At 41.7% G+C, this 57,671-nt stretch carries 53 protein-coding genes (2 of these 53 running past the window's edge); 1 reads left to right on the forward strand and 52 read right to left on the reverse strand.

Annotation, left to right across the window (positions count from 1 at the left end; translation table 11 throughout):
* On the forward strand, positions 1-93 hold the final stretch of the coding sequence (locus MN199_RS08050) for a thymidine kinase (RefSeq protein ID WP_335739024.1). Its footprint begins 492 nt before the window's first position; only the last 93 of its 585 coding nucleotides appear in the window; its start codon lies off the left edge, out of view; the stop codon is at positions 91-93.
* A gap of 5 nt (positions 94-98) precedes the next feature.
* On the opposite strand, the gene MN199_RS08055 is transcribed toward MN199_RS08050, so the two are convergent.
* The 52 genes from MN199_RS08055 to MN199_RS08310 form a co-directional block, all read right to left on the reverse strand.
* On the reverse strand, positions 99-2,204 hold the full coding sequence (locus MN199_RS08055) for a YjbH domain-containing protein (RefSeq protein WP_335739025.1): 2,106 nt from the start codon (positions 2,202-2,204) through the stop codon (positions 99-101).
* Positions 2,201-2,944, reverse strand: coding sequence for a capsule biosynthesis GfcC family protein (locus MN199_RS08060; protein WP_335739026.1), 744 nt, complete (start codon positions 2,942-2,944; stop codon positions 2,201-2,203). The genes MN199_RS08055 and MN199_RS08060 overlap by 4 nt, the downstream gene beginning before the upstream one ends.
* A complete protein-coding gene (locus tag MN199_RS08065; protein ID WP_335739027.1) occupies positions 2,937-3,638 on the reverse strand; it encodes a YjbF family lipoprotein in 702 nt (233 codons plus the stop codon). The genes MN199_RS08060 and MN199_RS08065 overlap by 8 nt, the downstream gene beginning before the upstream one ends.
* A 100-nt stretch (positions 3,639-3,738) precedes the next feature.
* Entirely contained in the window at positions 3,739-4,077 is a 339-nt protein-coding gene (locus MN199_RS08070) for a hypothetical protein (RefSeq protein ID WP_335739028.1), read from the reverse strand.
* Positions 4,078-4,164: 87 nt separating this feature from the next.
* Positions 4,165-5,319 (reverse strand): polysaccharide pyruvyl transferase family protein, encoded by a 1,155-nt coding sequence (locus MN199_RS08075; protein ID WP_335739029.1) that lies wholly within the window; start codon positions 5,317-5,319, stop codon positions 4,165-4,167.
* Complete coding sequence (locus MN199_RS08080) at positions 5,320-6,384, reverse strand: nitroreductase family protein (RefSeq protein WP_335739030.1); 1,065 nt, start codon at positions 6,382-6,384, stop codon at positions 5,320-5,322.
* 226 nt (positions 6,385-6,610) lie between these two features.
* Positions 6,611-8,209, reverse strand: a complete 1,599-nt coding sequence (locus MN199_RS08085) for an asparagine synthase C-terminal domain-containing protein (protein ID WP_335739031.1) — start codon at positions 8,207-8,209, stop codon at positions 6,611-6,613.
* A 10-nt stretch (positions 8,210-8,219) separates the two neighbouring features.
* A complete protein-coding gene (locus MN199_RS08090; protein ID WP_335739032.1) occupies positions 8,220-9,545 on the reverse strand; it encodes a lipopolysaccharide biosynthesis protein in 1,326 nt (441 codons plus the stop codon).
* 175 nt (positions 9,546-9,720) lie between these two features.
* Positions 9,721-10,470 carry a class I SAM-dependent methyltransferase gene (locus tag MN199_RS08095; RefSeq protein ID WP_335739033.1) on the reverse strand — a complete coding sequence of 250 codons (750 nt, stop codon included), beginning with the start codon at positions 10,468-10,470 and terminating at the stop codon, positions 9,721-9,723.
* A gap of 103 nt (positions 10,471-10,573) precedes the next feature.
* Positions 10,574-12,025, reverse strand: coding sequence for a hypothetical protein (locus MN199_RS08100; protein ID WP_335739034.1), 1,452 nt, complete (start codon positions 12,023-12,025; stop codon positions 10,574-10,576).
* Between the two features lie 425 nt (positions 12,026-12,450).
* Positions 12,451-14,484, reverse strand: a complete 2,034-nt coding sequence (locus tag MN199_RS08105; protein WP_335739035.1) for a secretin N-terminal domain-containing protein — start codon at positions 14,482-14,484, stop codon at positions 12,451-12,453.
* 22 nt (positions 14,485-14,506) lie between these two features.
* Positions 14,507-15,079, reverse strand: coding sequence for a hypothetical protein (locus MN199_RS08110; RefSeq protein WP_335739036.1), 573 nt, complete (start codon positions 15,077-15,079; stop codon positions 14,507-14,509).
* Positions 15,076-15,636, reverse strand: coding sequence for a hypothetical protein (locus tag MN199_RS08115; RefSeq protein ID WP_335739037.1), 561 nt, complete (start codon positions 15,634-15,636; stop codon positions 15,076-15,078). Before MN199_RS08115 ends, MN199_RS08110 begins: the two co-directional genes overlap by 4 nt.
* Complete coding sequence (locus tag MN199_RS08120; protein WP_335739038.1) at positions 15,636-16,742, reverse strand: hypothetical protein; 1,107 nt, start codon at positions 16,740-16,742, stop codon at positions 15,636-15,638. Before MN199_RS08120 ends, MN199_RS08115 begins: the two co-directional genes overlap by 1 nt.
* A gap of 14 nt (positions 16,743-16,756) precedes the next feature.
* Positions 16,757-17,635: a type II secretion system minor pseudopilin gene (locus tag MN199_RS08125; RefSeq protein WP_335739039.1), complete on the reverse strand. Its 879-nt coding sequence runs from the start codon at positions 17,633-17,635 to the stop codon at positions 16,757-16,759.
* A complete protein-coding gene (locus tag MN199_RS08130) occupies positions 17,622-18,287 on the reverse strand; it encodes a prepilin-type N-terminal cleavage/methylation domain-containing protein (protein WP_335739040.1) in 666 nt (221 codons plus the stop codon). The genes MN199_RS08125 and MN199_RS08130 overlap by 14 nt, the downstream gene beginning before the upstream one ends.
* Entirely contained in the window at positions 18,284-18,712 is a 429-nt protein-coding gene (locus MN199_RS08135) for a PilW family protein (RefSeq protein WP_335739041.1), read from the reverse strand. Before MN199_RS08135 ends, MN199_RS08130 begins: the two co-directional genes overlap by 4 nt.
* A complete protein-coding gene (locus tag MN199_RS08140) occupies positions 18,702-19,103 on the reverse strand; it encodes a type II secretion system protein (protein WP_335739042.1) in 402 nt (133 codons plus the stop codon). The genes MN199_RS08135 and MN199_RS08140 overlap by 11 nt, the downstream gene beginning before the upstream one ends.
* A gap of 15 nt (positions 19,104-19,118) precedes the next feature.
* Positions 19,119-20,315 (reverse strand): type II secretion system F family protein, encoded by a 1,197-nt coding sequence (locus MN199_RS08145; RefSeq protein ID WP_335739043.1) that lies wholly within the window; start codon positions 20,313-20,315, stop codon positions 19,119-19,121.
* A complete protein-coding gene (locus MN199_RS08150) occupies positions 20,315-21,985 on the reverse strand; it encodes a GspE/PulE family protein (protein WP_335739044.1) in 1,671 nt (556 codons plus the stop codon). The genes MN199_RS08145 and MN199_RS08150 overlap by 1 nt, the downstream gene beginning before the upstream one ends.
* The gene (gene gspG / locus MN199_RS08155) at positions 21,982-22,383 is read right to left on the reverse strand and encodes a type II secretion system major pseudopilin GspG (RefSeq protein WP_335739045.1); all 402 of its coding nucleotides are present in this window, start codon (positions 22,381-22,383) and stop codon (positions 21,982-21,984) included. The genes MN199_RS08150 and gspG overlap by 4 nt, the downstream gene beginning before the upstream one ends.
* A gap of 94 nt (positions 22,384-22,477) precedes the next feature.
* Positions 22,478-23,356, reverse strand: coding sequence for a glycosyltransferase family protein (locus MN199_RS08160; protein WP_335739046.1), 879 nt, complete (start codon positions 23,354-23,356; stop codon positions 22,478-22,480).
* A gap of 2 nt (positions 23,357-23,358) precedes the next feature.
* A complete protein-coding gene (locus MN199_RS08165) occupies positions 23,359-24,261 on the reverse strand; it encodes a glycosyltransferase (protein WP_335739047.1) in 903 nt (300 codons plus the stop codon).
* 2 nt (positions 24,262-24,263) lie between these two features.
* Positions 24,264-26,186 carry a polysaccharide biosynthesis protein gene (locus tag MN199_RS08170; protein WP_335739048.1) on the reverse strand — a complete coding sequence of 641 codons (1,923 nt, stop codon included), beginning with the start codon at positions 26,184-26,186 and terminating at the stop codon, positions 24,264-24,266.
* A gap of 52 nt (positions 26,187-26,238) precedes the next feature.
* Positions 26,239-27,174, reverse strand: a complete 936-nt coding sequence (galU, locus tag MN199_RS08175) for a UTP--glucose-1-phosphate uridylyltransferase GalU (RefSeq protein ID WP_132584213.1) — start codon at positions 27,172-27,174, stop codon at positions 26,239-26,241.
* A gap of 165 nt (positions 27,175-27,339) precedes the next feature.
* The gene (gene wecC, locus MN199_RS08180) at positions 27,340-28,602 is read right to left on the reverse strand and encodes a UDP-N-acetyl-D-mannosamine dehydrogenase (RefSeq protein WP_335739049.1); all 1,263 of its coding nucleotides are present in this window, start codon (positions 28,600-28,602) and stop codon (positions 27,340-27,342) included.
* A gap of 163 nt (positions 28,603-28,765) precedes the next feature.
* Complete coding sequence (locus tag MN199_RS08185; protein WP_132584217.1) at positions 28,766-29,140, reverse strand: endonuclease domain-containing protein; 375 nt, start codon at positions 29,138-29,140, stop codon at positions 28,766-28,768.
* 206 nt (positions 29,141-29,346) lie between these two features.
* Entirely contained in the window at positions 29,347-30,807 is a 1,461-nt protein-coding gene (locus MN199_RS08190; RefSeq protein WP_335739050.1) for an MBL fold metallo-hydrolase, read from the reverse strand.
* A 183-nt stretch (positions 30,808-30,990) separates the two neighbouring features.
* Positions 30,991-31,215, reverse strand: a complete 225-nt coding sequence (locus MN199_RS08195) for a nucleotidyl transferase AbiEii/AbiGii toxin family protein (RefSeq protein ID WP_335739051.1) — start codon at positions 31,213-31,215, stop codon at positions 30,991-30,993.
* Between the two features lie 84 nt (positions 31,216-31,299).
* Positions 31,300-32,466 (reverse strand): nucleotide sugar dehydrogenase, encoded by a 1,167-nt coding sequence (locus MN199_RS08200; RefSeq protein WP_335739052.1) that lies wholly within the window; start codon positions 32,464-32,466, stop codon positions 31,300-31,302.
* A gap of 94 nt (positions 32,467-32,560) precedes the next feature.
* Positions 32,561-33,964, reverse strand: coding sequence for a mannose-1-phosphate guanylyltransferase/mannose-6-phosphate isomerase (locus tag MN199_RS08205; protein WP_335739053.1), 1,404 nt, complete (start codon positions 33,962-33,964; stop codon positions 32,561-32,563).
* A 30-nt stretch (positions 33,965-33,994) separates the two neighbouring features.
* The gene (rfbC, locus tag MN199_RS08210) at positions 33,995-34,537 is read right to left on the reverse strand and encodes a dTDP-4-dehydrorhamnose 3,5-epimerase (protein WP_335739054.1); all 543 of its coding nucleotides are present in this window, start codon (positions 34,535-34,537) and stop codon (positions 33,995-33,997) included.
* A 1-nt stretch (position 34,538) separates the two neighbouring features.
* Positions 34,539-35,456, reverse strand: a complete 918-nt coding sequence (rfbD, locus tag MN199_RS08215; protein WP_335739055.1) for a dTDP-4-dehydrorhamnose reductase — start codon at positions 35,454-35,456, stop codon at positions 34,539-34,541.
* 28 nt (positions 35,457-35,484) lie between these two features.
* Positions 35,485-36,039, reverse strand: coding sequence for a sugar transferase (locus MN199_RS08220; protein ID WP_335739056.1), 555 nt, complete (start codon positions 36,037-36,039; stop codon positions 35,485-35,487).
* Positions 36,033-36,992, reverse strand: a complete 960-nt coding sequence (locus MN199_RS08225) for a UDP-glucose 4-epimerase family protein (RefSeq protein ID WP_335739057.1) — start codon at positions 36,990-36,992, stop codon at positions 36,033-36,035. Before MN199_RS08225 ends, MN199_RS08220 begins: the two co-directional genes overlap by 7 nt.
* Positions 36,985-39,234 (reverse strand): glycosyltransferase family 4 protein, encoded by a 2,250-nt coding sequence (locus MN199_RS08230; RefSeq protein WP_335739058.1) that lies wholly within the window; start codon positions 39,232-39,234, stop codon positions 36,985-36,987. The genes MN199_RS08225 and MN199_RS08230 overlap by 8 nt, the downstream gene beginning before the upstream one ends.
* A complete protein-coding gene (gene asnB / locus MN199_RS08235; protein WP_335739059.1) occupies positions 39,231-41,162 on the reverse strand; it encodes an asparagine synthase (glutamine-hydrolyzing) in 1,932 nt (643 codons plus the stop codon). The genes MN199_RS08230 and asnB overlap by 4 nt, the downstream gene beginning before the upstream one ends.
* A gap of 30 nt (positions 41,163-41,192) precedes the next feature.
* Positions 41,193-42,239, reverse strand: coding sequence for a glycosyltransferase family 4 protein (locus tag MN199_RS08240; protein WP_335739060.1), 1,047 nt, complete (start codon positions 42,237-42,239; stop codon positions 41,193-41,195).
* A 28-nt stretch (positions 42,240-42,267) separates the two neighbouring features.
* Positions 42,268-43,272 carry an EpsG family protein gene (locus MN199_RS08245; RefSeq protein WP_335739061.1) on the reverse strand — a complete coding sequence of 335 codons (1,005 nt, stop codon included), beginning with the start codon at positions 43,270-43,272 and terminating at the stop codon, positions 42,268-42,270.
* Between the two features lie 101 nt (positions 43,273-43,373).
* A complete protein-coding gene (locus MN199_RS08250) occupies positions 43,374-44,504 on the reverse strand; it encodes a glycosyltransferase (RefSeq protein WP_335739062.1) in 1,131 nt (376 codons plus the stop codon).
* A 6-nt stretch (positions 44,505-44,510) separates the two neighbouring features.
* Entirely contained in the window at positions 44,511-45,746 is a 1,236-nt protein-coding gene (locus tag MN199_RS08255) for a glycosyltransferase family protein (RefSeq protein ID WP_335739063.1), read from the reverse strand.
* A 91-nt stretch (positions 45,747-45,837) separates the two neighbouring features.
* Complete coding sequence (locus MN199_RS08260; protein WP_335739064.1) at positions 45,838-46,569, reverse strand: acyltransferase; 732 nt, start codon at positions 46,567-46,569, stop codon at positions 45,838-45,840.
* Complete coding sequence (locus MN199_RS08265) at positions 46,550-47,812, reverse strand: O-antigen translocase (protein ID WP_335739065.1); 1,263 nt, start codon at positions 47,810-47,812, stop codon at positions 46,550-46,552. Before MN199_RS08265 ends, MN199_RS08260 begins: the two co-directional genes overlap by 20 nt.
* A gap of 7 nt (positions 47,813-47,819) precedes the next feature.
* Entirely contained in the window at positions 47,820-48,953 is a 1,134-nt protein-coding gene (locus tag MN199_RS08270) for a DegT/DnrJ/EryC1/StrS family aminotransferase (RefSeq protein ID WP_335739066.1), read from the reverse strand.
* Positions 48,950-49,411: an acyltransferase gene (locus tag MN199_RS08275; RefSeq protein ID WP_335739067.1), complete on the reverse strand. Its 462-nt coding sequence runs from the start codon at positions 49,409-49,411 to the stop codon at positions 48,950-48,952. The genes MN199_RS08270 and MN199_RS08275 overlap by 4 nt, the downstream gene beginning before the upstream one ends.
* Positions 49,408-49,809, reverse strand: a complete 402-nt coding sequence (locus tag MN199_RS08280; protein ID WP_335739068.1) for a sugar 3,4-ketoisomerase — start codon at positions 49,807-49,809, stop codon at positions 49,408-49,410. Before MN199_RS08280 ends, MN199_RS08275 begins: the two co-directional genes overlap by 4 nt.
* Positions 49,806-50,678, reverse strand: a complete 873-nt coding sequence (gene rfbA / locus MN199_RS08285; protein WP_335739069.1) for a glucose-1-phosphate thymidylyltransferase RfbA — start codon at positions 50,676-50,678, stop codon at positions 49,806-49,808. Before rfbA ends, MN199_RS08280 begins: the two co-directional genes overlap by 4 nt.
* Before the next feature lie 3 nt (positions 50,679-50,681).
* Positions 50,682-51,755 carry a dTDP-glucose 4,6-dehydratase gene (gene rfbB, locus MN199_RS08290; RefSeq protein WP_335739070.1) on the reverse strand — a complete coding sequence of 358 codons (1,074 nt, stop codon included), beginning with the start codon at positions 51,753-51,755 and terminating at the stop codon, positions 50,682-50,684.
* Positions 51,756-51,846: 91 nt separating this feature from the next.
* Positions 51,847-52,770 carry a Wzz/FepE/Etk N-terminal domain-containing protein gene (locus MN199_RS08295; protein WP_335739071.1) on the reverse strand — a complete coding sequence of 308 codons (924 nt, stop codon included), beginning with the start codon at positions 52,768-52,770 and terminating at the stop codon, positions 51,847-51,849.
* 91 nt (positions 52,771-52,861) lie between these two features.
* Positions 52,862-55,612, reverse strand: coding sequence for an SLBB domain-containing protein (locus tag MN199_RS08300; protein WP_335739072.1), 2,751 nt, complete (start codon positions 55,610-55,612; stop codon positions 52,862-52,864).
* 96 nt (positions 55,613-55,708) lie between these two features.
* Positions 55,709-56,986, reverse strand: a complete 1,278-nt coding sequence (gene tviB, locus MN199_RS08305; protein ID WP_335739073.1) for a Vi polysaccharide biosynthesis UDP-N-acetylglucosamine C-6 dehydrogenase TviB — start codon at positions 56,984-56,986, stop codon at positions 55,709-55,711.
* Between the two features lie 50 nt (positions 56,987-57,036).
* Positions 57,037-57,671, reverse strand: partial view of an SDR family oxidoreductase gene (locus MN199_RS08310; protein WP_335739074.1) — the 3' portion only. It continues 370 nt past the right edge of the window; only the last 635 of its 1,005 coding nucleotides appear in the window; the start codon falls outside the window, past its right edge — the gene reads right to left on this strand; it ends in the stop codon at positions 57,037-57,039.

Here is a 57,671-nt window from a genome sequence, read left to right on the forward strand (position 1 = left end):
ACTCAAGGCTCGCAAGTGCAAATTGGCGGTAACGAAAGCTATGTTTCAATGTGCCGCGAGCACTTTAAAGCCTTAGTGTGGCAAGATTGCTAATTTAGTTAATCATAAAACGGTGACGTTTGCTCGGTAGCATTGATCAGCGTATTCGGTCGATTAAGTGGTTGACCACCGTCACGGCTAATTGGGATCCACGGCAATTTACCTCGGCCTTTAGACGGGCGTAGCGAGAATAAATCAAAGGGTATTGACACATAAAAGCCTTTGCTAAAACTGCCCTCACCATATTGCTCAGACGACACATCGGTAATAGCAGCATAAGCGCCAACAATAATACCGCTATCAAAACGCTTAGCAAAATCGATATTAACGCCTTTATCTTTAGCTAAAAACTGACCGATGTTAAACGTCAACTGAGTGTCCGGTAAAAACTCTGGCTGCCAGTACACATTAATATGTCCCGTAAAGGTTTTGTAATCAAAGAAATCAAAATTATTCTCGTACGAGCGTTGCTGTACGTAGTTAACGTCAAAACCAATAGCAAAACGTGAATCAACCGGCCGGTATAACATCTCGCCGCCAACACCGCCAAACATGGTTTCTAAATAACCGCCGTAGGCTTGAGCATAAATGTTCGGGGCTATTTTGTCTTGCCATTGCAAGTATAGGTTTTCCATGCTGATGGTACTGCCAGTTACATACTCCCGCACGTAAGTTCTTACGCGGGGCAAGCTAACCGTTTCTGCGTCAACCTTGTAATTAAACTTATCGAAGTTTTCTAGCAAGGTTACTTTGGCCGTACCATTTAACATCAGGCTACGGTTTAACCTATAGCCGGCGTTAGCAAAAACACCACCTTGATACATATAAAACGCTTCTGGGTTGCCAAAGGTTTGGATCCAAAAGGTTTCAACCCCAGTAAAAAAGCCTGAGTTAGATGGGTAACTAATATGCGCTACGGTATCTGGCTGCACTTGCTGGCGCACATAAGTTGAGGTTATATCGGGTTGCAACACATCATAACGTGCCGCCGCTGTAAAATCTTTAGCGTCAATTACCGTTTCTACTAGTGGTAAATTACCGGCATAATTAACCACGCGATAACGGCTAATATGTGCAGGCACCTCGTTAACCATAATACGGCCAATACGCTCAATGGCTTCTTTGTTATCGCGATATGACACTTGTTCGCCGTAAATAACAAATTCATCATCACTCATATACGAGGCTTGCAATACAAAACCGGCTTCGTACAGCAAGGCCGTAGCTAGTGCACTGCGATCGGTGATCTCGGTACGGTTTAGCACTTGGGGTATCACGCGCGGCGCCGGTTTTATTTTAACCTGAGTGGCGTTATGCAAATTCATTGCATAGTGGACACCAAAACCAAAGGTATTACCGCGTTGATAATTAACGTCAAAATTAAAATCTCCCCAGCGGTATACCGCACCAAAATTCCAATTTGAATCTTGTACTAAAGCCCCAGCAAAATCGTTCTGATAATTATTGCCTTCGTACTCTAGTTTTAAGCGCAGCGGTTGCCAAGGTGTTTGGTATTCAATACCACCAAACAGCGATGCTGGGCCTTTAAAAAACTTGTCATAATCTATTTTGCCGCCTCGACCGCCATAGCCTTGTGGCCGCTGACAAAAGCTGTCTTTTAGCTCGCAAAACGGATTACTGGTATTTGCACTGGTGCCTAAATAACCCCAGCCAATACCCAAATGAAAATCAAAATTATGCCACTTTTTACTTACACTAATAAATTCGCTTTCAAATAAGCCGGTGCCACCAAAATCGCGAACACCCACCGACACTTGTGGTAAATACATGCCCTCTTGTAACAGGCGAAATTTTACATCAATACCTTTATCTTTATAGGTTTGCGTGCCACTAAAGCCAGGATCATCACTATACAATTGGTTACGCACATCGGTGTAGCGTACGGTAGACTCCATCCAGTCAAACAACTGAATACTTACCGACCATAATCTGTATTCTTGGTTATCGGTATAGTTAATAGATAAGTCACCCGCAGGTGCCATACGGGCAGTGGGTGTTTGAATTAAGCCAACACCACCATGCGCCATTTGCGACACGCCAGCGTCTTGCTGCTGCCAACTACTTGCATTGGCAGCATGCAATGAGGCTGATAGCAAAGCTAGCGTTAATAAAGATAACGTAAAAGAAGTACGAACAACCATCATGGCAAAATCCTATACACAGCAAGTTGCTGTAGCAACGTGTTTAGCTGAGTAATATTACTATCAGCAGTAAGCCTATCTAACAATGGCGGCGCAAATAACACCAATAACTGAGCGCCAGGCATGGCTTCTATTTGTTCAAGGTTCCAATAACTTACTCCGGCTATTTGCACTTGTCCGTTGGTTTGCACCACAGCTAGCTGGCTGCTATCTGCACCGTTAAGCAGTTTAGCACTGGCAAGGTATTCTTTTACTGGCGCACCCGCTTTATGAGGCACAGCGCCAAACTGGGCAATACCCCCCGTTAAATACACCTGCTCAGGTCGTAATTTTAGCTGCAGTAAATACTCGCCATCATCTAAACGCGGGTTTAACTCTGGTTTTACGCGTGCAGCGTCGTAATCTATGGCTAAAACAACACGCTCAGCTAGCTGCCAACTTAACAGTTCAGTACCTAAACTCGCATAGGTTTCGCGTAAACCCAAATCAGAGGTTTGCTGACCAAGCGTATTTAATAATTGCAAAACTCGCTGGCGCAGCTGTTCAGGTTTGTTGCTATCGGTACGATACAGCGTAGCTGCGGGCCAATACCAAGGTTGCTGCAACGCATAAGGCTGTAACACCTCACTAATACGCGGGTTAGTATCATAATGGCGTGTATCAGTATTTACGGTTACCGTAACGGCCGCATTGGCGTTAATTACAAATATTAACGCTAATAATAAAAGGCTTACTTTACTCATGGGTTATCGCCTTATCTGCTGGCAGTAAACGCGCAATACGGCTGATATAAATCATTTCAATGGGCTCTGCAAAAGGGGCCAGTGTTTGTATGCTTTTTATTAACGTGCCACTGGCTGTGTCGAACCAAAAGTAATTTTTCCAGTTGCGGTCTGTACGCAAAAAATTAGCATCGCTAGCGTAATATACATCTTCGGTCACTAATATCGTGTCAAAACTGTGTTGAAAAAACGGCAAAGCGTGCTGCTCTTGGCGCACAAATGTCGACTGCAGTGCATAGCCATATTCGCCATGTTGCCAATCGGCAATGCGGTGCCAACTGCTGTTAGGTGTAATAGCTGCAACATTGCGTATGGCATCTGCGCCAGTATTACTAAGGTAAAGTAAATTATCACTAAAGCCGGTAGTTCGCACAATACGGCCCTGCTCTATTATTAACAATGCCTTATCACCCGACACCCATTTATGTTGGCCTGCTTCAACATGCAGCAATGCCATAGCCGCTTGGCTGCGTTCACCGTGTTTTACGTACAGTAAGTCTGATTTCGCCGCCTGCACGTCCGCTAACGTTAAGCTAATGTCACTCGGTTTTGCCAACGCCAGTTTTAAGGTATCAATATACGCGTTATAAGTGCCGGCGCAGGCACTTAGCATAAATATTGCTACAACAACTACAACACGTCGAATTAAGGTCATGAAAGCTTGCCTGTTAAGTCAATTTCAGCTGCAACATCCAGTAATAAAAAGTACAGCAATAAAAAAGCCGCCAACAGGCGGCTTTTTACTAAATCAGCAATTACTTAACGGTAGGAGCGTAAGTAAAAGTAGCCGTTGCTGTGGTAGTACCAGTAGCTGTACCTGTAATGGTGTTAGTAACTGTAGTACCAGTACATACGCCATTAACCGGTGCGCCGTCGCCTGCGTTACAGGTTGGGTCAACCGGGCCTGTGCCTGGGTTAACCGTGGTGCCACGGTTATTAGAAATAATAGCTGCTGCCACTGCAACACCTACTGCACCCGCAGCAATAGTACTAACGGCTACGCCACCAATTGTACCTTCGCCGCCAGTGTTTTCTTGAGCACTTACGTTAACAGCAAAAGCTAACGCTGCAGCAGCAATTAATAATTTTTTCATAATCATTCCTTTAAAGGGGTTGAGCAAAATAGTTTGTTCAAGACTATACCAAAACAACCCCTAACATCAAGCTCTAAATGGTAATACTTAGTTAATATCTGTTGGGATAACTGCCGCCACAGTCTGCCATAACTGCTCGCTCTGGTGTTTTAGTGCCGCGCGGCGTGCAACAAACTGCTCGCTACCGGCATTGTTAATTACATGCTGCAATTTATGCTGCAACTGCCCGGCACTAATATCTGCACTGAGTAACGCCTCAGGTTGGCCATACTCGTCAAACAAGCGCTCATATTTGTGGCTCCAGCTGGTACCCAGGCACGGCACCCCCTGCGACAACGCACTAATGCAGCCATGGTAACGAGAGCAAATTACCGCTTTACTGGCGCCAATAATCCCTTTCACTTTTAGCGGATCACTTTCAGTAATCAGCTCGATATTGCCAGCGGTTTGACTTATTAACTGTTGGCAAATAGCGGCATCTTGCTCAACTTCATGATTAAGCAATACCGGGGTTAACCCTGCAGCACGAATAACCATAATAGCATTAAGTAAAACCTCTAAATAAGTATGTTGCCACTGCGTATGCTGATTACGCTTATTCAGCATATTACTGTTGGGAATAATCAATACATTCTGCTGACCGTTGGTGTAATATTCGGGCAATACTCCAGCCACCAGATTAGTAAAATCGGGAAACTGACACATATTTGGTTTATCACCAATTAACGTGCGGATATGCTCCAAACTTGTTTGCTCCCGCGCTACAATTAAAGCCGCCTGAGGTAACGCCGTTTGCAACAACTTAATGTCATCTGGCCGACTAAAAGGCCCAAATGCCTGTGGTAATAAGATATACGTTTTGCCATGTCGGGAAAAACGTTTAATTTCGGCAGACATTGCCCGTATATTATCTTCAGGCCATTGATCACTATAAGCAAAGCCGGAAGCGTCAAATATCACATCAATATCAGCCTCAGTTAACAAACCAAAATTACGTTTCAACCATTGCCGCAGCCTCGCCGGTATGTAATAACTCAGGCCATTTAAATCCAACCGGCCTTTGCGTAATGGTACTTTTTGCCAAGCCCCGACTGCAGCCCGGGAAAGATAAGGAGAATAACGGTGTGGCCCCAATGCCAGTTCGGCATGCGGCATGCGCTGCCGCATTTGTTGTAAGATGGCATGTAGCATTAACTCTGCACCTTTATTAACAAACTGTATGCCTTTAACTTCAATAATCAATTACTGGATTTCCTTAATTAACAGGTTATCGTCTTTTTTCTGAGAAAATGGTATTCCTCCCTCGGGCTGGGCATAGCCCACAGCCAATAACATAATGGTACGCTCAGAATAATCCAAACCCAGCTTTCTACTGAGCAAACGCTCCCGCTCTTCAATATCTGGCCAATTAATTGGGCATGTGGATAAACCCAGAGTTTCAAATGCAAGCATTAACTGCATTGCGGCTAATGAACCATCAATATAAATAACATGGCGATCCCGTTCTGCCGGATAGGCTCCGAGGTCTCCTACGATCGCAATTACACAAGGTAAATTGCCAGCAAAACCCACAGTGCCCATAGCACATTCGGCTAAAGACGCGGCTTTAACGGCATCATTGACAACATAGAAGCTAAATGGCTGCCGGTTACAAGCAGAGGGTGCCAGAGCTGCAGCTCCCACCGCCTTTCTGATCAAAGCCATGTCTACCGGTCGGGGTAAATACCATCGAACTGACCGTCGGCGACGAAACAACAGCAGCAATTGTTCATAATCAATTGGGCAATCAGGCAGTTCGCTGTGAGGGTAAGGCACACTGCTGACAACTTCTGCCATTGGTGTAACCGATATAAAACAAGCTTTGGCCGCGTCCTGCACTTTACCCGGGCTTACGATCTTAAAGTAGTCAGTCAATACATCATGAGCCCATTTCAGCTCTGCGGCACATAAGCTGCCAGCCCTTACTGCATCAGTATAACAGTTTACCGTTTCGCCAATATAAGCCTCAGCAAATACTTCACGCCGTGGCTGCATAATCAGCCCCTTTTCCAAGCGATGAATATTCCGCCTTAATAGCCAGCTGCTTTGCCGACTTTGCTTTAAATCCTGCCAATAAGCAAGCTGACCTAACAGCACAGCACGATGCTCACGATAAAACTGGCGGCTAAAGAAGGTGTAATATAAAGATGCCAGAAAGCCATTGGCGGCAAACAGCCTGATAAATAGCCGTTGCATACGCGCAAGAGTTTGCTTTAACCAGCTAATTGCAGCAAGTGGTAGTACCCTTTTTAACAGCTTTACCAACATCAGCATAACTTCCAAATAAAAACTGCATAGCCGGTATTATGTTAGGAAATTACAGCCCTTAGCAAATATATAGGCTAATTCGATCCACTAAATGCACTATATGAGCAAAAAAAAGCCAACCTTAAAAGTTAAGGTTGGCAATAAATTCATGAATTGGCGATGGAACTACGAAATATTATACCTGAATCAAAAAAATATTCGGCGAGTTTTTAGACAAAAAATGCAGTTAATTGCGGCTTTTTGCGGCAAAACGGTTATGGTAAGAACGCAAACAGCGCATAGCAAGATTTCCAAATACCGTACCACTGGTCCTGCTTAATCGTAATTTAAATAATAACCATCGGTTAAATGGCACCAGGGTATATAAATGATTATCATCCAGAAAATAGTTAAACCACGAATAGCACCGGGTAAGCCAACGGTATTTCTTTACACTAGCATGGCCATAAGGCACAGGGTTGCCACTATAAGCTAACATTGCCTGCTCGACAAACCCGGTCCATAACGTTTTTTTTCTTCTGAGGTTGTAGGGCACCTGCTGCCAAAATGCCATAAATTCACTGTCCCAAAATGGCATCCACCAATCCAGAGCAAAAAAATCATAGTACCGGTTTGAATTAATAATAAACTTAGCCTGCCTCTCGCGGTAGTTCCACGCCTCAGCAACAGAATTACTGTTTTCTATGCCCTGTTGCCGGGCTACAACAGTTATCTCAGCAATTTGTTGCCGGACTTTAGTTATTAGCTCATCGGTCAATGCATGCCTGCTATTTTGATAATGCCGCGATATGACTGCTTGCAATGCCAGCTCTGGCCAATTGTTGTCTGATGGCTGGCCACTATGCGAAGTATCGCCGGAGAAGAAAGCAGCGGTATGCCCAGGCGCAACAACAGCATCGGGTGCAATAACGCCCTCGTCAAACAACTGCTGAATCGCAGGAAATACCTGAACATTTGGCACCGACACTAAACCATGAACAAAACTCAGATAATCATTAAAACGGCCTTGTTGCAGCAAGTTTTGCCATAGCTGACGGTTATACTGCACACAATGCCAGGCAAAGCCCAGCTCAGCTGCCACACGCTTACTTAATTCAACTTCTGCACTACCGGGGCGGCCAAAGGTAAAACATAGCACGTTGGTGTAGCCAGCTTGCTTAAGGTAAAGCGCCAGGGCACGGGAATCGTAGCCGCCGCTAAGCGGCACCACTATTTGGCGCCCCGCGGCATAGCGTATTAGCCGGTTTACAACCTTGGATACCACCGCGTCAAGTTTGCGTTGCCACCCAACAATATCAGTGTTTGGTTCAACATTATTGTAAGGGATAAAACAGTAATACAGTTCAGTGCACAAATGCATCGTATCTAAATTCACCTGCAACAATTCAGCTGCCTGCAGCTGCTTTACCGCCGGATGCAAAGTGTCTTTGCCAGTGACAAAACCTGTGTGCTCAAACTCTTGCTGCGTTAGCGCAGAGATGCCGGCATGTGGTAAATATTGCGAGCAGATCAGCTCTGCGCTATCAGAGATAATAATCTGTTGTTTAACTAGTGTGTAATACAGCGGCCTGCTGCGTACTTTGTCACTAAAGCACAATAGCTGTGTTTCTAACTGACACAACACTGAAAAAAAACCGTTCAAACTAGCAAGAAACTCTGGCAACTGCCCGGCTGCAGCAGCAGCCACTATTGCAGCTTTTAATTGCAACGGAGCCAGCACAGAATCGCCCAACCATACCTGACCACACACTGTAACACCATCTACAGTGACAGTATTTCCGTAGCAGCCAGTAATGTGCAGCACAGGTTGTAACGTTTTTGTCATCTCGGCCACGCTAAAGCCTTTCGCCCGGGATAACTACAGCCGCATGCTTTGTCTTACTAAACATCAGCGCCATCAGGGTAAAAAAAGTGCTGTGTAAAACACCCACCAAAGCAAAAGCTGCAACAGCTTTTACCGGGTCCTGAGTGATATAACCCACATACCACAGCGCCGCCAGGCGCAGCGTTAATGTCGCCACATTTAGCGCTATAGCCCAATGCTGCACCTGCAATACCATAACAGCTTTTACACTGGGGGTATTAACAAAGGCGCAGTACAACCATACCGCCATCCAACGGGCATACTCTCCGCTGGCCTGCCATTCAGCACCAAATATCAGCGCGAATAACCAGGGCCCGGCAAAAATAAACACGCTAAAAGGTATAATGCCTATGGCAGCCAGGCTAAGGCTGGCTTTAAGCAGAATACCTACCAGCGGCTTTTGTTGCTGATACGCTTTAGTAAAATGCGGATAAAACACATCACCTACAGCGCGGCCCAGCAGCATCGCAGGCAGTGCCAGTATGGCTTTGGCCAGCGTATAAAAACCGGCCGCAGCACTACCATATAATGCAGCCAGCATTAGCACAGGCGCACTCTGCGCTGCCGCATTAAGCAACGCCTGAGGCGTTTGAAACAAGGGAAAAGCCTTGAACTGACGTAAAGTGCGGTGCAGCTTTAGCCAATAGCGCCGCGACCAGGCATGGCGAAAAACACTAACAGGCTGCCAGCGTGCCGTGCTTGCACGGCCACCGACAAGCCGCAACAAACTATTGTGTAGCAGGTAAGCGAATACTGCTATGGTTATCAACACTGCGGCGATACTTTGCCACAAACCAAATAACAGGCGTGACAAATTCACAATAAGAGCCTGCATTACATCGGCTTTGGCTAACACTTTAAACTGCTGCTGCCTTATCAGTAACTGCTGGGTAATTTGCAGGCGGGCAGCAAATAGCATGGACAGCGGCAGCAAAAACACCAGATTACCAATATTTTCCACCGACAACAGCGCCAGCAATGGCTGCTTAAATAGCAACAACAGCATAAAAACTAACAAACAAAAGCCTACTGCTACCGCCCAGGCTAAACTGGCAATATTCCGGGTTTCAACACGATTGCGGCCCTGAACTACCGCCATAGGTAAGCAAAGTGCCGCCAGCGGGAACACCAACAGCAATAAGGCATTAAAAGCGCCAAGCTCACCAAAGGCCTCAGGGCCATATAGCCTTAATACCAACGGCATAAAGCCAAAATTGATCAGCTGCACCAGCATGGTACCGCTTAGCAGCAACGACACCTGGCGAACTAACTTATTTGCGAAAAGTGTTTTAACCACGAAACAGCCCACAACTTAAAAAAAGTGGCAAAAGTATACCACAGTACTATTAACGCCAAGTAACACCTGCCACCAGGCGGGAAAAAGTAAGTAGCAACACCTTTGTGGCAAATTGCTTTTAACAGCACCGGCCAGTTTGGTAACTGTCAGTTCAGGGTAACAGATACACTGCGTTTTATTTTTTGGTGCAGTAGTAAATCTCGCCGCTGGCTGGTGTTAAACCCATGGTAATAATATCTTGCTCCGAGGCAAGCTCTTCAATCGTCGTCGTTTTTACGTTAAAGCCAGCTTCTTCTAAGCGTGATACATAATCCGGGCCATAGCGTCTAACGTGATCTTCCTGCCCGAAGGCTTTTAAACGCTCTTGTGGATCGGTTATGGTTGGGTCTTCAAAAGTGACATCGCTGGTAATAGGCACTAACAATATTGCCCAGCCCGTTGTTTTTAACACGCGACAAAACTCACGCATCGCGCGTTTATCATCATGCACATGCTCCAGCACATGGCTGCAATAAATAACGTCGAAACTCTCGTCAGGGTATTGAATATCGGTGATGTCCATTGACACCATAGCGCGTGGGTTAAACAGGTCTGCAGTAATATAACTATCGCCTAAACGCTGCTTAAAGCGGGGCTCAAAACACAGCTCCGGCGCAACATGCAGCACTTTTTTCGGCTTGCCATCAAACAAATCGGTATGTTTGTTTAAATACAACCATAGCAAACGGTGGCGCTCCAGCGCATCACAATGAACACATTGCGCGTCTTGACGCGGCACTGCACCAAAGCTACGAAACAAACGGGAGGACTTGCCACAAACAGGGCACCACCTTCCTTTACCATAATAGGGAACCCCTTTCACAACCGCTCTGACACGCCGCATAGGCTTTTTTACCCACTCAGGCAGTAATGCTGTGAATCCCATATTTTAACTCCCAATCTATTTTATTTTATGTCATGCACTATATAAAAAAACGCGCCCTGAGGCGCGTTTTTTTTAACTAATCAGCCGAGGCTGAATTAATTACTTACTTTTTGTACTGGTCGTTAACTACGTTGATAACAGAACCTACAGTGCTGTTAGTGTAGTATGGAGCCAGAGAGATGTTAGAAGCGTCAGCATTGATGATGAAAGTAACGCTTAACTTCTCGTTAGAAACGCCTTTAGTTAAACCGAAAGCAGTTAACAGGTCGTTTTCGAAGTAAGAAGTAACGCCACCTTTCTTAGCTGGCTTAGCAGTCATAGTAACTGGGCCGTACTTAACGCCAGTTTTACCTACTGCTTCAACCATAACTTCTGCATCAGCTGTGCCCAAGTTTGACACTTCAACCACTGGAGCTAAGTGAGCGTAACCTACTGGCAGGTAAGGTACGTTTACTACAGTAGCGTCTAACTGGAATTTACCAGCGTCACCAGAAGCATAAGTGTAAGCAGTTGCAACACCATTATAAGTTACTTTACGAGTTAATTCGAAAGCAGTCACTGGCAGAGTATCACCTGCAGCAGCACCAGCAGTAGCAGATACGTACCAAGTACCGGCTTTACCAGTCGTTGCAGCTGGTAGAGCTGCGGTCAGAGCAGCAACATCAAAAGTAGCTGTATCTTTACAAGTGCCACCTACAGTGCTGCATGAGAAGTTAGCAGCAGCTACATCAACTTTTACAGTTGCAGGAGCAGCTGGTGACAAACATGCGTTCGCGCCGTTTGCGATTGCAGGATCAGCACAAGTAGAGATTGATACTGAGGCCAGCTTACCTAAACCGCTAGCTGCTTTCAGTACAACTAAATCGCTACCAGCGGCGCCAACTGTTGCAACAACGTTACCAGCAACGCCATTTGATGGCTGAGAAATTTTCAGCTCTGCAACAGTGTTACCTTTGCCTACTACGAAAGCATTACGGCTGGTACGGTTGATAAAGCCATCGAATTTCTTCTCGATAGTTGCAGTTTCTTGTGCAGAAGTCTTAGTTAACGGCGCCAGGTTATTGCCAACAGTGTCTTTCGCAACTGTAGAAATACCATCAACAGCAGTATAAGTTACGTTACCGGCTTTAGGCGTAAATAAACCTTTGAAGATAATGTCATAAGCAGAGTTTGCGATTACTGGGTTACCCAGCTCAACATCCATTTTCAACGTAGGCGCTACAGTAGCAGTACCGTTTGACCAAGTAACGTTAGCAAAACGGAAGGTACCGTTGCCGTAAGCAATTTCAAAATCAGCGGTACCATTAACAGCACCAGATGCAGCACCAGTAAAGGTAGTGCCGATTGGGAAAGTTAAAGTGATTTTATCGCCTGGAACCAGCTCTGAACGAGTGATTACGCGAATAGTTTGCGCGCCAGCAGCAGCAGCAACACCAGCAGCAGCAGCTTCAGTAGTGATTACTGTCGGGCTAGCAATAGTTAAATCGGCAGCATTAGCGGCAAAAGCCAGGCCTAAAGATGCAGCGATTAAAGAGGCATTAAATACCTTTTTCATATGTCCAAATCTCCAATTTCATGAAATTGGAACAAGAAGCAATTTTCACTACATTGTTCCATGTTTTTTTACAACTTTCTTGTTGAAAGTTAAATTGTAAAGTTAAGCTAGGGGTACTAGTAACACCTAGCGCGCGCCTTTACTTCAACTTTCAGGGCGTAGTTTTATGTAATCACTGCAAGAAGTCAACTTTATCTTGTAGTGGAAACAAAAAAAGTTCCGTCATATGAAGCCGTTTTAAAGCAACATTTGCTTTAAGGCTAGGTTACGCGCGCTTTACACGTATGCCTTGCTTAACAAAGGCATTGCCATATTAAACTTTAGCAATATCCGCCAGAACAAAACAGCCAGTAACCCCATGTTTTAGCTACGTAAAACATTAACCAACCATAACCAGTTGCAACAAAAAATGCAAGCCGATTTAGCTAATTTAAACCGATAAACTCCATGCCGGAATTTAATTTACGTTTTATATCGTCCCACTCGTCTGAGCGCTGAATAACCCGCGGCGTTACCATAATAACCAGCTCGGTTTTCGTATTATTGCGTGACTTAGTGCCAAACAACGCGCCAAGTATAGGTAGGCGGTGCAATGCCGGCAGGCCGTCTTGGTTATTGCTACGGTTTTCGCTAATTAACCCCCCTAGCACTATGGTTTGGCCGCTTTCGGCTACAACTTCGGTTTTAATACTACGCTCAAATATTTGCGGGTTACCCTCTAGCGATGCACCACCGTCTACCTGATTACTGTTTGATTGCTCAATGCTCATAATAACGACACCTTGGGCATTAATAGTAGGCGTTACACTAACATCGATACCAGCAAAGCGATATTCTACCGAGCGCGTAGTGCCATTTGTTGGGTCGGTAGTGGTTTTACCCACAATAGGTATATCTGTACCCACATTAATATTGGCGCTTACACCGTCGCGCACTAATAAAGTAGGTTTAGATAGCACATTAACCAAGCGGTTAGTTTCGAACGCTTGGGCATTAATGCTATTTACGCCGCTGGCCCACTTTAATACCGTGCCGCCAATAGCGGCAGCACCAAAACTGTTGGTTAGGGCAAACTTGCCCGAACTAAACGCCGCATCAACCCCCAATTTAAACTCGTCGGTTAAGGTAACCTCAGCGATAGTTAGCTCTAGCATGACTTGTTTAGGCATAACATCTAAGCGTTCGACTAATGGCAACATGGCCTGATAATCTGTGCCTGAAGCATAAAAAATAAGGGTATTAGAGCGCTCATCCACCACCATGCGCATATTCTCGTTTTCAGCGCTGGTTGTGGTTTGCGCCGCACGGTTTTCAATTTGAGCAGCACGTTGTTCAGAGCTATTTTGCGCGGTATTACGCTGCGTAGCAGAGCCACCAGAAATTAATGCCGATACACTTTGGCCCAGATCCGAAGCACGAGCATAGCGCGGGGCATAAATAAAATATTGCTGCTCACTACCTGCGCTGGGTTTATCAATTTGTTTAGCCCAATACTGAATGCGATTTAAAAACTCGGCTTCGCTGGCAAATACTGCAACAGCGCCTAATTGCACCAATGGCACAAAGGAAACACGGTTATCTCGGCCACCAGCAGGCGACATAATGCCTTCATTGGCTAGTAGCTCAGTAATTGATTTAATAAACTGCTCAGCGGTTAAGTATGTTAATTTTAAGAAACCCACATTTCTACTGTGACTGCCTGGCGAGTCTAATAACTCTAACAACTCTAACGCTCGCACCACCTGCTGATGCTCTCCGGTAAGAATAAGCAACCCTTGCGCAGAATCAAAACCAGTTTGTACGTTAGCTATTATACGTAGTGTTTCTAAGGCATTAGTATTAACAATGTAACGCAGTGGCACAATTTGCCGCACGTTAAGCGCATTAGGTACGGTATCTGCTGTACGGCCATAGCCGACAGCCGTTATATCATTACCGGTTTTGGGCAGCGCAGAAATATATAGCAAGTCATTTTGTCGCTTTATTCCCACGCCTCGTTCAAGCAGCAATTGCTCGGTTAAGCTGTAGAGTTTTTGCGGGCTAATTTTTTGCTGAATATTTAATGTTACCGGCGCCAACGCGGCTAAACCCTCGCCCAGTATATAATTGGCCTGTAATAGCTCGCCAAAGCTGTAATGCAAATAATCTATTAGCGGCATCGTGTCGGTGGCAATAGTTAGGGTTTCATTTTTTGAAAACCGATCAGCAATAGCTGCATCTGAATTAAAGCCCTGCGCAGGTGATGCCAAAGATGGTACGCGAATAAAACCCGCTGTAGCATCGGGGCCACTTGGCTGCGCAGTCGTTGGCTGGCCGTTGGGCTGAACAATAACCTCGCCTTGTAAATATGATGAGTTTAGTTGGTAGTCTTTTGTTGCTTGCTGGCTAGCGCAACCGGCAAGCACTAAGCAACTTAATAGGCTTAAATATAAGGGCTTATTTATACGTTTTCGGGTCATGTTAGTTATATCTCAGGCCATGCTATGGCATTGATGAAATTGGCAAGGCAGCTTCAGCAGTAAATAGCTGTAACCAAAGCTCGCGCTGCTGATGACGCAGTGTTATGCGTTTTGCACTAACCGCTACCACGTCATAATGCTGTAATTTATCACCGGCTTTTAATAACAAACGCTGCGGCATTGCGCTAGGGTTTTTACTATCAGTAACCGTTAAATTGGCCATATAATACTGTTGTTTAATAATAGCGCTAAGACGATAAACGTTATCATTAATATACAACGTACGCAGCCTACCTTGCTGCAAGTCTTGCTCGGCAAGCGTAAGCCCACTAACCCCCTCGGTCTCGCTGCTTGGCGGCAATTCAGCCTCTACAGCTTGAGGTGCATTAAATTGGCGGTACAGCGCTATTATTTCTGCCGACTGCACACCAGCATCAACCGGATTAATTATGGCTGGCACTTGGGGTAACATATCTGAACTTACCGCATTAGTTTTGGGCGCATTAACACTGTAATCAATTAAAGCCAACAGCGCAGCTAACAGCAATATAGGGGCTAGTTTTATAGCTAGGGTTTTAAACTGCCGTAAATTCATGGTTCTTCCTGCCGTGCTACAGCAAGCCGAATAGAAATACTGCCGTCAACATTACCCATGTCAACCTCGGTTTGTCCTCGGATAGTAAGCTGTTGTTCAATAATGACCATAGACGGTATAATAGCGCTTTGTTGTAGCTGGTTTAATAAGGTCAAAAAATGCTTTAGCTTACCATTAAAGCGCAAATCTAATACCAATGTTTGCACGCCCCCCTCAGCCAAGCCTTCGCGCCAAGACGATAAGGTAATTTGCATATTATGCTGCAAAAACAATTGCTCTAATTGCTGCTGGCTATGCAGTTTAAACTGGGTTAAGTCTTCACCATTACCCAGCTTTGCTTCCGCTAACGCTAACAACTGCTGCATATCTTGCTGTACCTGCTGCATATCTTGCTCTAATGCTAGTAGCGCCCTTGCTTTATGCTGAGCATTTTCACTGTATTGCAACTGCAACCAATGCTCTTGCTTGCTAAGCCACATTGGTTGCCAAACAAAACGCGCAAGCAATAACAACAACAGCACACTAATATAGCCTTTATATTGCTGCCAAATTTGCATTATGATGCACCCTGCTGCAACTGAAAACTTACGGTTGCTAAGTCTTTATCGCCTTGCCTACGCACATTCCCCTCTACTTTTGCATTGGTAACACCTAGCTGCTTAACCAAAAGCTGCAGCGCTTCAGTAGCTGAGGTCGCTTCAATGCTTAAAGAAACGGCTGCCTGCCGTTGCTGTACGTTATTAATAACAACGCCTTGCTGATACAAAGGTGCAAGCACCTGCCACAGCTGTAATAAATTATCTGATTCAGGCAACACCTGTTGTAACTGCTGATAACGGTTAATCATATTGTTTATATGTTCACGCTGCAGCAATAACTGGTTGGCATGATTATTGGCTTGCTGTAGTTCAACGCGGCTATTTTGCTGTAAATGCTCGGCGATATAACCCATAAATAATAAATACAAGGTAATACTGCCAGCCAGCGGCCACATATAGCGGCTAACTGACTTTAACGTACTGTTACGTTGCATTGCTGCTTTATTAATTAAACCAGCAAGAGGGAATTGGTATAGCTTAAATAATGCTTTTAACACATGCTGTTGAAACTGGCTACCATTAATAGCAACACGGCCATGCAAGCTGCTGCCTTGAGCTAGCATAAACTGGCTATCCGTTTGCAGCATTCCGCCCTTAATAGCCGATACCGCCCCCGCATGAGTGCGACTAATAAATATATCGGCTTTATTATCTGGGCTGCGATACGTAACAACATCACCTATTTGATACTGCTCAGCTATAAGCAACGTTTCTGGAAGATATAATAGAGCATTATGGGCCATGGCTGGCGGTTTTAGCTGATACCAAATTACCGGTATTTTACCATTTAGCGGCTGGCCTAAAATATACAAGCTGCCCTTATCTTTAGTAGCTTGTTGAAATTTAACCAACTTTTTCGCATCAGCCTTGCTTGTTACTGGCAGCCATTGCACTTGCTCTGTGTAGCAGTGACGGCTTAAAACTAGAACCTTACTTTTAGTGGCCACAATAGGCTCTAACCTGCCAGCGGCGGTTAATTTATAATGCTGCTCATCAAGGTAAACAACCTGACGTAATAAAAGGCTTTTTGCCGTAGTAATTATGCGAGTAAATAAGTTGGCCATTGACTATTCTTTGTTTAATCTAACCAAATAAGCGGAAATTGGTTTTCCGGGCGAATGTAACAGATAAAACGGCTTTTCGCTACAGACTCACCATAAGCAACCTTTACTTCTATTAAAAATCGCTGACCCGGAACAAAAGATAAAGACTCATAGTCCTCAATGCCGGTTAATGCAATGTAGGTTGCGGCATCTAACTGCCCCTGTTCGCGCAACTGAATAACTTTTGAGGCCACATCAGGGGCAAGCATTGCTTTTAATCTAATATCAGGTGCGGTTAGTGGGTTAAGGGTAGAATTAGGCAAAGCGACAACCGCCTCAGCTAATTGACTAAATTGCAATTCTGTAATACCCGATACCTGCTTAAATTCAGATAAATTTTGCATCAACATATCTCGGCCAGCCTTGGCGTGGCTTAATTGATAGGTGTTGCTATTGAACCCTTGCCAATGCTGCAAGTTAGCAACAATACGCTGAGCATCAGTGCCGCTAATTGCAACCTGTTGCAGTAAGTTACTTAGCTCAGTTTGCATACCGGGCGTTGCCAACGACAGCATGCCATAAATATCTTGAATGCGTATTTGGACATTATCAGCCGGAGAAAACGTTTTACCGTAAAAATTCCAATGTTTAGTTAAAATGTTAGCGGTAGGCGGCTTATGGTTACCCTCACTAAATATGGGTTGCGTAAGCAAAGCGTAAAATAATTCGTTTTGCCACTGCATTAGCATCAACTCTGCTGTAATTTTATCTTGCAAAGTGCTGGCAATATTGACTTGTGCGCGACTGGTGAGCGTAAAATGCAGCGCCATAAGCGACAAAATGCTAGTTATAAACAGCACCTGCACTAACGCAACACCGCTAACATATACAAAGGGTGGTTTAAATGTCGTCATTAACATAAATCATTTTAAATCTATTATCGTTTTTCAATGCATAAATAATTGGTTCGTTCTGTGCCCAAGTAAGGTTTACAGCATACGGTAACATGCCAATACTCGCCGCATTATAGGTAGCGCTCCACTCTAATTGGCCTTCTGAATCCTCCATAAACTGGCTTCTATCAGCAAAGCTTCGCCAACCATAGTAATTAAAGCGAACATGCTTACTTTGCAGCAATACCATGGTTTTATCCGGTTGTGGCAGCGGAGCATCTCGAAATAGCGGTTGCTTTAAAAAGCTAGATTCAGCGTAAAGCAGTTGTTGCTCGCCACTTGGTAACGTTTTAACTGTGAGACGCACAAGTGCTTGAGCCGCAGTTTGAAATATTGGCTGGTTGGTAATAAATACCAGTTGCTGTTCATCACCGTAAAATAAATACACCGCATTGTTGTTGGTATCTCGCACGATATAATTGGCAGCGCCATGTAATAGCTGGCGTAATAATAATAACTTTTTTGCATCACTAACATGGGTATTAAAGCTGCCTAAGTCTTTACGCCAACGCTCACTAAATATAGAGAAGCTAAGGCTGCCAATGTACATCACCACACTGAGTAGCACCATAGCAAGCAGCACTTCAATTAGCGTGAAACCTTTTGCTTTCATAGCCCTTTCCAGCTTAACGACGTAAATTCAAACTGCTGGCTATATTCTTCTTTATTAATGGTTAGTTGCACTTGCCATAAATAAAATTTGTTATCTAACGTAACAAAACTATCGGTTTCTAATTGAAATTGTGGTGGTGGTGGCGCTTTTTTTATAACAGCTGCAGACCAACTAAATTGATAACTATTTAATACACCTTGCTGTGTGATAGTTTGGCTAACATCAGCTTGGCGCAAATTAAAGCTGATAGTATCAACCAATAATGGCACTAGAGCGGAAAGCTCTACCGAGCGACTAGCTTTAATACTTGACTGTGCAGCCCCTTGATATATTTGGCTAACGCTAGCCACTACCGTAAATAAAATAGTAGCCGCAATAAGAACTTCGATCAGGGTAAACCCTTTAGCATATTGCTTAGTGTTCATATTTATCTGTTAATAACGAGGCTAAATTAATATGTTGCTCACGCTGGTTAATGCTGAACGTTAATTGATCAGGTTGTATGTAGCCATTTTGATTGATAACGATGTGCTGTGGGCTAAAAAACAGGTAATTAAAAACCGTGACAACTTCTGGCTCTGTTGGTTGTTGAGGAATGGCGTAAATAGCTTTACCATCAAACTTAAAGCTGTATTGCTGCTGTTTGGCAAAAGCATTGAAACTTTGCTTATGCAACCAACGCTCTAACATTTGCCGCTCGTTACGGGCGCGGGCGTTTTCAACTTGTTTAATTGTTAATGGGCCAACTAAGGCTATAGCTATACCTAACAGTACAATAACAATAAGCAACTCGATAAGCGTAAAACCTAGCTTCATCTAACTACACTCATGTTAAATGGTATCATTAACAGACATTATGCTAAGTAGCATTACCACCACCACTGAGCCGACTACGCCGCCCATAAATAAGATCATTAGGGGTTCAAGCAGGCTGGTTACTTTTGTTGTCCAGCTGGTAAAATCGTTGCGACTTCTACTCGCGATCTCTTCAAACACTAAAGATAACTGTCCACTTTCTTCACCCACTTCAAGTAATGACAGATAAAAATCGGGATAAATAGGTGTGCTGCTGAGCGCTTCGGTAAGACTAACCCCACGTTTAACTTTGGCTCGTGCTGCTGCGACACTATTTCTCAGTATCGTGTTTTTAACCGTGCCAGCGGCTAATTCAATGGCGCTATCAAGTTTTACTCCAGCATCAAGCATTAGCGCCATGCTGGTGTTAAACCTGATGCGCTCTATTTGTAAAATAGCGGCTTTAATAACTGGCAGTTTAATTAGGTTTTCATCTAACCATTGTGTTAACAAGCCTTTTTGGGCTACTTGATGTAACGCTACACCAGAGATAATGATGCTAAGCAGTGCCCACCATTGGTATTGCTGCATCCAGTCGCTGGCTGAAATTAAAAAACGAGTATACACCGGCAGATTATCGGTATTATCGAATAAACCAGACATTTGCGGCACTATGTAATTAAATACAAATACGATAGCTAATACGCAGACAGAAAATATTACTGCAGGATAAACCAACGCCTGAATAATTTTTGCCTGTAATTCTTTACGAAACTTTAAATCTTTTGCTAAACCGGCAAATACTTCGGCAAGCTCGCCACTGGCTTCACCCATTTTTACAAGGCTAAGGTAAAGTGCATCAAAATGTTTATGCTTAGACAACGCCTCAGTAAGCGACTCGCCACGTTTAACCGCAACTGAAAGTTCAGACAATAAGCGGCCCGATGCTGAATTAGCTTTACCTTTACTTAAAATGTGTAGACTACGATCTATCTTTACACCACTGCGCAATAATAATGCTAACTCGGATGTAATAAATTCAAGCTCGTTAAGCGATAATTTATCAGAAGCAAACAGGGTTAGTGCCGCACTATTTTGCTTAGGTTTTAATGACAGCAGCAACAAGCCTTGACGGGTTATTTGCTGTTGTGCAGTTTCAAGGCTGTCACTGTCTATTTCACTACTGACAATATTACCTGAACTGTCGTATGCCTTGTATTCAAACCGTGCCATTAGCCCGCTACCCGAATAACTTCTTCTATTGTGGTCTGGCCATTTATCACTTTAAGTAGACCATCTTGTAGTAAGGTTCTGCCTCCGCGTTCAAGGTTAAGCTTACGCGCGATTATGGGGAAATTTTCATCTTTAGGTAATGATTTAATAGCATCATCACAACGTAAATATTCAACAACGGCAATGCGTCCTCGATAACCGGTATGTGCACAAATATCACAGCCTACAGCTTTGTTTAATGTAATAGTTTGATGATGCTTGTTTGCTAAGGCATTAAGCTCGTAACGCTGAACTAACGCTTGAGTATCGTCATGCGGTTGTGTGCAATGCAGACATAGCTTTCTAACCAAGCGCTGAGCAATTATGGACACGATAGCCGCATTTAGCAGGTACTCTTCAGCACCAAGATCTAATAGCCGCGTATAAGCACTTGGTGCGTCGTTGGTGTGTACTGTTGAAAAGACAAGGTGTCCAGTAAGCGCCGATTGCATGGCAATTTGTGCAGTTTCTTTATCACGAATTTCACCTAACATAATAATGTCTGGGTCTTGTCGGACGATGCTACGTAAACCTGCTGCGAAATCGAAACCAATGGCAGATTGTACCTGAACCTGATTTACCCCTTCTAGCTGATATTCTACGGGATCTTCTAAGGTGATTATTTTAACACCTGGCTCATTAATAGCATTTAAAAACGTATATAAACTGGTAGTTTTACCTGAACCGGTTGGCCCTGTAAGCAAGACTACACCAGATGTTTTTTTGATGTCTTCACGAATAAACTTTTCTATATCAGCAGATAAACCAAGCACTTCCATGCTGTAATTTATTGAGTCTTGCCGTAAAAATCGCATAACAATGCTTTCACCGTCATGTAATGGCAAGGATGATACCCTGATATCCAAATCTTCATTGGAGATACGCATGGCTATTTTACCATCTTGTGGCCGCCGCTTTTCGGCAATATCCATACCTGACAATATTTTTAATCTTGAGGCAACAGGTAACCGCATGCGCGGCGGGATCCAATCTGCTTCTTGTAATACTCCATCAATACGAAAACGAACGCGGTAACGATTACCTAACGGCTCTAAATGCATGTCTGAAGCACGAGCACGCAATGCTCGGGAAATAAGTGAATTTAATAAATTTACCGTTGGTGCCTCACCTGCCAGTTCACGTAGCCGGTCTTCTTCTACATCACTTAATTCATCTGCAATAGCAATTATTGAGCTTGTTTGTGTATATTGCTGATGTAATGCTTGTATTTGCGCACCCGTAGCAATAAAAAACTTAGCAGACAGGTTGTGTTCTGTTAGCAGCTGATTTACTGGAACGGATAACGGATCGAGCATGACGATATTAGGTTTTGGCGATGGCGATGTTTCGTCAACACCGACTATAAAGCAATCGTGTTGGCTTAATATTTTATTTAATTCAGACTGTTGTAAGGCGTCTGCAGAAACCTGTTGCAGGGCTTCATCTGTCCATAAGGGGATAGCCAATAAACTTGAAAAATACTGTGGCAAGCTGTCTTCTGACATCGCTCCCATATTAACAAGAATTTGTTCAAGTCGACCGCCATATTTTTTTTGAAAAACAACAACCTTATCAATATCTGTTATTGATATTGAAAATTCTTCTTGTAATAACGCTAATGGATCGATCATTTAAATATGATATCCGCGTCTTCACCCTCTCCGCCAGCGATACCATTACGCCCATATGACTGTAAAGAAAAAGGCTCACCGTTATTCCCCGGCACGGTATAAATATAAGGTGCATCCCAAGGGTCTAGCGGAACATCTTTAGGTAAATAAGGCCCATCCCATTTCGGATTATTTGACCGTCTTAGCTCATTAAGGGTCGCTGGATAGTTACCAATATCTAGACGATAAGTGTTTAATGCTGTTGCAATCATTTCCATCTGCACCGCTGCCACTTTACTTTTGTTTGAGCTAACTTTGGAGAACATTTGTGGGGCAACCAATGACATTAACAACCCCAAAATAACAATAACAATTAAGAGTTCAATTAGCGTAAAACCGCGAGTTTGTTTAGACTTCATCCGTAATCCTGTTAACTAAAACTAACCTAGCACAATAACCCAGTATATTAACGTATGCCTTGAATGCTAACAAGGTAAGCGCTGGCTTCAGACCCTAACTGGGCAAAATAGTTTCGAAATTGGCATTGCCGATACGACTTTGCCAACTCCAACTTTCGCGCACGGCGTCTGATAATACTGTGGGTGTCGCTTGTGGCCATGCCATAAGCTGGTTTAAGTCGTGGTACTGCAATGGGTACGTGTTAATAAAACTGTTTAACCAGCTGGTTCTATTACCTATAACAGGTAAGCCGCAAGCTGCGTACTCAAGTAATTTTGTTGATGTTTGAAACTGATAAGGGTAAACATTAGGCACATAATTCAGACCAAATTTCGCTTGATTTAATAGCGTTGGAATTTGACTATTTGGCACTACACCAACAAACCTAATATTGGCATAATTTTGGTAACGGTGTTGTAAATATGCAGCCGGCTGGCCCACCAACCAAATACTGGCATGAGGACGAAGTTTTAGAACAACATCTAACGCCTTTTCTAGCTGACGGCTTTTATCCATTGCGCCAACGTAGATAAGATCGCACTTTTTATCGACATTTTCTTGATAAACAAACTGGCTAGATAAACCCATATCGCGAAAGCGAACTGCGATACCATCATTAAAATTGAGTAATTCACTTTGATGCTGATTCTGGAATACGCGAAGATTGGGCTTTATGTTTAGTCTTTGTTTAAGTTGGTCTTTAAGCCAAGCAAAGGGTGGCGTGGATAATGACGCATATTCATGCACAATAAATTGATGCGGCATGGGTTGATAGCGAAAATAGCCCATAAAAAACCACACTATGTCATAGCCGTGTAAATTAGCGTCAGGTGTATTTATTACTACGTGATACTGTTTTCTAAAATACTCGGCATAGGCCTGCAACTCTGGTAGTTGCGCTTTAGACTGATGAACAAAGCACAGTGACTTCAATGTTATCGTCCTCGGCTAAAAATAAGTAAACTCCAGGCTCGTTTTACTAATAACGTCTTAATTACTGTTAAACATTGGGTTAGCGGCAAGCGAAGAAATGACCGCCAAGGGAAAGCCTTGCCGTTATGTAAAGCAAGATTAACTTGATGACTCGCTAATTGACTAGATGTCATAAATTTACGATGTTTGTCTAGTAGCTGTAGATAACCCGCTTCGCGTTTAGTTGAGGTTGAAATACGCCCAGCCTCATGTTCTTGATGCAAAATATAGCTGGTGCTTTTAATGCGATAGCCGTTACCAAAAGCAGCTGAGAGCCTTAACCAGGTGTCATAATCTTGACAGCTCGGCAGGGTTATATCAAACGCATTAATGGCGCGTAATGTATCAGTTAGTGTGAATAGCTGGTTGCCGACAACATTAGCGTATAATAACTGTTGATAGTTTATTGGACGCGCTCGCGCGCCATAATTAAATATTCGGTGCTGCTCAGTTATAACGGTATAGCCGGTACACAAAAAAGCACAATCATTTCTACTAAACCAATATTGTACAAATTCAGCAATGCGCTGAGGCTTAAATTCGTCATCGTCGTCTAACCCAGTAATAAACTCACCCTTGGCAAGATTAATTGCCGTATTTCTTGCGAAAGGTGCACCACTAGGTTGATCCAATTTAATGTATTTAACTTGTGGATACTCTGCTGTTAGTCGCGCATTTTGCTTGGCATTTTCAGCGTTAGAGCCATCATCCACAACGATTATTTCAAGCGCAGGGTAAGTTTGTCCTTTGCAGCTATTTAACGCGCGCGCCAAAAGCTCCGGACGATTTTGAGTCGCTATGTATACAGTAACTAATGGCTGTTGCTCTAACAATTCTGAGTGTATTGCAGCAGATTTTAATGACAAAACTAAACTGCCTTAATTCGCGGTAGTTCATGGCTAACTATTGATAAATGTTCATTAGCTACGAGATCACAATTGCCGTCAGAGGGCATAAATGCAACTTGCTCATTTAGTAATAGCTGGCGAATAGCCTCAACGTCGTAGTTATTACAGGCTGTTTTTAACATGCCCAATAACTGCTGCATTGCACTCCAGCTTAATGCCGTTTCGTTTGCTTTCATAATCCGCGGGTGATCAGTTTCTTGCTCGTTACCACTAATTAAAAGTTCTTCATACAGTTTTTCGCCTGGCCTTAGGCCAGTAAATTGAATTTCAATATCACCGCTGGCGTGCACATCATCTTTTACTTCTAACCCCATCAAATGCACCATTCTTCGCGCCAAATCAGCTATTTTAACCGGCTCGCCCATATCTAACACAAACACATCACCGCCCTGTCCCATAGCACCGGCCTGAATAACCAACTGTGCGGCTTCGGGTATGGTCATAAAATAGCGAATAATATCTTTATGGGTTACGGTGATAGGGCCGCCACGGCGAATTTGCTCGCGAAATAACGGCACCACAGAGCCACTTGAACCCAGCACATTACCAAACCTAACCATACAAAACCGCGTGCTACTTTGACGCTGTGATAGGGCCTGAAGCACTAGCTCAGCCATGCGTTTAGTTGCACCCATAACGTTGGTTGGCCGTACGGCTTTATCAGTAGAAATTAAGACAAAGGTTTCAACACCAGAGTTAATTGCCGCCTCGGCCGCGCAATGCGTACCAAAAACATTATTAAGCACGCCTTCAGTAACATTAAATTCAACTAAGGGTACATGTTTATACGCCGCAGCGTGATAAACAGTTTGTACGCCAAATGCGCGCATGACATTTTCTAATAAACTCTGCCGTCTCACCGATCCCATAATAGGAACCAACTTAATATCTAATTGTTGCAACTTGATTAACGCAGCAAGCTCCTGTTCAATGCTGTATAACGCAAACTCTGAACATTCAAATAGTACTAGTACTTTGGGTTCATATTTAATAATTTGCCGGCATAACTCTGAACCAATAGAACCGCCAGCGCCAGTAACCATGACCGCCTTATTAGCAATGTTAGCTAACATTAGTTTATTTTTCGGTGCCACCGAGTCACGGCCTAGCAAATCCTCTATTTTTACGTCTTGTAATTCATCAATACGCATTGAGCCATCGATTAAATCACTCATTCCAGGTATTGATTGTACTGGAATTGGCAGCTCTTCTAGCGCATCCAATACTTCTCGGCGTCTTGCTCGACTTGCCGATGGCACTGCCAGCAAAATTCGGTTGATATTGTGGGTTTTTATTAAGTTAGATATTTGGGTTTGTGCACCAACCGGCATGCCTAATATAGTAGAACGATGCAATGTCGTGTCATCATCAACAAAGACTACCGGGTGATACTGTTCACCATTCATTAATGCTTGTGCTAGTTGCCTACCCGATGAACCTGCTCCATAAATTAAAACTCGTTCTTTATAGCCATTATTGCGTTGTACCAGAAACATGCGTGCCAATAAACGTAAACCGCCAGATGACACTAGCGCTAAAATAGCATAAACAAAAATAAGGTTGCCTTTATCGTGGATCTGAAATAAACCAAACAATAATGCAAGAATAAATGTACTACTGACTATCCCCGCTAGCACTGCACCTAGTGCATGTTGGCCGATATAGCGAATAACTGCTCTATACAAACCTAATTTAGTGAAAATAAACAACGTTATTGGCAATGTAATAGCAAAAGCTAGTGCAATTTGCGGTACGTGGTTTAAATTAGTTTGCTGAGTTAAAAAATAACCTGCTACTAATGAGCAAACTAGTAAAACTATATCGGCACAAACTGAAATTAGCCGCTTAACCGAACGCGGCAAGGCTAGTAACCAAGCTAGCATTTAAAGCTCCAAGTATTTTTAGCAATATATTGCAGTGACGCTATTATAACAGCTAATTAGGCATTTCACCGTTATCCGCAAGATTGGCGGCAATTAACTTATTAAGCCACTGCTGAAATTTCGGGCCTAAATTAATATCACGCAAGCCATATTCAACAAATGCCTGCATATAACCAAGTTTATTACCACAATCATGGCTACGGCCAACAATATGGTAAGCATTCACATGCTGCTGTTTCATCAATATCGCAATAGCATCTGTTAGCTGTATTTCATCACCGGCACCCATTGGCGTATGTTTTAACGCATCCCAAATCAGCGGTGTAAAAACATAACGCCCCACCACAGAAAGATTTGATGGTGCGTCTTCCACTGCGGGCTTTTCAACGATGGCGGTCATATTAACAGAATCTGCCGACAATAAATTATGGCCGCCTATATCAACAACACCATAACTACTAACACTTTCCATTGGCACTGGTTCAACCATCACCTGACTAACACCGGTTTCGCTGAATAATGCACACATTTGCGCTAAGTTATCGCGTTTTAGGTTACTGTCATAACCATCAATTAATACATCGGGTAGTACCACTGCAAAGGGCGCATCGCCAATCAATGGCTTGGCACATAACACGGCATGGCCTAGCCCTTTCGCTTCGCCTTGGCGCACATGCATAATGGTGACGTCTTTTGGGCAAATAGCCTGCACTTCATCCAAAAGTTGGCGCTTAACCCGCTTTTCTAGCATTGACTCAAGTTCAAAGCTTTTATCAAAGTGGTTTTCAATACTGTTTTTTGACGAGTGCGTTACCAGTACAATTTCTTTAATACCCGCAGCAATACATTCCTGCACCACGTATTGTATTAATGGCTTATCTACTACAGGTAGCATTTCTTTGGGAATGGCTTTCGTAGCTGGCAGCATTCTAGTGCCTAACCCTGCCACTGGAATCACCGCTTTGGTTACTTTATTGTTACTGGTCATATTTTTACGTCCTCGTATTACCCGTTCGTCCATATAACCCGCTATATTAGCATTAATGCCCAGTTATAAAAAAGACAACGCTAGGCATAAGTTGATTCATTGGCAACTATATGACCAGATTAACCCTAACCATCATGCCTTAACGTTAACTCGGTGCTAAAACTATTAACGCAACAAGCCAACCGCATCAACTACGGCATTATGGTTAGCCAATTCAGGTTTTATTACGCTAAATGCACTATGGCGCACCAACACACAAATAATATCGGCGTCTAATGCACTGCGTACGTCAGTTAATACTACCTCGGGCTGGCTAAACTGTTTGGGTAAAGCAGTTATATTGGGTTCGACAATCAACAGTTGGCAGCCAGTATCGGCTAGCTCAAGAGCAATATCTAAGGCTGGGCTTTCACGTAAATCGTCAATATCAGGTTTAAACGCCAAACCCAATACCGCAACCTTGGCATGACTTCGGCCAGCATCTGGGTTGGCTTTATGCCACACATCCAATTGCTGTTTTACTTTATCTAATACCCACTCTGGTTTACTGTCGTTTACTTCGCGAGCCATTCGAATAATACGCGCTTGATCAGGGCATGAGTCAACGATAAACCATGGGTCGACAGCAATACAGTGGCCACCTACACCGGCGCCAGGTTGTAAAATATTGACTCTTGGGTGGCGGTTAGCTAATGAAATAAGCTCCCACACATTAATATCTAACTTGTCGCAAATCATCGATAGCTCGTTAGCAAAGGCAATATTAACGTCGCGAAAACTATTTTCAGTCAACTTTGCCATTTCGGCCGTGCGCGAATTGGTAATAACACAGTCACCTTTAACAAAGGTTTTATAAAGTGCTACGGCTGCAGCCGAACATGCCGGTGTCATACCACCGATAACGCGGTCATTTTGCACTAATTCACGTAATACATGGCCCGGCAATACCCGCTCTGGACAATGCGCAATGCGAATATCTGAACTTTCGCCATGGCTTTGTGGAAAGGTTAAGTCAGGCCGCGCTATCGCCAACCATTCCGCTATTTTTTCTGTGGCCCCAACTGGAGAAGTCGATTCGAGTATAACCAAGTTGCCTTGTTCTAATACCGGCGCTAATGCCTGACAGGCTTTTTCAATATAGGTTAAATCAGCAACATGATTTTCTTTAAACGGTGTCGGTACGGCAATAATAAAGGCATCAGCAGCAGATACCTTAGTAGACGCGGACAAATAGCCTTCAGTAACTGCCGCTCGTACAATAATATCTAAGTCTGGCTCTACAATATGAATGCCACCACGGTTTATGGTTGAAACGGTATTTTCATTAACATCAACACCATACACCCGTACTTTACGTGAAGCGAAAACAGCAGCAGTAGGTAAACCGATATAACCCAAACCAATAACCGATAATGTCTTAAACATCATGAAGAACTCCAAAAGATAAGCGTAAGAGGGTTAGCATACTGCGTCTGGCTGAATATAAACCGAATGAAATTGCATACAATAAAAGAAATATATAACATTTTACTCGAATCCCTCTAATCCCTCCAAACCTCCCTTTATAAAGGGAGGCTTTATTTCCCCTCTTTCATAATGAGGGGGTACGGGGGAGATTTAGGAGATTAAACCTGATCTCTTTCAACACTGACAACAAATCTGTTGTCACTTTTCGATTAGAGAATCGTAACACTGTCAAACCAAGTGAAGCCATTATATTATCTCGTATAGCGTCATATTCACGTGCATTTGCATGGTCATGTATTTCACCATCAAGTTCAATAACTAGTTTTGCCTTAGCGCAGTAAAAATCAGCTATATAACCAGCAATTGGTTTTTGCCGGTAAAACTGCATACCGCACAACTGTTTTTTTCGTATCGCGTGCCACAGTATGAGCTCAGCGTCTGTCTGGTTAGAACGTAACGTGCGAGAAAATGCTTTCAGGTTTTTATTATATGGCAGCATACAATCCCTCCAATTTCGCCGAACCGCCTAATCCACACAAACATCCTAATTCCTCCAGACCTCCTAATCCCTCCAAACCTCCTAATCCCTCCAAACCTCCTAATCCCTCCAAACCTCCTAATCCCTCCAAACCTCCCTTTATAAAGGGAGGCTTTATTTTTCCCCCTCTTTCGTAAAGAGGGGGTTAGGGGGAGATTCGGGAGGCTTTACCCCCCTCTTTCGTAAAGTGGGGCAAGGGGGAGATTCGCATTCACCCCTTTCTCCTGCAACAACTTTTGCAGTGTGGCTTTAGCACTATCATCGCCGTGCACAATGCGCACTTGCTGTGGCAGTTTTTTCATGCCTAGCACAAAGCGTAATAAACCTTGTTGATCGGCATGCGCCGAATAACCAGATAAGCTAATAATTTCAGCGCCAATGGTTATACGCTCGCCGTCGATATTAACATAACCGCCTTTGGGGCCATATTGCGTAATAGCCGCACCTAAGGTACCGCGTGCTTGATAACCAACAAACACCACTTGGTGCACGGCGTCTGGCAATAATGCTTTTAAATAATTAACTACCCTGCCGCCTTCACACATACCACTCGCGGCAATAACAATTGCTGGTTGGCGGGTGCTGGCTAAGTATTGCACCAAGGCTAAATGCTGCTCATGGCTGTCAACAGTATGCAGCTGCTCAAAGCTAAGTGGATGCCGGCCTACTTTTAAACGGTGTTTAGCTTCTTTATCCCAGCGCGATTTTAAGCTGTTATAAGCGTCGGTAAAACGTGCAGCCAAGGGTGAGTCGACAATAATTTGTAGCTCGTCCCAGCTAAGTGCTTGATGAATTTTCTGCCCGCGCAGCCGGTGCATAATGGCTTCAAGCTCATATAACAACTCTTGGGTACGGCCAATACTAAAAGCCGGAAACAACACCGTGCCGTTATCTTGCAAGGCATGCAGTAATACCTGCTCTAACTGTTTAACTCGCTCGCGTCTATTGGGGTGTAGCCTATCGCCATAGGTGCTTTCTATTACTACCGTATCAGCCGCATACGGCGGTTTAGGTGCGGGCAGTAAAGGTGCGTAAGGTGCGCCTAAATCACCAGAAAACACGGTTTTATACGGTTTGCTTGTTGGTTTACTAGCTGAGCTGTTAGTTGGTACGTTGTGGCGCAGCTCTACATAGGCCGAACCTAAAATATGCCCCGCTGGTTGCAAACGCAGTTGCAAATTAGCATCAGCTAGCACAGGTAAATTAACCCATTGCTTAAACTCACACGCCACTAGCTGCCGGTTAATTTTAGCCAAAAAAGCGGCAATAAGCTTAGTGTCGCGGGTTACACCCACTTTAAGGGCATCTTCCAATACCAATGGCAGTAAGGTAGCCGATGCTACTGTGCAATAAATTGGCCCAGTAAAACCGGCAGCTAATAAATACGGAATACGCCCCACATGGTCTATATGCACATGGGTAACAATGAGCGCTTTAATATGCGTAACAGGAAAATTAATTTGTGGTGAACTCGACGAGCCAGAACCAGATACTTCAGCGCCTTGAAATAAGCCGCAATCAATCAGCAGGCCATAATCGTCACTAATGCGGTATTCATGACAAGAGCCTGTAACGCCATCTACCGCACCGTGGTGAATAAATCTCGGGCTTGAATATATGCTAGACATGCTGTCACTCCAGAAACTAAGCGAAGCTAAATGCTAACAAATTAAATTCAAATTAGTAACATGAGCGGAGAGTATAAACGTAATAAAGATACCGACGTTTGATTAAATAAGGTGAGAAAATCTAGCATAGCGCTAATAATTTACGGCAGTTTGGTAAAATAAAGTGGGTAAAATAGTTGGCATCTACTGACACCGAATATCTCTAGCATAACTAAATGGCGTGTTAACTAAATTACCAAGACTATTACTCGTCACTTGCTGACGTACAGCACGGAAAGCGGCTTTATCACCACACAAAAAATCAATATCTACCGATTCACGATACTCATTAATTTCAAGCGCAATACGGGTGCCACCACCAAATAAAATATTGTGTTGTTTAAGGTAATCGCTATTAAAGTTTTTCAAGCTACTTGCAATTAGCTGGTTCTGAAAACAGCGACTATTTACGCTACAAAACATACACCAGCGCTGGTTATATGTCCAGTTAGGCTAGTCATTACCAAATAAATCGCGGGTATACACCTTAGTATCTACATCAGCTAAAGCATCGCTGCGTCTATTCGCCACTATGACATCGGCGTATTGCTTAAACTCAGCTAAATCACGTATTACTCGGCTGTGGTAAAAATGCTCCTGCTCAAGCTCAGGTTCGTATACTACTACCTCTACACCCTTGGCCTTTATGCGCTTCATAATGCCTTGAATAGCAGAGGCGCGAAAATTATCTGAACCGGTTTTCATTACTAAGCGAAATATGCCCACTACCTTAGGGTTACGCGACAGTATAGATTCAGCAATAAAATCTTTACGAGTGCGGTTAGCATCAACAATAGCCTGCATAATGTTATTCGGTACATTTTTATAATTCGCCAATAACTGCTTGGTATCTTTAGGAAGGCAGTAACCGCCATAGCCAAAGCTAGGGTTGTTATAATGGTTACCAATACGCGGGTCTAAGCCGACGCCTTCAATTATTTGCCGTGAATTTAAGCCATGGCTTTCAGCGTAGCTATCCAGCTCATTAAAATACGCCACCCGCATTGCAAGATAAGTGTTAGAAAACAGCTTTATCGCTTCAGCCTCAGTACTATCAGTAAACAATACCGGCACATCTTGCTTTATTGCGCCTTGTTGCAGTAACGCTGCAAACTGCTTAGCACGTTCGCTTTGTTCGCCAACTATTATCCGGCTTGGGTATAAATTGTCATATAATGCGCGGCCTTCACGTAAAAATTCCGGTGAAAACAAGATATTTTCGCAGTTAAATTTTTCACGTACACTTTTAGTGTAACCCACTGGCACGGTTGATTTAATTATCATTACCGCTGTTGGGTTAATAGCTAATACGTCAGCAATTACCGCTTCAACACTACTGGTATTAAAATAATGGGTTTGTGGGTCGTAATCGGTTGGTGTGGCAATAATAACAAAATCAGCATCGGCATAAGCTAGCCGTTTATCGAGCGTTGCGGTGAAACTTAAGTTTTTATTCTGTAAAAAGTCAGTAATTTCTTTATCGTCAATGGGCGATTTCTTGTCATTTAATAACGCTACCTTATGCGGCACAATATCTATAGCAACAACATGATTATGCTGCGCCAGTAACATGGCGTTAGATAAACCAACATAACCCGTACCAGCAATAGTAATTTTCATTTTTCCATCCATTTTAGTAGCTTATACCAACGAATCGCCATGCTACAGTAGCAAAGCTTAACGAAAAGTTAAGAGCGAAATTATTCACAGCCTTTTAAACCCTACCATAACGATCAGAAAGCCGAACAATATCGTCTTCACCTAAATACGCCCCAGTTTGCACTTCAATAATTTCTAGCGGCATATTACTGGGATTCTCCAGTGCGTGCACCGCGCCAATAGGAATATAGATTGACTGGTTTTCATAAAGTAAGGTTTCAGTACCATTAAGTGTTACTTTTGCCATGCCTGAAACCACGATCCAATGTTCAGAACGGTGATGATGCAGCTGCATAGATAACTTCTCACCCGGCTTTACCGTTATGCGCTTTACCTGATACCGCTCGCCACTATCAATTGCCTCGTACTTGCCCCAAGGTCGGTATACTTCGCGGTGTATTTTATACTCACTGCGCCCTGTTGCTTTTAATTGCTGCACTATAGCTTTTACAGCTTGTACTTTATTTTTTGTTGCTACTAATACCGCATCTTTAGTTTGTACCACCACAATATTGCTTAAACCCACGGTGGCAACTAAGCCAGTTTCAGCAAACACATAGTTATTGCTACCATCAATATCCAGCACATCGCCTTTATGCACATTACCGACACTGTCTTTTGCACTAATGTCCCATATCGATGCCCAAGAACCAATATCATTCCAGCCGGCATCTATTGCTACTACTACTGCCGCGCGGGTTTTTTCCATTACTGCGTAATCTACTGAATCACTTGGGCAGGCTATGAAAGCATCATAATTAACGCGAATAAAATCTAAATCTGGGTTTACGTCAGCCATTGCGCGCTCGCAGGCGATATATATATCAGGTCGATGCTGTTTTAGCTCAGTTAAATACACGCTGGCCTTAAACATAAACATGCCGCTGTTCCAGTAGTAATCACCGCTAGCAAAATACTGCTGGGCGGTAGTTAAATTGGGTTTTTCCACAAACTGCGCCACGCTATAAGCATCACCTAATGCCGCACCACGCTTTATATAGCCATAACCGGTTTCAGCTGCGGTAGGCACTATGCCAAAAGTCACTAAGTTATTGTTGTTCGCCAACACGTCAGCTTGCGCCAAGGCTTTGATAAACTCCGTATTATTGGCAATAACATGATCTGCGGCTAACACTAGCAACAATGGGTCAATGCCCTGTTTAAGCGCGGTAAAAGCAGCAAGCGCAATAGCAGGTGCAGTATTACGCCCAGTGGGTTCTAAAATAATATTATGATCAAGCTGGCTAATTTGTCTTAGCTGCTCGGCGGCAATAAAACGGTGTTCTTCGTTACAAATTACTAAAGGCGGTAAGGTTTTTATACCAGCTAGGCGCAAAATAGTGGTTTGCAACATAGTGTGTTCGCCATGCAGCGTTAAAAACTGCTTTGGCATTAAGTCACGCGACAAAGGCCATAATCGGCTACCTGTGCCACCAGCCAAAATAACAGGCAAGATCATGTTTACCCCTTAGCGCTATAGTTATTTGTGCTAGTCGTAATACTCTGCAGCAGAAAACGGCAATGCCCGCTGATCTTTTTCTGACAAGATTATTTGCATGGTTTCAGGCCAATTTATTGCAAGTTGTGGATCGTTCCAGCAAATACTGCGCTCACCCGCTGGGCTATAGAAATCTGTCGTCTTATAAAATACATCAGCATACTCTGACATCACTAAAAAGCCGTGCGCGAACCCCGGCGGAACCCATATTTGCTGACGGTTTTCTGCAGACAGGATATTAGCAGTCCACTGGCCAAATTGCGCAGAGCTGCGGCGTAAATCAACAACGACATCATAAATCTCACCATGCAATACGCTAACTAACTTTCCCTGCGGTTGAATAATTTGATAATGTAAGCCGCGCAGAACGTTTTTAACTGAGCGTGACTGGTTATCCTGAACAAAGTCAAAGCCACTAACCTGTTGATGAAACTCTTGCTGATTAAAGCTTTCGAAAAAATGGCCACGTGCATCCTTATATATCTTAGGCGTTAGCAGCAGCACATCAGCTAATGACGTTTTCGTTACTTGCACTTTACTGCCCCTGAATTTGTTGCCATTCAACAAACGTTAACGCTAACTGGCTTTGCCAGCTAGGTAACTGAATATTAAATGTTTGTTCAATTTTAGTGGTATTTAATCGCGAATTAAGTGGCCGTTTTGCAGCGGCGGCATATTGCAGAGTATTTATTGGGTAGCAGTGCTGTAAGTTTAACTTTAAGGCTATTCCCTGCTGTATAGCCAACGAAAAAATGGCTTGAGCAAAACCGTACCAACTGGTTTCCCCTTTGGTAGCCAAATGATAAATACCACTTAGTTTATGCCCATGCTGTAGTGCTTGCTGCAATGCTGAAATAGTCGTTTGTGCAATAAGTTTGGCTGGTGTCGGCGCACCTATTTGATCGCTCACAACGCGTAGGCTTTCATGCTGCATGCCCAGTTTAAGCATGCTGCGCATAAAGTTATTGCCACGCGCGGCATATAGCCAACTAGTGCGAAAAATTAAATACTTATCGCAGTGTTGTTGCACCGCATTATCGCCATCAAGTTTAGTACGGCCATATACCGATAACGGGCTAGTCACGTCGGTTTCTTGCCATGCTGCAGTGCCATTACCCGAGTACACATAATCTGTAGAGTAGTGCACTAACCACGCCCCGCATTGCTCCGCTAGTGTAGCCAGTGCAGAAGGTAAGGCAACATTCATAAGATAAGCAGCGTGCGGCTTTGTCTCGGCTTCATCTACCGCCGTCCATGCCGCAGCGTTAACAATAATATCAGGTTTAAATTCAGCGATACGTGCTAACAACACATCAACATTTACAAAATCTACATCAGCACGGTTTAAGCAATAAACGCGCCCTACTGCGGTTAAATATTGTGCCAACTCGAAGCCTAACTGTCCGTTAGTAGCAAGTAATACAATATTATAATGCGCTGCGTTTAGATGCATAAGGGGATTATACGTTAGATCATACCATTCATCTTTTTACCCGATCCCCGCTACCTTTACCCGACACCGTCATAAAAATATATTTAAAGTAATTAGCAATAGTTAGCGTGGCTAACATTTGCGCATCGGTTTTAGCTAATAACTCAGGTGTGGACATATCAATGTCATTTACTTGAGCTAAACCGGTGATGCCAGGTCTAGCGGCAAGTACATTCAGCCGCTCGCGCTCGGCTATTAATTCTTGTTGATTAAACAAACTCGGCCGCGGGCCGACTAGGCTCATATCACCGCATAGTACATTCCATAACTGCGGTAACTCATCTAATTTGGTTCTACGCAAAAAGCCACCGAATGGCGTAATTGCGCTGGCGTTGGCTAAATGGCTAGCAACATGCGCCGTATCGGGTTTCATGGTGCGAAACTTTACTAAAGTAAAAGGCTTTTTATTGCGCCCTACCCGCTGCTGGCAGAATATTGGCGAGCCAGTATCGAATAAACCAATAATGGTTAGAATAACCAGCACCGGAAAACCAAAAAACAAGCCGAAAAAGGCAAAAATAACATCTAATAACCGAATTAACATAATTTCTCTTCAATAAAACAACGCTTTATGCCTTCTTCAACCGTGATTGGCGGCATCCAGCCTAAAGTTTCTTTGGTATGACTTATATCTACCTGCAAATTACCACATAAACGGTCTATCACCGCTTGCTTACCGGTTAACTTGCCTGCCAGTTGTAACCAACTCATGGGTACAGGTATTAACCACGGATTTTTTCCAGCGGCAAGGGTCATCATTTGCAGTAGTTCTGTGGTAGAGATATCTTGATCATCGCTAACTAAAAATGTTTGATTAGCTGCTTTAGGATGGTTAATACAGGTAATAATCAGATCAAGCAGATTATCTAACGCCACCAAGCTACGCTTGTTGTGAATGGCGCCCAGTGGCAAAGGGTAATTTTTTTCTGCCAGATGCATCATTGACGAAAAGTTGCCTTTTACACCTTGCCCATAGACTAACGGTGGACGAATTATAACTACTTCCATGTTCGTTTGCTCGGCTATGCTTCTTAAGCCCGCTTCAGCCTCGGCTTTTGAAATACCGTAGGGATCGATAGGATTAGGTTGATGCGAGGCATTAAATATATTATCTGTCAGTGTTTGTTCACCGTTTACTTTTACTGAGCTAATAAAGATGAAGCGTTTAACCCCTAGTGCAGCAGCCTGACGGGCTAAATTTAAGGTTCCGGCGGTATTTACCGCACGAAAAGCCTGCATTGGGTCTTCAGCGCTATCGTTCATTTGATGCACTCTGGCAGCAGTATGAATTACTACGTCAGGTTTCGCCTCGACTAACAACGAACACCAATCAGTATTTGCATCTAGTTGCGATAGCAGTATGTTATGCGCTGCAAAACCAAATGCTAAAGGGCTGCGAGTAACAGCTGTAGTGCAGTAACCTAAGCGTTGCGCTTCGCGCAATAACGCCGTGCCGACAAAACCATTAGCGCCAGTAATAACTACATTTTTAATCATTAACAATCTCAGATGTCAACTCTGCGTACAAAGCAAAATACGCGGCAACAGTATTAGTAATATTGTATTTTTGTAAAGCGAGCTTGCGGCCGGCTTCGGCCATTTCTCTCCGCTTTATTGGATTATTATACAAATATTCGATAGCATCGGCCAAGGGCTCAACTTGACGCACAGGAACTAATAAACCAGTTACATTAGGGATAATAGCATGTCTACAACCTGGCACATCGGTGGTAATTATAGCGCGGCCACAAGCAGCAGCTTCAATTAGTACTTTAGGTAAGCCCTCTCGATATGAGGGCAACACCACTAAATTGCTTTGTGAAAATACTTGCGGAATGTCTTCCCTGAAACCCAAAAAATTAAGTAGCTGTTCTTTTTCAAGTTTTTGAATTAAATCGGGTAAAACTGATGCAGGATTACCTTCATCGGTGTCGCCAGCGACCCAAAATTGAATGTCTGGATACTTAGATTTTACCAGCCTTGCAGCTGCTACAAATTCCAAAAAGCCTTTATCTTTTAATAATCGAGCAGCAAATGTAACTGTAAATGGCACTAACGGTTCTGGTTCAAACCGATATTTATCTAAGTCTACCCCTGCTCCATTTATAATTCGGGCTTTTGGCTGAACTACTATGCCTGCGCTTAAAAAGCTTTGCATATCCGACTCATTTTCAAATACAGCCAGTAAATTGGGGTGTGCAAATACTCTTTTATATAAAAAACTAACCAAACTACGCACTAATACTGCACGCATACCATGATGAATAAACACATAACCTAAACCAGTAACCACCGCTAACACGCCAGGAACTCTAGTAAGGCGCGCCGCTAAGCCCCCATAAATAACGGGTTTAATTGTCATTAAATGTACTAATTCGGGTTTTAACCGACGGAACAAGGTTAGTAAATAGAAAAACGATTTAAATTCTGAGAAGATATTTTTACCGCTACGGCTTAATGGAATAATGTGGTGTGTTAAGCCAGCAGCTATAATTTGCGGAATTTCGGGCCCAGCCATAGTAGCCACATGAACATCATAGCCTTGTGCTTTCGCTTCTTGTGCTTCCGGTAACCAATGCGATAAAAAAAACTTGGCAATATTTACTACAAAAATCATTTTAGGTTTATCACCTTGATACAATTGTAGATGTGTTTTGATAACTAGTTTTATATCAAATGCCTGTTCTGCTAACTGCCTCCCTGCTAGCCCCATATTGCGGCGTAATACTTTATCGTTGGTGAGTTGTAATATAGCATCTACCAAGCCCGCAGACTTTTTAACCGGCACCAATAATCCCGTTACATTGGGCGTTACCGCATCACGACAGCCCGGCACATCTGTGGTTATAACCGCTCTACCACAGGCAGCCGCTTCTATCAGACTTTTCGGTAACCCCTCGCGATATGAAGGTAGAACAACGACATTAGCTTTAGCCATAATATCATTGATATTTTTTTGATAGCCCCAGTGTTCTATTAAATTTTCACTTAACCAGCCGTCGATATCTGCACTGGATACAGACTTTGGGTTACCCTCATCGGTATCACCGACTAATACCATTCTTACTGATGCACCGCAATGTTTCAACTCACGTGCAGCCTCGACAAACTCCAAAACACCTTTATCAATCAGTAAACGCGCCACCAACATAATAACCGGAATAGCATCAGGTTCAGGTTTAACATCATAACGACTTAAATCAACACCTGAACCTCTAATCATCACTACCTGCGAGGGCTCGATAACACCCAAATCTAGCAGCAGTTGTTTATCATCAGGGTTTTGAAATATGACCTTGGTATTACCAGAGTGTAAAGCAAAGCGATACAACTTAGACACTGCAAACCGCAGCATACTGGCTCTTAGTCCTCGGGCAATAAAAATGTAGCCTAAGCCAGAAATAGATACCACACGCTGTTTTGTTTTTAAAATACGACTAGCAATGCCACCATAAATAACCGGCTTAATAGTAACAAGATGTACAATATCTGGTTTTACTTTGCGCAGCATAACAAAAATGCCTTTAAACGCACTAATTTCTGCAAGTAACCCTGTGCCGCTGCGCGATAAATCAAGTTGATGTAAAATAAAACCTAATGACGCAAGGTAATCAGCTTGATCAGTGAAATTACAAGCAAGATGAATTTCGTAACCTTCACGTTGTGCAGCCATTGCAATGGGCAAGCGATGCGAGACGAAAAACCAATCAACGTTTACAACAAATAACAGCTTTTTCATTTATGGTATTTCTCGTACCAAGCTTGAAACATAAGAATATCCCATAACTGATACTGCCAATTACGCTTACCACTAAGGTGCTCTAACCACATTTTCCGAATTTTAGTAACATCAAAAAAGCCTTCTTGCTGCAAACGCTGCTCGGCAAGTAAATTATCAGCCCAAGCTTTTAATGGGCCGCGTAACCATGTATCTAATGGTACAGCAAAGCCCATTTTAGGCCGTTCTATCAAATGTTCTGGTACATATTTATACAGTATTTGTCTTAAACACCATTTGGTTTTCGAGCCTTTAATTTTCATTGCCATTGGCAAGCGCCAAGCGTGTTCAAATAGCTTATGGTCTAAAAAAGGTACCCGAGTTTCTAACGACACAGCCATAGCAGCTCGGTCTACTTTGACTAAAATATCGTCAGACAAATAACTTAACGTATCTTGAGCCATCATCTGCAAAATAGGGTCTAAAAAATTAGCTTTACGCTTAGGATCAGTTAACGCTGTTAATGGCTCTTTGCTATTAAGTACAACACTTTCTGGGTTTTGCCAATGCGATACTAAGCCTAAATATAACTGTTCTATCGTTTTAGATGGCAGCACCAATGCGGCTTTATGCAACTTGTCGCCCATGTTACTAAGGCGCCATCGCGCTGGCACTAATACCGATAACGCGTTCCATACTTTAATAGGTATTGCCGTTAAGCACCATGCTGCCATTTTTCGTAGCACTACCGGTATACGGCTTAATTTATGCCACGTTCGAGCCGTTAATATATAACGGTTATAGCCGCAAAACACTTCATCGCCGGCATCGCCCGATAACGACACCGTTACTTGCTGTTTGGCAATTTTTGATACCAAATAAGTGGGTATTTGTGAAGAGTCAGAGAAGGGTTCGTCATAAATATCAGCTAATTTAGGTATAACCGCCAGTGCATCTTCAGCAGTGACATAAAGATCAGTATGTTCAGTTCCTAGATGATCTGCTACGGCTCTGGCAAACTCAGCTTCATTAAAACGCTTATCGTCAAAACCGATAGAAAATGTTTTTACCGGCGTATTCGACTGCGCCTGCATTAACGCAACGATAAGTGACGAGTCTACACCACCAGACAAAAAAGCTCCCAGCGGTACATCTGCCGCCATCTGCCCTTTAACTACATTTTTCAAGGTTTGTTCTAACTGTTGTAGTTGTTCAGCTGCGGGCAACGTACATAGGTTTGCGGCGGCTTGCGCCATTGTATCTTTAGCCGACCAATATATATCTGTGGTTTGTTCTAAACTGGAATTTAAGGTCATTATAGTGCCAGGCAGTAGCTTATAAATGTCTTTATAAATAGAGTACGGCGCCGGTATGTAGTTATGACGTAACAGTAAAGTAATAGCATCACGATTTATTTCTGGTGCGAAATTTGGATGAGCACGCAATGCATTTAATTGCGAACCAAACAAAAAACAACCATTTTGCCAGCCATAATAAAGCGGCTTTTCGCCAAAACGATCTCTGGCCAATTGTAATTGCTTAGTGTCTCTATCCCACAACGCTAAAGCAAACATACCCGTAGTTTTAATCAGTGTTTGAAATAAGCCCCACTGCTCAATAGCCGCTAATAAGGTTTCGGTATCTGAATGGCCCAACCAATTACGTGGCGTAATAGCCTCAAGCTCAGCTCGAAGCTCAAGATGATTATAAATTTCACCATTAAACGCTATAACATAGCGTTGTGACGATGAATGCATGGGCTGATGCCCTGCAGCCGACACGTCAACTATAGCTAATCGCCTGTGCACTAAACCAATATTTTCATCGTCGGACCAAGTACCGGAGCTATCTGGCCCACGGGTTTTAATAGCATTACCCATATCACTTAATATTTGATTAAAATCAAAATCAGAGTTTTTAATAGACCAAAAGCCAGAAAAACCACACACTATACATATCCTTTAAAATTAATTGTTTTGCTAAACATTACCAAAAACTCTGATTACGTTGTCATTAAAATCTTGTGAGTAGTCTTTTGTATCGGCCCAACAATTAATAGCATTCAACTTCAAGCTGTCATAAACATCACGATTACTTATAGCATTAACAACTAAATTATAAGCATCATTATCATAATAAATTGAGTTATGATTATGATGACAATAATTAGCAATTTCACCTACTGGAGTTACTATTGGAACTAGGCCCAGTTGCATAGCCTCAACAACTGACATTGCCATTCCTTCATGATCAGATGTATTAAAGAAAAATTTAGCGGTTAAAATTTCTTTCGAGTACTTATTAGGCTCTTTGGGTCCCATAAAGAGCACTTTACCGTTTAAATTCAGCTCAGAGACTAAATTTTGAAGATTTTGTAGCTCACCACAATCAGGGCCATAAATATAAAAAATCGAATTTTCATTAGTAGCAGACAATTTATGAAACAGAATAATAGCTTTATCCACTCTTTTCACTTTAGCTAAGCGCCCCCAAAATACAAAGTTATTATGCCTTTCTAAATTAGACTCAGAATAAAAACTATCTAATTTAACAAAAAAAGAAATAACATGAGATTTATGTTCAGGAACAAATTCAACAATTGATAACTTAGTAGCTTGAGAATCACACCACACTTCATGCGAAAACTTAATTGCCGCTTTTGAAATAATCTTCTCAAAAAAATGTCCAAATTTACTACTATGTAAAAATGTTATTAATTTAACCTTTGGCTTAAAACCAATTTTAGATAGAAGCAAATATGTAAGGCCAACAATAGAAGATCGCCAAAGAGAACATAGTAAAATATCAGGCTGCTGTTTACATAAAAATCTAATCCCATTAAAGTAAAAGCCAAAAGAGTTAAGCTTGCAATCTGGCGAAATAGACGTAATATGCTGTTTATTTGTTAGTAAATTCCCACATAAAAAAACAGTTGTTATATCCAAATCGTTTTTTACAACTAATGAACGAGCGGCATGTTCAACGCCACCTATACCGTCCTTTGGTATCATATGAAAAAACTTCATTTATAACCTTACAAAATTAAATTTCAAACTACAATAAGTAATGTTTATCTCTTACCGTCACTCTTTTGTTTATAGCGTCAGGTTCTATTAATACATTGTCATATTTATATATTTCGCTACTGTAACTTAAGGCCACCTTTAACAGTCCAGTTGTAAATATAAAGACCAAAATTAATGCTCTATTAGAACGTTTAGAAGCAAAAGAAGATGAGTAAATTAAAACATAAAAATAAGGCAATATAAAAATCAAGGATAATCTATTAATAATAACTTCAAAATTGAAGAAAGTCAGATAAATTAAAACATAAAAAAAACTCATATTAAAAAGTATCGGCTGGGTATTTTTTTCTTTTAACGTGTTATAAAAGTAAAACATTACCATTAACGAAAACAGCTTTTCAACAAGCCCAATTGAAATTCCATACGGTTTAATATCAATAAAATAGTATAAATACCGTGCTTCTAATTGAAAATAATTAGCTACATATTCTACAATTATATCCAACAAAAAATTTGGCAGTAAAAAAAGACCAAAAAACGCTACAGCAACAGCTATAATCAATAAATTTTTTCGACTAATCCACTTATTAAAAACAAAAACAACTAGAAATAATAAACTAGAAATATGGAACAGACTAGCTAATAATATCCATAAAACAGCCGTGTTCCATTTAATTTTGCCTATTCTTGGTATTGCTTGCATTGCAATAACAATACCTAAAGCATTTCGATATGAATCAATAAATAATATAGGTGCTAACGCCATCAGTAGAAAATAAGCAAGAGAAGGTGATATGCAGTGTATTTTCAACAACCTGTTAAAAAAATAAATAAATATTAAAAAATATAATGCTTTAAAGACCTGATAGTTACCATTAAAAACACTCACTAAATTCATTAGAAATGTAAAACCAGGCTCCAAACCCAATGAAGTGTTGTTATACATTTCAAGATAATTATACCAGTCAGTGCCAATATGACCGCTTAAGCCGTAAAAAGAAAAAAATACAAAACCGCACATTATTCTAGACAAGTGAAAGACTTTTCGCTTCAGAATAAATTTTTCAATGACAAATATTGCGAAAAATATCAATGAAATTATTATGTATGGTAAGGAGTACTGTATCAATTACATTATTCCAGCAAAATGTTATTAAGTTTTGCATCAATATCTGTTGAATAAAATAACTTTAAAGCGCCCTCTTGATAAGTTGTGTAAGCAGCATTTATAGATAAGATCGCTTTTGCAATATTCTCTGGAGTTAATTTATCCAACACGATCCCAGAAAAATGTTCATTAGCAAACACTTGCAAGGCTGGTAAGTTATTTGAAATAAACGGTAAACCAAAAGCTGAGTACTCATATATTTTATTTGGGGCACAGTACAATGTATTTAAGGCCGTATTTAAACTCCCAGCCTTTGCAAAATAAGATAAAAATCCAATATAAGATGCTTTAGTAATATGAAGATAATCTGGGTATTTAATGAAACCTAAGAAGAGCACTCTATCACTTGCAAATTTACTCTTCAGATATTGTAAACCATCACCATCACCCATTAATAAAACCACATACTCTTCAGGCAAAAAGTTAATGGCCTCACAAAGTTCTGACAACCGACGTTCGGGAAAATTAAAAATACCTTGATATAAAATTATTTTTTTACCCTTTAAAGGTTCTAAAATACTTTTAACAAACTCATTTGCTTCAGGAATAAAGTCTATGTTATTAAACGTTTTGTTAGGTATCACATCTGGCATTTCTGCTAAGCCAAAATAACTTTGAGTAATTAAACTTCGATTTAATTCACAACTTATGTTTCTCCACGATGATTGCAAAGACTTTTTATAGTTTATAGTCGGACTCAACAACCTATACTTAGCCGAAACTTTAAATAATGGCACTTCAAACATATAAGAAATTGCTTTAATCTGGGGAATCAGATGGTGCAATATAAAAAAATTATCATTACCAAATAACCATAAAGTAACATTAGCTTTATTAAAGTATGTTTTTACTATCTTTGTAACTTTTAATTTATATAACAAAAAACGAAAAAGTTTGACAGCAAAATTAGCATTAACATTTGAATTAATTACCCGCTGAAATACCACTCCTTTCTCACGCCATTCTGTTAATAAATTTTGATTATCACAATCACCAAGGACTATTACTTGATGATTATTATTTACCAAATAATTAATAACAGCCACTATAGGCGGATACTTCTCTATTTTATGAGTAAATGTAATAATATGAGCCATGCTTTATCACTTGAAAAAATAATGCTTTAATCTACGAAAATAAGGTCTACTTTCAAACGAAAAATGAACAGCATCAATTAGCGTTAGTTTTGTAGATGCCACTCCTTGTAATAGTAATTTTTCTGCTTCCTTTTCTGAATGAAATTCTTTTACATAATTACAACTTAAATTGGCTACTTGCGAGTATGAATTATAAACATGGCTCAATATAGAATCCATATTTTTCCCTTTTTCTTTAAATGAAGCACTCTTATTCCCGAGATCTCGCCCTACAATATAATTCTCACTTTCATAAATAAATTTAAAATTATAGTCATAATTAATTGGTGTAAAAGAAAAGTCTAACAATACTGTTGGGCATCCCCTAATTGCAGTCTCTAAAGCCGACATTCCCATAGAAAAAGAAATATCACACATGTCTATCACTTTTTCTAGCTGAGCGCCTAATAGTGTTCCATGCTTTTCAAAATTGAAATTTTTTATTGACGCCATTTTATCTTGCAGCTGTCCAAAACCTGGCCCATCGCCAACTATATGAAATATTATTTTATTTTCTTTGGCAAATTTAGACGTTTCAACTTTATCTAATACATAATTTAATATGTTTATTTTAAAGTCGTTATCAATTCTACCTAGCCACAAAATATGAAATGAATTAGAGTGTCTAATTACCTCGACAGGTTTATCACTAATTATGTCCTTGCTACTTACAAAAACAGGGATTAAGCCACTATGATTAACGCCATAATGTTGGTATAAATTAGCATCCACTTCCCCATCCATTGCAAATAGAGCGTCCAATCTATTAGCTTTAGCAACAAATTTTTTCGTTTTAGCCAATAAATTAAAACTCAATATTTTGCTAAAAAAATAGGCGTAGTTAAAATTATGCAGAGAAACATTTTTACTTCTACCTACCACAGGTATAAGATTATTGGGATGCATACTCCATAGCAATAATCGTGAACATGACGGGTTAAAATATTTATCCAACTGAAATAAATAATTAGCAGAAGTAAGTAATATAGAGTCATTTTCTAAAGTAATTTTACTATTAAAATTTAGCTCAATTATATTTATATTGGTAATTAACTGTCTTTTAATTTCGCTAGAAATCCAGCCGCTTTTTTTATCAATAACTGTCACATCATAAAATACTGACAATATTTTTGCAGACCGTAATAATAGATTTTCTGCACCACCCAATATTAAGCTTGGATAAAAAACATACAATTTTTTCATATCACAACCAATTGAGTATTAAAACTATTAATAAAAAACATTGCAATAAAATACAAGCTGCATTTAGATGCATTACATTAACAAATTAACATTAACGTTTCCAATTAATGTCTGTAGATTTTATTTTAGCAGGGCTTCCAGCCAAAAAAACCGCCTTTGGAAACTCTCCTTTCACAAAAGATTTCGCACCAATTACAGACCCAGATCCAATTTTTGAGCCTGGGGCCAATGTCACTCCTTCGCTTACCCATACATGTGAGCCTATGACTATAGGCTCAACCTTTAAGCTACCGTTGTATGTATGCTGACTGCTATCTGAAATATAACAATTCCACGAAAATATACTGCCTTCACCAATCTCAACTTTTTGAGAACAGAGAATAATGCTATCCGCAGTTATTCCCGAGAGCTGATCAATTGATTTTCCACATATCTTTAAGTGCCCACAACTCGCTACAGCTATTTTACAATTATCACCCAGTACAAATGTATTTAATATTTCTAATGTTGAATTTGCCCCTAGGGTAATAGTTGTAGGTACACCTGACCTCCACTTTTCAAAAATAAGAATTCCTTTTATAATTATTGCTGTTGATTTATGGCTCCTAATTAACCTAATTCTATATAATCCAGAAGAGAAACATACTTTTGGAAAAATGCTAATTCCAAACAATCTAATAGATATAAAATATGAATAAAGCACCATCGACAAAAATATAGGTAGTGAAAAAATATGGTATTTTCTAACATACATAAAAAACAGATATACCCAATATAAAAATTCACCATCTCTGTCTTTAAGACTAATTATATAGCTCTTCATTATTAACATCTCTAAAATAGAAAATCACAACAAATATAAAACATGAAAAATAGTTCATTGCATGTGCAACTGAAGTACCTACCAATCCTAGCGGTTCAGACAAAAAAACACATAAAACGTAAAATTGTAATGAAAAATACACCTCTATAAACATGAAAATTTTGAACCGCCCCTTACTTATAAAGTAATACCCTAATATCCAGCTACCAATTTTCAAGGTATCGCCCACCATCTGCCAAGCAAATAGCTCACGCATAGGTATAAAATCTTGGGTGAATAGTACGCCAATAATAAAGTCACGTAATAGATAGATAACCAAGCCACAAGCCGCAGCAACGGGCAATATTATTTTGTAACCTTGGAGTATTTCTTTTTTAATTTCAGTCGGTTCTTTTAATTCAGAAAGTCTTGGCAGGTAATACAAGCTTAATGTCGTGGTTACTAACATTAAATAAGCACCACTTAAGCGCCACATGGCTTCCCAGTATCCTGCAGCTTCCAAGCCAAATGTATTGCTAAGATGAGTGCGAATTAAAATATGACTAACGGGCACACATGCAGCAGTGGTAAGTGCCATTGCAGTATATTTACTAAGGTTAAAAAGTACTTTTTTATCTAGACCGCCAAACAAATAGCTAAATTTAAACCACTCAGCCTTGTAGCATAAATAAAGAGTGATAATAAACGCAAACGATGGGTGAATAGCCAGCGCGGTCAGTGCGCCGAGCAAACCAAACTTGATAGCTAACACGCTGGTTACAGCTAAAGAGAAAATGCTACCCGCTATATTGGCAATGATGTAGCGGTGAATTTCTTTTTTTCCGTTTAATATGGCTAATAACAGGGTATTGAATATATAGAAAACCAACGTGATGGAAAACCAGATAAACACTGGACTGTAGCTTTCGTCATGCAAAAACCACAGAGCTATTTGCTTACTAAATATTGATACGCCAATGCCAGTGACTACCGAACCTAGTAAAGCTATCGTGCCTGCGGTGCGCCAGACTTGCCGTTGCTTTTCCTCTTCATCGTGATACTCAGCGGTGTATTTCACTACTCCGGTATTAATCGCACCGCTGGCAAAGGTGCTCATCATTTGCACCGCGTTTTGAAAGTTACCAATGGCAGCATAGCCTGCTGGTCCGACATAGATAGCCAATATCTTATTCAGGCCTAGCATCGTAAGCATTTTAATAACGACAGCAACTGCGTTCAGCAGGCTGGTTTTTATTAAGGTCATTAGGGGGTTAATTCACTGCCTTAAAGCTATTGCAAACCGCTATAACTGAAGCGACCTGATCATCTGTAATCGTCGATCCCATAGGTAAACTCATTACCTGCCGATGAATCATTTCTGATACCGGATAGCTATCCATATTCCACTCTTTATACGCCTGTTGTTTATGCGGCGGTATTGGGTAGTGAATTAAGGTTTGCACACCATGCTCAAGCAAGTGTTTTTGCAAGGCTTCGCGCTGTTCACAACGGATGACGAAAAGATGCCACACGTGACTCTCAAGAGCTAGAGAGGAAGCATTGAGAGGTAAAACAACAGCTGGATTATTGATACCTTCTATGTAAGCATTGGCTATTTTTCTTCTGTGCGCTGTTTCGCCGTCTAGATGTTTTAACTTAACACTGAGTATAGCCGCTTGAATTTCGTCTAGGCGGCTATTGGTGCCTTGGTACAGGTTTTTATATTTTTCGTGCGAGCCGTAGTTGCGCAGTGCGCGTAAGGTTTCAGCCAATTCGTCATCGTTGGTGGTCACTGCGCCTGCATCACCTAAGGCACCGAGGTTTTTACCTGGGTAGAAACTAAAACCACTGGCATCGCCCCAATTACCGGCTTTTTTGCTCTTGCCATTATTATCAATTGCGCTTGCACCGTGTGCTTGGGCAGAATCTTCGAGCACTAATAAGTTATGTCTCTGCGCGATATTCATAATGGCGGGCATATCGGCTAATTGACCGTATAGGTGCACAGATAAAATGGCGCGAGTTTTAGCGGTAATTGCAGCTTCTGTTTTGGCTGGGCACAAGTTATAAGTGCCTAAATCAGGCTCAACCAATACTGGCACAAGGTCATTGGCGCTAATCGCTAAGATACTGGCAATGTAGGTATTGGAAGGAACAATCACTTCGTCGCCGTCTTTGAGCTTGCCCAACTCTTTCCACGCGCGCAGGGTCAGAATCAGTGCATCAAGGCCATTAGCCACACCAATCGCGTGCTTAGTGCCGCAGTAGCTGGCGAACGCCTGTTCAAATTGTGAAAGTTCATTACCAGCGATGTACCAGCCAGAGTCGATAACACGGGTACAGGCTTCTATAAGCTCATCACGGTATTGGGCGTTGATGGCTTTTAAATCTAGGAAAGGGATCATTTTATATACCTAATAATTTTTGCTGGATTACCAACAACAACTGCATAATCTGGTACATCTTTAGTAACAACAGCCCCAGCGCCAACCATGGCTTTTTTGCCAATGGTAATACCAGGAAGGATAGTGGCATTAGCGCCGATGCTTGCGCCTTTTTTTAAAGTAATACCTGAAAAATTATCAGGGTATTCTTTAGAGCGTGGCATCAAATCATTGGTTAATGTAGCATTGGGACCTAAAAACACATCATCTTCGATACAGGTGCCATCCCAAATAAAAACACCAGATTTGACTGTAACGTTATTGCCAATAATCACATCACCTTCGATTAGGCTGTGAGCACAGATATTACAATTGCTACCAATTTTAGCATTTTTAAGAATAACGACGAACTGCCAAACTTTTGTACCTTCACCTATTTCGCAAGGCGCAACATCAGCTAACTTATGAATAAAACTCATGCTTTTGCATACTCTATAAATTCATCATAATCACGAATGTAATCAGCTTCATCGTAGTGCTCACTGGCTAGCACTAATAGCACACAGTCTTCGCTGAAATCGTGCATTTCTCGCCACACTAAATCACCAATTAACAGGCCTTTGGTAGGCGAGTCGAGCCACGCTTCTTCACGGGTTATGCCGTCATCTAAGATCATGCGGCATTTACCAGTTACACAGATTGCAACTTGTTTTAGGTTATGATGCGCATGAAAGCCTCGCGCTACGCCTTGCTGTGTGCCAAAAATGTAATACACACGCTTAATTTCAAAAGGTACGGTTTTCTCTGCCTCTAAAGCGACTAAAGAACCACGATCATCGCCCAGTGGTGGAAAATAAGCCCATTGAATTAGGCTCATGATTTTTCCTCAGCTAAAGCTAACAGGTATTGGCCATAGCTATTTTTACTGAGTAGTAAGCCTTGCTGTTTAATCTGCTCTTTCGATAACCAACCATTATTAAAGGCAATTTCTTCTAGGCAGGCAATTTTATAACCTTGGCGCTTTTCAATAGTTTCGACAAACATACCTGCTTCGAGCAAACTTTCGTGCGTGCCAGTGTCTAACCAAGCAAAGCCACGGCCAAGTAACTCAACATCCAAGTCACCGCGTGCTAAATAGGCTTGGTTGATACTGGTAATTTCTAACTCGCCTCGCTCAGAGGGTTGCACTTGCTTGGCTATATTAACGACATCATTATCGTAGAAATACAAGCCAGTTACTGCATAATGTGATTTGGGTTTGCAGGGCTTTTCTTCTAGAGAAATAGCGCGCTGGTTTTTATTAAACTCAACCACGCCAAAACGCTCTGGATCTTTAACTTGATAACCAAACACAGTGGCACCGCTTGCTTTGGCAGCAGCTTTGCGCAGCATAGGGCCAAAACCTTGACCATAAAAAATATTATCACCCAGCACTAAACACACTTTGCTGTCGCCAATAAACGCTTCGCCAATTATAAAAGCTTGAGCTAAGCCATCTGGGCTAGGCTGTTCAGCGTATGTCAGCTGAATACCAAACTCACTGCCATCACCGAGTAAACGCTGATAGCCGCTGATATCTTCGGGAGTGCAGATCAACAAAATATCGCGAATACCCGCCAGCATTAACACCGACAACGGATAATAAATCATTGGCTTGTCGTATATAGGCAATAACTGCTTAGACACACCGCGAGTAATGGGGTATAGCCGAGTGCCGGAGCCACCTGCTAAAATTATGCCTTTCATACCCTAAGCTCCTTGTCCTAAGCGCTCTAATTTATAACTTCCATCTAAAACTGCTTGCCACCACGCTTTATTGTCCAAATACCACTGAACCGTTTTACGTAAGCCGGTTTCGAACGTTTCTGCTGGTTTCCAACCGAGTTCTCGCTCAATTTTACTGGCGTCGATAGCATATCGTAGATCATGGCCGGGGCGATCGGTTACATGAGTGATAAGTGATGAGTATTTAGTGTTAAGTGGATAGCCGCGTTCGTGCATTGGCACTAGTTCGTCCATCAGCTCACAAATAGCATGCACTACATCGATATTTTGTTTTTCGTTGTGGCCGCCAATGTTGTATGTTTCGCCTACTTTTCCTTCAGTGATCACTTGATATAGCGCATGCGCATGGTCATCGACATATAGCCAATCACGGATTTGATCACCTTTACCATAAATGGGTAAAGGTTTACCTTCTAAGGCATTTAATATCACTAATGGAATTAGTTTTTCCGGAAATTGATAAGGGCCGTAATTATTAGAGCAATTAGTAACAATAACCGGCAGGCCATAAGTACGCTGCCAAGCCCGCACTAAATGATCAGAACTAGCTTTACTCGCAGAATAAGGGCTGCTGGGTGCATAAGGGGTAGTTTCAGTAAATAAATCGTTTGTGCCGTGTAAATCACCAAATACTTCATCTGTAGAAATATGATGAAATTTAAACTTGTTTTTACGTGCAGCATCTAAGCTAGCCCAATAATGCCTAGCTACTTCTAACAGCGTGTAAGTGCCAATAATATTGGTCTCAATAAACGCAGCAGGGCCTTCTATAGAGCGGTCAACATGGCTTTCAGCGGCTAAATGCATAACTGCATCCGGCTGATGTTTTTTAAATATTGCGGTTATGGCAGCTGCATCACAAATATCCGCTTGTTCAAATGCATAGCGTGGGCTAGTGTCAACAGACGCTACCGAATTCAAATTGCCTGCGTAAGTCAGCTTGTCAATATTAACAACACTGTTTGCAGTATTGTTAATAATATGGCGCACAACAGCTGAACCAATAAAGCCTGCACCACCAGTTACCAAAACCTTCATCTAAACTACCCAATCCCTCAAAAAAATCAACATAAGTAACCAAGGTTAATTTTTAGTTAGCTTACTTATAAAATGCGTAGAAAATACTATTTTAATCTGTAGTATTTCTCGAAAAATGTCTAATTAAAACAATTAAAACTGTAAATGAAAATGCTAAAAATGTCGCAAATATGACTATTAATGCTCTAGCCGGTCTGTCTTTTTTTTCTGCAACAACTGCAGAATCTACCGTTTTTAATACATACTCCTTACGAGCGTTCGCTAGCATTAACGTCTTTGTTTGCTCCTCTATCAGTGAAAAAAACATACTTTGAACATCTTTAATAGTTGTTTTATCTAACTGCGCATTTAAGTATTGAAGACTACTTTCTGCTTCAGATATTTCAAGTTGTCTCATTTCATCATTAATTTCGATTACCAATAAATCTAGCCACTTTTTTGCTAAATAAGGTGAATAATACTCTATGCTTAATCTCACCATCTTCGTTGCTTTATCTTTTGATATGTTTAGTAACTTCAAGAACTCTTCATGTGTTTCTAATAAACTGGGTTTAGGTAAAAATGGTGCCTTAACCTTACGAACCCATTCCTGCTTAGCAACATCATAAATCTTATCATTAATAATTAAACTATTTTCAATAGAGTTCCAGTCTTTAGCGGCCATTATAGGTACGAATAGGTCATACTTAGTAATAAAGCGCCCAAGAAAATCACGTGATTTAATAATCTCAAGTGCAAGCGCTGTTTTATCGCCGCTACCACCACTCAAATTTACACCAGCTAGTGCAGCTAAACCACCTAGTTGACCAGGGATTTTCATCGCCTCATCTGCAACAACTGGTGATAACAACACTTCACTTTTATAGATATTAGGTAAACTTAACACATAAATTACGGCTAAGAGTGCACTAATACTAGAGAAGAAAATAATTAACCATTTAGATTGCCAAGTAACACCAAATAGTTCACGTAAATCAATTTCATCATTTTCAGGTTTTATTTGTTGTCGTGCCATTGTGCTTCTTTAACCTACTTACTTAGTTTAATCGTCCAAACTAGCAAACTAATACGCTCTTAGTTAACTGTCTTTAAAGTGAGGCTGCGCTCTAAAAACTATTTAACGCAGCTATAGCAACCGCACTTTGATAGAAAATTTGAGTAACCTGAGCCCACAAACTTAAATTATCTTTATATTCCGTGTCTAACGGTACAACAATGGTATCACCGGCTTTAAGGCTATTTTTGCTGACACTAAACCAGCTGCTTTCTGGAACTATTACTGAACCATCAGCGCGAATAACATAAACTCGGTCTTTATCAGAACGCTTACGAAAACCACCTGCCAGTTTTAAATAATCTTCTAATACTAAGTTCGCAGCAAAACGGTGACTGCTTGGATGCTGTACTTCACCGACAATAGCAATAGTGTTGTTGGCTCTGGGAATATAAAGCTCGTCACCGTCTTCTACTTGCAAATCAGCGCCTGTGTCACCAGCTATTATCATTGGCAAATTAATTACTAACCGGCCGATCGGCTTAACCTTTTCTATTTCACTTATCATCGCAATAGCATCTTCAGGTGAAATTCGGGCGGTGTCGCTCGATAATGATTTTGCGGCAATATCTGAACGTAGCTGTTCACTTAATTTCTTTAACTGCTGGGTTTCACTCTTACGTATTTGCTCTCGGGTAAATAAAGTACCATCAATAAAAGCATTTTCCGTTATGCCCCCTGCACGCTTCAATACATCGGACAGCTTTTCACCTTGCTGAATAGTATAAATGCCAGGAAACTTAACTTCACCATTCAACTTTATGGTTCGATCTAAATCCCATTCAGGCACTGCGAACACATTTAACCGATCTCTACTAGCAAGGCTGATACTTTGCTTTCCTGATATTACTGCTGATAAATCAATGGTTGAGTGTTCGATGTATACACCGCGTACTGATTCTGCATTTGTGACTGCTCGCGATAGCTCTGCACGCTGAAGAAATGCTGAATCTTTTAAGCCTCCGGCTGCATCAATCAAATCGAGGACATTACCTTCTTTCGCTTTTGGATAATCACCTTCAACTAAGACTTCCCCGCTAACGCTGACAATTTGTGGCTCTGTACCATTACGTGCTTGTAACCGTAATTTTTCTAATACAGGATAGAGCAACTCGGTGCGAGTTAAATGTGGTGTTAGTTTAATTAATTCAGCATCGTCTAGAATATTTTCTAGCAAATAAGCAAAACTTTCTTTTAACGCCTTTTCTTGATCTTGACGCGAAATGTCTTCAGCATAGGTTCGATTATCACCAGACTTTAGCTTTTTAATATCGTCAATAAAACGCTCTTCAGTTAACTCGTCTTTGTTTGACATTAACCGAAAGCCATTCTCGGCAATATCTAGCTGATTTAACCAACGTAATTCTATTGCGATATCAAAGCGTTGCTCTAACTTATCTCGTAGATATTTATTTAAAGTAGAGCGCTGATAAGCCTGCAATGCTTGGTGAAATACAATAACGGTATCTCTGGCTTGCAGCTCAATATTTTCTGCACTTTGCGGCTGTTGAATCGCATCAGCTAAACGAAACTGCAGTATTTCAATATCACCTAGTGAATTAATTTCGCGTAATACGATGCCATAATTAAGATCTGCGGTACGTTGCAAGTCTGACCATCTAGAGCCCAATAAATCGGTAAGGTGTAAACCTTGTCGCCATGCATGCATACCTGGTCGTGCAACTGCACCAGCAAGTGTTACGGAGTTTTTAACCTGTGGCGATGTTGCGCCGATTTTGAGCGCATCACCGGCACGAATAATAATTTTTTGCTGTTGTCTATCGGTTAAATCTACACTCAAATAATCGCGTAAATTTTGCTCATTAAAGCGTTGTAACACAGCCTGCTGAGGATATGCACCAGGCTTTGCACCACCAGCCATAGTAAGCAAGTCGAGTAAAGTATCAGTTGGCGCTATTTCGTATAATGCGGGCCGACGTACTTCGCCACTAACTTCAGCGACAGCACTTATAGGTGCAATAAAAATAACATCGCCATCTTTTAAGAACACATTATTTTTGGCATTACCTTTTAATAACAATTCATACAAATCAAAATTAGCGGCATTTTTGCCAGATCGTTGTACTGAGATATTACGTAAGCTACCAATATCACTAACGCCACCCGCAGCATATAACGCTTGCGTAACAGAGCTTAATGCGGGCAAGTTATATGAACCTGGATACTTAGCCTCGCCGGCAATAAGTATATTAATGGTTCTGAGCGTGCCCATGCTAACGGCAACATCAGTACCTAATAACTGTTGCTTAACTCGCTCAGCTATAAGCTTTTTCGCTTCAGCATAACGTAAACCAGATATTTGTATTGCACCCATTTCGCTAATGCTAATTGCGCCATCACGATTAACTTCAGCTTTAACATCACGATTAACCTTACCAAAAAGTTGCAGTTGCAACTTATCGCCAGGCCCAAGAATATAGTCATCCGGGACAGGCAAGTTTTTGGCAGGGGAAAATACTGAGCTTGCTTCATCAAACATGTTCAGACCAAAACGTTTAAGTTTGGCGTCGTCTTGTTTTTTCTTCTGTTCAAATTGTTGTTGCTTTCTACGGCTTTGTCGATCTTGCAGCTCATTATCTGGGGTTTCAGTATTAGAGCTAGTGCTACTGTCTACTCCAAGATCGCTTAAGTTTATGCCATATTGTTTAGCTAACTGCTCTTGCTGTGCTTTAGGCAGTTGTTTAAATTGCTCCATCATAGCTGGAGTTACAGTTTGCGCCGCGGCAAGAATAGGCACTGCAAGAAGCAAAAAAAATGCTAACAATTTAAAAAAATTAACCACGTATAGCTCCGTATTTATTAATTAAAAAATGCTCTGAGACGAAACAGAGCACCTTTGTTTATTTTTTATTTCTGCCTAGTTACAGTCGCGCTTCTTTTACAAGCGCAAATCACTTTCTGCGGCGCTTAATACATATTTAAGATCGTATAATACACTATCAACTTTAGTTAGTGCACGAATACCCGCTGCGCCTAAGTCTTTAAACTGCTTATGGCCTACCGCTAAGATTACGCCATCGTAAGTATTTTGCTGCGGCTGATTAATTAGCGTAATGCCATATTCATGCTCAGCAGCAGCGCTATCAACCCAAGGGTCGTATACATCTGCTTGTACGCCGTACTCTTTTAATTCGGTAAGAATATCAACAACCTTAGTATTACGAATATCTGGGCAGTTTTCTTTAAAAGTAAGGCCCATAACTAATACTTTGGCGCCATTGACTTGAATACTGCGTTTGATCATGGCTTTAACCAGTTCGCTTACCACATAGCGGCCCATGCTGTCGTTAATGCGTCGGCCAGCTAAGATAACTTCTGGGTTATAACCAATAGTTTGCGCTTTATGCGTTAAATAATATGGGTCGACACCAATACAGTGGCCGCCGACTAAGCCTGGGCGAAACGGCAAGAAGTTCCACTTAGTACCAGCCGCTAACAATACTTCTTCGGTATCGATACCGAGTTTATTAAAAATAACGGCTAGCTCGTTAATTAATGCAATGTTTAAATCGCGCTGGGTGTTTTCTATAACTTTAGCCGCTTCAGCTACGCGAATAGAGCTAGCTTTATAGGTACCTGCAGTAATAATGCTGCCGTACAAAGCATCGACAAAATCGGCTATTTGTGGTGTTGAACCCGAAGTTACTTTTTTAATAGTGGTAACGCGGTGTTCTTTATCACCTGGGTTAATTCGCTCTGGGCTGTAACCGGCAAAAAAGTCGACATTGTATTTAAGGCCAGAAATACGCTCGATAACGGGAATACAGTCTTCTTCGGTCGCGCCTGGGTATACCGTTGACTCATAAATAACAATGTCACCGGCTTTAATCACTTTACCCAGGGTTTCTGAGGCTTTAATTAACGGAGTTAAATCGGGCTGACGGTGTTTGTCGATGGGTGTGGGTACAGTAACAATAAATACCGTGGCTTGGCGTAAGTCATCCAGTTCACAGCTATAGCTAAGTTTATCAGCTTGTTTTAGCTCTTCGCTCGATACTTCTAGGGTATGATCTTCACCGCTTTTTAGCTCGGCAATGCGGGCTTTATTAACATCAAAGCCTATTGTTGGGTAATGTTTACCAAATTCTACTGCCAACGGCAGACCTACGTAACCTAAACCAATAATAGCAATGCGACTGTCGGCGATATGTTTCATTCTGTGATCCTGTAAATCCGTTTACGTTGTTAAAATTTATGCACTATTAATTAATGCTGCTGAATATACCATGGCATAGCTAACTTAATACCGTCGTTAATCCGGTACTCTGGAGCGTAACCAAGTTGTTGTTTGGCTTTGCTAATATCCGCTTGTGAATGACGTACATCACCCGCGCGAAAATCAGCATAGGTGGGTTGTTGCGTATAATGGATATTATTGTCAGCCAAACTTTGTGCTATGGCACTAAATAATTCGTTAAGGGTTGTACGATCCCCTAAAGCTACGTTAAATACGTCGCTGTGCTCAAGGTTAGCTAATGCGGCACGAATATTAGCTTGCACAGCATTAGCGACAAAACAAAAGTCGCGGCTGGTTTCACCATCACCGTTAATCACTACAGGCTGGTTCGCAATCATCGCCGCGGTCCATTTTGGAATGACTGCGGCATAAGCACCGTTAGGGTCTTGTCTTGGGCCAAACACATTAAAATAGCGCAGACCAATACTATGAAAGCCGTAGCTGCGTGAAAATACATCAGCATACAGCTCATTAACAAACTTAGTAATGGCATAAGGCGATAACGGCTTACCAATGACGTCTTCCACTTTTGGCAACGCCGGATGATCGCCATAAGTGGAGCTAGAAGCCGCATAAACAAAGCGCTGAACCTTGGCATCGCGAG

The sequence above is a fragment of the Rheinheimera metallidurans genome, assembly GCF_036983985.1.
In the GTDB taxonomy this organism is placed as follows: Bacteria; Pseudomonadota; Gammaproteobacteria; order Enterobacterales; family Alteromonadaceae; genus Alishewanella; species Alishewanella metallidurans.

What these genes read in the sequence shown, in the direction of transcription:
- MN199_RS08055 (WP_335739025.1), bottom strand. Translation starts at nt 2,204, where the DNA reads ATGATGGTTGTTCGTACTTCTTTTACGTTATCTTTATTAACGCTAGCT.
- MN199_RS08060 (WP_335739026.1), bottom strand. Translation starts at nt 2,944, where the DNA reads ATGAGTAAAGTAAGCCTTTTATTATTAGCGTTAATATTTGTAATTAAC.
- MN199_RS08065 (WP_335739027.1), bottom strand. Translation starts at nt 3,638, where the DNA reads ATGACCTTAATTCGACGTGTTGTAGTTGTTGTAGCAATATTTATGCTA.
- MN199_RS08070 (WP_335739028.1), bottom strand. Translation starts at nt 4,077, where the DNA reads ATGAAAAAATTATTAATTGCTGCTGCAGCGTTAGCTTTTGCTGTTAAC.
- MN199_RS08080 (WP_335739030.1), bottom strand. Translation starts at nt 6,384, where the DNA reads ATGTTGGTAAAGCTGTTAAAAAGGGTACTACCACTTGCTGCAATTAGC.
- MN199_RS08085 (WP_335739031.1), bottom strand. Translation starts at nt 8,209, where the DNA reads ATGACAAAAACGTTACAACCTGTGCTGCACATTACTGGCTGCTACGGA.
- MN199_RS08095 (WP_335739033.1), bottom strand. Translation starts at nt 10,470, where the DNA reads ATGGGATTCACAGCATTACTGCCTGAGTGGGTAAAAAAGCCTATGCGG.
- MN199_RS08100 (WP_335739034.1), bottom strand. Translation starts at nt 12,025, where the DNA reads ATGAAAAAGGTATTTAATGCCTCTTTAATCGCTGCATCTTTAGGCCTG.
- MN199_RS08105 (WP_335739035.1), bottom strand. Translation starts at nt 14,484, where the DNA reads ATGACCCGAAAACGTATAAATAAGCCCTTATATTTAAGCCTATTAAGT.
- MN199_RS08110 (WP_335739036.1), bottom strand. Translation starts at nt 15,079, where the DNA reads ATGAATTTACGGCAGTTTAAAACCCTAGCTATAAAACTAGCCCCTATA.
- MN199_RS08115 (WP_335739037.1), bottom strand. Translation starts at nt 15,636, where the DNA reads ATGCAAATTTGGCAGCAATATAAAGGCTATATTAGTGTGCTGTTGTTG.
- MN199_RS08120 (WP_335739038.1), bottom strand. Translation starts at nt 16,742, where the DNA reads ATGGCCAACTTATTTACTCGCATAATTACTACGGCAAAAAGCCTTTTA.
- MN199_RS08125 (WP_335739039.1), bottom strand. Translation starts at nt 17,635, where the DNA reads ATGACGACATTTAAACCACCCTTTGTATATGTTAGCGGTGTTGCGTTA.
- MN199_RS08130 (WP_335739040.1), bottom strand. Translation starts at nt 18,287, where the DNA reads ATGAAAGCAAAAGGTTTCACGCTAATTGAAGTGCTGCTTGCTATGGTG.
- MN199_RS08135 (WP_335739041.1), bottom strand. Translation starts at nt 18,712, where the DNA reads ATGAACACTAAGCAATATGCTAAAGGGTTTACCCTGATCGAAGTTCTT.
- MN199_RS08140 (WP_335739042.1), bottom strand. Translation starts at nt 19,103, where the DNA reads ATGAAGCTAGGTTTTACGCTTATCGAGTTGCTTATTGTTATTGTACTG.
- MN199_RS08145 (WP_335739043.1), bottom strand. Translation starts at nt 20,315, where the DNA reads ATGGCACGGTTTGAATACAAGGCATACGACAGTTCAGGTAATATTGTC.
- MN199_RS08150 (WP_335739044.1), bottom strand. Translation starts at nt 21,985, where the DNA reads ATGATCGATCCATTAGCGTTATTACAAGAAGAATTTTCAATATCAATA.
- gspG (WP_335739045.1), bottom strand. Translation starts at nt 22,383, where the DNA reads ATGAAGTCTAAACAAACTCGCGGTTTTACGCTAATTGAACTCTTAATT.
- MN199_RS08170 (WP_335739048.1), bottom strand. Translation starts at nt 26,186, where the DNA reads ATGCTAGCTTGGTTACTAGCCTTGCCGCGTTCGGTTAAGCGGCTAATT.
- galU (WP_132584213.1), bottom strand. Translation starts at nt 27,174, where the DNA reads ATGACCAGTAACAATAAAGTAACCAAAGCGGTGATTCCAGTGGCAGGG.
- wecC (WP_335739049.1), bottom strand. Translation starts at nt 28,602, where the DNA reads ATGATGTTTAAGACATTATCGGTTATTGGTTTGGGTTATATCGGTTTA.
- MN199_RS08185 (WP_132584217.1), bottom strand. Translation starts at nt 29,140, where the DNA reads ATGCTGCCATATAATAAAAACCTGAAAGCATTTTCTCGCACGTTACGT.
- MN199_RS08190 (WP_335739050.1), bottom strand. Translation starts at nt 30,807, where the DNA reads ATGTCTAGCATATATTCAAGCCCGAGATTTATTCACCACGGTGCGGTA.
- MN199_RS08200 (WP_335739052.1), bottom strand. Translation starts at nt 32,466, where the DNA reads ATGAAAATTACTATTGCTGGTACGGGTTATGTTGGTTTATCTAACGCC.
- MN199_RS08205 (WP_335739053.1), bottom strand. Translation starts at nt 33,964, where the DNA reads ATGATCTTGCCTGTTATTTTGGCTGGTGGCACAGGTAGCCGATTATGG.
- rfbD (WP_335739055.1), bottom strand. Translation starts at nt 35,456, where the DNA reads ATGCATCTAAACGCAGCGCATTATAATATTGTATTACTTGCTACTAAC.
- MN199_RS08220 (WP_335739056.1), bottom strand. Translation starts at nt 36,039, where the DNA reads ATGTTAATTCGGTTATTAGATGTTATTTTTGCCTTTTTCGGCTTGTTT.
- MN199_RS08225 (WP_335739057.1), bottom strand. Translation starts at nt 36,992, where the DNA reads ATGATTAAAAATGTAGTTATTACTGGCGCTAATGGTTTTGTCGGCACG.
- MN199_RS08230 (WP_335739058.1), bottom strand. Translation starts at nt 39,234, where the DNA reads ATGAAAAAGCTGTTATTTGTTGTAAACGTTGATTGGTTTTTCGTCTCG.
- MN199_RS08240 (WP_335739060.1), bottom strand. Translation starts at nt 42,239, where the DNA reads ATGAAGTTTTTTCATATGATACCAAAGGACGGTATAGGTGGCGTTGAA.
- MN199_RS08250 (WP_335739062.1), bottom strand. Translation starts at nt 44,504, where the DNA reads ATGGCTCATATTATTACATTTACTCATAAAATAGAGAAGTATCCGCCT.
- MN199_RS08255 (WP_335739063.1), bottom strand. Translation starts at nt 45,746, where the DNA reads ATGAAAAAATTGTATGTTTTTTATCCAAGCTTAATATTGGGTGGTGCA.
- MN199_RS08260 (WP_335739064.1), bottom strand. Translation starts at nt 46,569, where the DNA reads ATGAAGAGCTATATAATTAGTCTTAAAGACAGAGATGGTGAATTTTTA.
- MN199_RS08265 (WP_335739065.1), bottom strand. Translation starts at nt 47,812, where the DNA reads ATGACCTTAATAAAAACCAGCCTGCTGAACGCAGTTGCTGTCGTTATT.
- MN199_RS08270 (WP_335739066.1), bottom strand. Translation starts at nt 48,953, where the DNA reads ATGATCCCTTTCCTAGATTTAAAAGCCATCAACGCCCAATACCGTGAT.
- MN199_RS08275 (WP_335739067.1), bottom strand. Translation starts at nt 49,411, where the DNA reads ATGAGTTTTATTCATAAGTTAGCTGATGTTGCGCCTTGCGAAATAGGT.
- MN199_RS08280 (WP_335739068.1), bottom strand. Translation starts at nt 49,809, where the DNA reads ATGAGCCTAATTCAATGGGCTTATTTTCCACCACTGGGCGATGATCGT.
- rfbA (WP_335739069.1), bottom strand. Translation starts at nt 50,678, where the DNA reads ATGAAAGGCATAATTTTAGCAGGTGGCTCCGGCACTCGGCTATACCCC.
- rfbB (WP_335739070.1), bottom strand. Translation starts at nt 51,755, where the DNA reads ATGAAGGTTTTGGTAACTGGTGGTGCAGGCTTTATTGGTTCAGCTGTT.
- MN199_RS08295 (WP_335739071.1), bottom strand. Translation starts at nt 52,770, where the DNA reads ATGGCACGACAACAAATAAAACCTGAAAATGATGAAATTGATTTACGT.
- tviB (WP_335739073.1), bottom strand. Translation starts at nt 56,986, where the DNA reads ATGAAACATATCGCCGACAGTCGCATTGCTATTATTGGTTTAGGTTAC.